The sequence below is a fragment of the Klebsiella sp. GB_Kp047 genome (assembly GCF_040065235.1).
GTDB lineage: Bacteria > Pseudomonadota > Gammaproteobacteria > Enterobacterales > Enterobacteriaceae > Klebsiella > Klebsiella quasipneumoniae.
Map to the genome: position 1 here is coordinate 335,627 of NZ_JBEAJG010000041.1, position 56,388 is coordinate 392,014.

General features: G+C 57.9%; 54 protein-coding genes and 2 pseudogenes (2 of these 56 only partly in view). 26 read left to right on the forward strand and 30 right to left on the reverse strand.

All coding sequences use genetic code 11. The features are described from left to right. Together ydeE and ABLV76_RS22195 are read left to right on the forward strand one after the other, a co-directional pair. Positions 1 to 448, forward strand: the 3' end of a protein-coding gene (ydeE, locus tag ABLV76_RS22190; RefSeq protein WP_004205975.1) for an efflux MFS transporter YdeE. The gene continues 749 nt to the left of window position 1, outside the view; only the last 448 of its 1,197 coding nucleotides appear in the window; the start codon falls outside the window, past its left edge; it ends in the stop codon at positions 446 to 448. 129 nt (positions 449 to 577) lie between these two features. Continuing rightward, entirely contained in the window at positions 578 to 1,060 is a 483-nt protein-coding gene (locus ABLV76_RS22195; RefSeq protein ID WP_049115616.1) for a helix-turn-helix domain-containing protein, read from the forward strand. A gap of 35 nt (positions 1,061 to 1,095) precedes the next feature. Here ABLV76_RS22195 and urtE read toward each other — a convergent pair whose 3' ends face one another. The 7 genes from urtE to ABLV76_RS22230 all read right to left on the reverse strand — a co-directional run bounded on the left by urtE (position 1,096) and on the right by ABLV76_RS22230 (position 8,402). Next, positions 1,096 to 1,794 carry an urea ABC transporter ATP-binding subunit UrtE gene (urtE, locus tag ABLV76_RS22200; RefSeq protein ID WP_004205977.1) on the reverse strand — a complete coding sequence of 233 codons (699 nt, stop codon included), beginning with the start codon at positions 1,792 to 1,794 and terminating at the stop codon, positions 1,096 to 1,098. Between the two features lie 9 nt (positions 1,795 to 1,803). Next, positions 1,804 to 2,601, reverse strand: a complete 798-nt coding sequence (gene urtD / locus ABLV76_RS22205; RefSeq protein ID WP_004205978.1) for an urea ABC transporter ATP-binding protein UrtD — start codon at positions 2,599 to 2,601, stop codon at positions 1,804 to 1,806. Beyond that, positions 2,601 to 3,674 carry an urea ABC transporter permease subunit UrtC gene (urtC, locus tag ABLV76_RS22210; RefSeq protein ID WP_065877671.1) on the reverse strand — a complete coding sequence of 358 codons (1,074 nt, stop codon included), beginning with the start codon at positions 3,672 to 3,674 and terminating at the stop codon, positions 2,601 to 2,603. The genes urtD and urtC overlap by 1 nt, the downstream gene beginning before the upstream one ends. Beyond that, positions 3,674 to 5,248 (reverse strand): urea ABC transporter permease subunit UrtB, encoded by a 1,575-nt coding sequence (gene urtB / locus ABLV76_RS22215; RefSeq protein WP_348878481.1) that lies wholly within the window; start codon positions 5,246 to 5,248, stop codon positions 3,674 to 3,676. Before urtB ends, urtC begins: the two co-directional genes overlap by 1 nt. A 61-nt stretch (positions 5,249 to 5,309) precedes the next feature. Next, entirely contained in the window at positions 5,310 to 6,581 is a 1,272-nt protein-coding gene (gene urtA / locus ABLV76_RS22220) for an urea ABC transporter substrate-binding protein (protein WP_004205981.1), read from the reverse strand. A 170-nt stretch (positions 6,582 to 6,751) separates the two neighbouring features. Further along, on the reverse strand, positions 6,752 to 7,855 hold the full coding sequence (locus ABLV76_RS22225) for a cobalamin-independent methionine synthase II family protein (RefSeq protein ID WP_094333822.1): 1,104 nt from the start codon (positions 7,853 to 7,855) through the stop codon (positions 6,752 to 6,754). Between the two features lie 148 nt (positions 7,856 to 8,003). Further along, positions 8,004 to 8,402 (reverse strand): rhodanese-like domain-containing protein, encoded by a 399-nt coding sequence (locus tag ABLV76_RS22230; protein WP_017900351.1) that lies wholly within the window; start codon positions 8,400 to 8,402, stop codon positions 8,004 to 8,006. Positions 8,403 to 8,469: 67 nt separating this feature from the next. On the opposite strand from ABLV76_RS22230, the gene ftrA reads away from it, so the two are divergent. Further along, entirely contained in the window at positions 8,470 to 9,567 is a 1,098-nt protein-coding gene (ftrA, locus tag ABLV76_RS22235) for a transcriptional regulator FtrA (protein WP_048324123.1), read from the forward strand. Further along, positions 9,536 to 9,751 (forward strand): DUF4177 domain-containing protein, encoded by a 216-nt coding sequence (locus ABLV76_RS22240; RefSeq protein WP_004205985.1) that lies wholly within the window; start codon positions 9,536 to 9,538, stop codon positions 9,749 to 9,751. Before ftrA ends, ABLV76_RS22240 begins: the two co-directional genes overlap by 32 nt. 54 nt (positions 9,752 to 9,805) lie before the next feature. Here ABLV76_RS22240 and ABLV76_RS22245 read toward each other — a convergent pair whose 3' ends face one another. Further along, positions 9,806 to 10,246, reverse strand: coding sequence for a GNAT family N-acetyltransferase (locus ABLV76_RS22245; protein ID WP_053810407.1), 441 nt, complete (start codon positions 10,244 to 10,246; stop codon positions 9,806 to 9,808). 263 nt (positions 10,247 to 10,509) lie between these two features. Beyond that, positions 10,510 to 11,574 carry a LacI family DNA-binding transcriptional regulator gene (locus ABLV76_RS22250; protein ID WP_004205987.1) on the reverse strand — a complete coding sequence of 355 codons (1,065 nt, stop codon included), beginning with the start codon at positions 11,572 to 11,574 and terminating at the stop codon, positions 10,510 to 10,512. Between the two features lie 196 nt (positions 11,575 to 11,770). Here ABLV76_RS22250 and ABLV76_RS22255 point away from each other — a divergent pair, with 196 nt between their 5' ends. Further along, complete coding sequence (locus tag ABLV76_RS22255) at positions 11,771 to 14,878, forward strand: beta-galactosidase (protein WP_053810408.1); 3,108 nt, start codon at positions 11,771 to 11,773, stop codon at positions 14,876 to 14,878. A gap of 54 nt (positions 14,879 to 14,932) precedes the next feature. After that, complete coding sequence (locus tag ABLV76_RS22260; protein WP_004205989.1) at positions 14,933 to 16,198, forward strand: MFS transporter; 1,266 nt, start codon at positions 14,933 to 14,935, stop codon at positions 16,196 to 16,198. A gap of 30 nt (positions 16,199 to 16,228) precedes the next feature. Here ABLV76_RS22260 and ABLV76_RS22265 read toward each other — a convergent pair whose 3' ends face one another. The 3 genes from ABLV76_RS22265 to ABLV76_RS22275 all read right to left on the reverse strand — a co-directional run bounded on the left by ABLV76_RS22265 (position 16,229) and on the right by ABLV76_RS22275 (position 17,779). After that, positions 16,229 to 17,317, reverse strand: a complete 1,089-nt coding sequence (locus ABLV76_RS22265) for an AAA family ATPase (RefSeq protein ID WP_004205990.1) — start codon at positions 17,315 to 17,317, stop codon at positions 16,229 to 16,231. Positions 17,318 to 17,403: 86 nt separating this feature from the next. Continuing rightward, complete coding sequence (locus ABLV76_RS22270) at positions 17,404 to 17,664, reverse strand: hypothetical protein (RefSeq protein ID WP_004205993.1); 261 nt, start codon at positions 17,662 to 17,664, stop codon at positions 17,404 to 17,406. Beyond that, positions 17,648 to 17,779, reverse strand: a complete 132-nt coding sequence (locus ABLV76_RS22275; protein ID WP_023318188.1) for a hypothetical protein — start codon at positions 17,777 to 17,779, stop codon at positions 17,648 to 17,650. The genes ABLV76_RS22270 and ABLV76_RS22275 overlap by 17 nt, the downstream gene beginning before the upstream one ends. A 181-nt stretch (positions 17,780 to 17,960) precedes the next feature. Between ABLV76_RS22275 and ABLV76_RS22280 the strand changes: the two genes are divergently transcribed. Then, positions 17,961 to 18,821 carry a broad-spectrum class A beta-lactamase OKP-B-5 gene (locus ABLV76_RS22280; RefSeq protein ID WP_063860923.1) on the forward strand — a complete coding sequence of 287 codons (861 nt, stop codon included), beginning with the start codon at positions 17,961 to 17,963 and terminating at the stop codon, positions 18,819 to 18,821. A gap of 20 nt (positions 18,822 to 18,841) precedes the next feature. On the opposite strand, the gene ABLV76_RS22285 is transcribed toward ABLV76_RS22280, so the two are convergent. Continuing rightward, on the reverse strand, positions 18,842 to 19,603 hold the full coding sequence (locus ABLV76_RS22285; protein WP_004205996.1) for a DeoR/GlpR family DNA-binding transcription regulator: 762 nt from the start codon (positions 19,601 to 19,603) through the stop codon (positions 18,842 to 18,844). 260 nt (positions 19,604 to 19,863) lie between these two features. Between ABLV76_RS22285 and ltnD the strand changes: the two genes are divergently transcribed. The 5 genes from ltnD to ABLV76_RS22310 are packed head-to-tail and all read left to right on the forward strand — an operon-like array spanning position 19,864 to position 24,864. Further along, a complete protein-coding gene (gene ltnD, locus ABLV76_RS22290) occupies positions 19,864 to 20,766 on the forward strand; it encodes an L-threonate dehydrogenase (protein ID WP_032456001.1) in 903 nt (300 codons plus the stop codon). A gap of 11 nt (positions 20,767 to 20,777) precedes the next feature. Continuing rightward, complete coding sequence (gene otnK / locus ABLV76_RS22295) at positions 20,778 to 22,043, forward strand: 3-oxo-tetronate kinase (protein WP_049003702.1); 1,266 nt, start codon at positions 20,778 to 20,780, stop codon at positions 22,041 to 22,043. After that, positions 22,036 to 22,656 carry an aldolase gene (locus ABLV76_RS22300; protein WP_017900343.1) on the forward strand — a complete coding sequence of 207 codons (621 nt, stop codon included), beginning with the start codon at positions 22,036 to 22,038 and terminating at the stop codon, positions 22,654 to 22,656. Before otnK ends, ABLV76_RS22300 begins: the two co-directional genes overlap by 8 nt. A 4-nt stretch (positions 22,657 to 22,660) precedes the next feature. Next, a complete protein-coding gene (locus tag ABLV76_RS22305) occupies positions 22,661 to 23,443 on the forward strand; it encodes an HPr family phosphocarrier protein (protein ID WP_348878482.1) in 783 nt (260 codons plus the stop codon). A 56-nt stretch (positions 23,444 to 23,499) separates the two neighbouring features. After that, positions 23,500 to 24,864, forward strand: coding sequence for a GntP family transporter (locus ABLV76_RS22310; RefSeq protein ID WP_004206005.1), 1,365 nt, complete (start codon positions 23,500 to 23,502; stop codon positions 24,862 to 24,864). Between the two features lie 26 nt (positions 24,865 to 24,890). Here the strand turns inward: ABLV76_RS22310 and ABLV76_RS22315 are convergent, their stop codons facing one another. After that, a complete protein-coding gene (locus tag ABLV76_RS22315) occupies positions 24,891 to 25,799 on the reverse strand; it encodes a helix-turn-helix domain-containing protein (RefSeq protein ID WP_004206007.1) in 909 nt (302 codons plus the stop codon). Between the two features lie 311 nt (positions 25,800 to 26,110). Between ABLV76_RS22315 and kbvR the strand changes: the two genes are divergently transcribed. Next, positions 26,111 to 26,722 (forward strand): LuxR family transcriptional regulator KbvR, encoded by a 612-nt coding sequence (kbvR, locus tag ABLV76_RS22320; RefSeq protein ID WP_348878483.1) that lies wholly within the window; start codon positions 26,111 to 26,113, stop codon positions 26,720 to 26,722. Positions 26,723 to 26,751: 29 nt separating this feature from the next. Here the strand turns inward: kbvR and ABLV76_RS22325 are convergent, their stop codons facing one another. Together ABLV76_RS22325 and ABLV76_RS22330 are read right to left on the reverse strand one after the other, a co-directional pair. Continuing rightward, the gene (locus tag ABLV76_RS22325) at positions 26,752 to 26,871 is read right to left on the reverse strand and encodes a small membrane protein (RefSeq protein ID WP_138100189.1); all 120 of its coding nucleotides are present in this window, start codon (positions 26,869 to 26,871) and stop codon (positions 26,752 to 26,754) included. A 348-nt stretch (positions 26,872 to 27,219) separates the two neighbouring features. Continuing rightward, entirely contained in the window at positions 27,220 to 28,188 is a 969-nt protein-coding gene (locus ABLV76_RS22330; RefSeq protein ID WP_124070599.1) for an IS5-like element IS903B family transposase, read from the reverse strand. A gap of 147 nt (positions 28,189 to 28,335) precedes the next feature. Between ABLV76_RS22330 and ABLV76_RS22335 the strand changes: the two genes are divergently transcribed. Next, the gene (locus ABLV76_RS22335; protein ID WP_064187257.1) at positions 28,336 to 29,553 is read left to right on the forward strand and encodes a diguanylate phosphodiesterase; all 1,218 of its coding nucleotides are present in this window, start codon (positions 28,336 to 28,338) and stop codon (positions 29,551 to 29,553) included. 20 nt (positions 29,554 to 29,573) lie between these two features. On the opposite strand, the gene ABLV76_RS22340 is transcribed toward ABLV76_RS22335, so the two are convergent. The 3 genes and pseudogenes from ABLV76_RS22340 to ABLV76_RS22350 all read right to left on the reverse strand — a co-directional run. After that, positions 29,574 to 30,086: a 2-oxo-tetronate isomerase gene (locus ABLV76_RS22340; RefSeq protein WP_135683146.1), complete on the reverse strand. Its 513-nt coding sequence runs from the start codon at positions 30,084 to 30,086 to the stop codon at positions 29,574 to 29,576. A gap of 169 nt (positions 30,087 to 30,255) precedes the next feature. Continuing rightward, positions 30,256 to 30,729, reverse strand: a complete 474-nt coding sequence (locus ABLV76_RS22345) for an Hsp20 family protein (protein WP_017900339.1) — start codon at positions 30,727 to 30,729, stop codon at positions 30,256 to 30,258. Between the two features lie 450 nt (positions 30,730 to 31,179). Continuing rightward, a pseudogene (locus ABLV76_RS22350) lies at positions 31,180 to 31,272 on the reverse strand (hypothetical protein); the annotation flags it as partial. Here ABLV76_RS22350 and ABLV76_RS22355 point away from each other — a divergent pair. Together ABLV76_RS22355 and ABLV76_RS22360 are read left to right on the forward strand one after the other, a co-directional pair. Beyond that, complete coding sequence (locus ABLV76_RS22355; protein ID WP_272481999.1) at positions 31,232 to 31,327, forward strand: YnaM/YnfT family protein; 96 nt, start codon at positions 31,232 to 31,234, stop codon at positions 31,325 to 31,327. The pseudogene ABLV76_RS22350 and the gene ABLV76_RS22355 sit on opposite strands and share 41 nt — an antisense overlap. 338 nt (positions 31,328 to 31,665) lie before the next feature. Further along, positions 31,666 to 32,337: an SOS response-associated peptidase gene (locus tag ABLV76_RS22360; protein ID WP_135683145.1), complete on the forward strand. Its 672-nt coding sequence runs from the start codon at positions 31,666 to 31,668 to the stop codon at positions 32,335 to 32,337. A gap of 78 nt (positions 32,338 to 32,415) precedes the next feature. Here the strand turns inward: ABLV76_RS22360 and ABLV76_RS22365 are convergent, their stop codons facing one another. Beyond that, complete coding sequence (locus tag ABLV76_RS22365) at positions 32,416 to 32,952, reverse strand: GNAT family N-acetyltransferase (protein WP_049093273.1); 537 nt, start codon at positions 32,950 to 32,952, stop codon at positions 32,416 to 32,418. Positions 32,953 to 33,158: 206 nt separating this feature from the next. Here ABLV76_RS22365 and ABLV76_RS22370 point away from each other — a divergent pair, with 206 nt between their 5' ends. Continuing rightward, a complete protein-coding gene (locus ABLV76_RS22370) occupies positions 33,159 to 33,368 on the forward strand; it encodes a LysR family transcriptional regulator (RefSeq protein WP_227506932.1) in 210 nt (69 codons plus the stop codon). Between the two features lie 75 nt (positions 33,369 to 33,443). Here ABLV76_RS22370 and ABLV76_RS22375 read toward each other — a convergent pair whose 3' ends face one another. Next, the gene (locus ABLV76_RS22375; protein ID WP_049093275.1) at positions 33,444 to 33,809 is read right to left on the reverse strand and encodes a DUF596 domain-containing protein; all 366 of its coding nucleotides are present in this window, start codon (positions 33,807 to 33,809) and stop codon (positions 33,444 to 33,446) included. 9 nt (positions 33,810 to 33,818) lie between these two features. Continuing rightward, positions 33,819 to 36,563 (reverse strand): annotated as a pseudogene (locus ABLV76_RS22380) (DUF637 domain-containing protein); the annotation flags it as partial. Positions 36,564 to 36,601: 38 nt separating this feature from the next. Between ABLV76_RS22380 and ABLV76_RS22385 the strand changes: the two are divergent. Next, complete coding sequence (locus tag ABLV76_RS22385) at positions 36,602 to 37,570, forward strand: IS5 family transposase (RefSeq protein WP_077263866.1); 969 nt, start codon at positions 36,602 to 36,604, stop codon at positions 37,568 to 37,570. A 41-nt stretch (positions 37,571 to 37,611) separates the two neighbouring features. On the opposite strand, the gene ABLV76_RS22390 is transcribed toward ABLV76_RS22385, so the two are convergent. The 3 genes from ABLV76_RS22390 to dcp all read right to left on the reverse strand — a co-directional run bounded on the left by ABLV76_RS22390 (position 37,612) and on the right by dcp (position 44,818). Next, complete coding sequence (locus ABLV76_RS22390; protein ID WP_348878484.1) at positions 37,612 to 40,224, reverse strand: filamentous hemagglutinin N-terminal domain-containing protein; 2,613 nt, start codon at positions 40,222 to 40,224, stop codon at positions 37,612 to 37,614. A gap of 52 nt (positions 40,225 to 40,276) precedes the next feature. Then, on the reverse strand, positions 40,277 to 41,956 hold the full coding sequence (locus tag ABLV76_RS22395; protein WP_049093279.1) for a ShlB/FhaC/HecB family hemolysin secretion/activation protein: 1,680 nt from the start codon (positions 41,954 to 41,956) through the stop codon (positions 40,277 to 40,279). 819 nt (positions 41,957 to 42,775) lie between these two features. Further along, entirely contained in the window at positions 42,776 to 44,818 is a 2,043-nt protein-coding gene (gene dcp / locus ABLV76_RS22400; protein WP_348878485.1) for a peptidyl-dipeptidase Dcp, read from the reverse strand. A 130-nt stretch (positions 44,819 to 44,948) separates the two neighbouring features. On the opposite strand from dcp, the gene ydfG reads away from it, so the two are divergent. Beyond that, the gene (gene ydfG / locus ABLV76_RS22405) at positions 44,949 to 45,698 is read left to right on the forward strand and encodes a bifunctional NADP-dependent 3-hydroxy acid dehydrogenase/3-hydroxypropionate dehydrogenase YdfG (RefSeq protein ID WP_004206024.1); all 750 of its coding nucleotides are present in this window, start codon (positions 44,949 to 44,951) and stop codon (positions 45,696 to 45,698) included. A gap of 91 nt (positions 45,699 to 45,789) precedes the next feature. Then, entirely contained in the window at positions 45,790 to 46,476 is a 687-nt protein-coding gene (locus tag ABLV76_RS22410) for a GntR family transcriptional regulator (protein WP_004206025.1), read from the forward strand. Between the two features lie 51 nt (positions 46,477 to 46,527). Here ABLV76_RS22410 and ABLV76_RS22415 read toward each other — a convergent pair whose 3' ends face one another. From ABLV76_RS22415 to ABLV76_RS22430, 4 genes are all read right to left on the reverse strand, one after another. Then, positions 46,528 to 46,959 carry a universal stress protein gene (locus ABLV76_RS22415; RefSeq protein WP_004206026.1) on the reverse strand — a complete coding sequence of 144 codons (432 nt, stop codon included), beginning with the start codon at positions 46,957 to 46,959 and terminating at the stop codon, positions 46,528 to 46,530. A 267-nt stretch (positions 46,960 to 47,226) separates the two neighbouring features. Next, positions 47,227 to 48,690: a fructuronate reductase gene (locus ABLV76_RS22420; RefSeq protein ID WP_004206030.1), complete on the reverse strand. Its 1,464-nt coding sequence runs from the start codon at positions 48,688 to 48,690 to the stop codon at positions 47,227 to 47,229. A 270-nt stretch (positions 48,691 to 48,960) separates the two neighbouring features. Further along, positions 48,961 to 50,244: an MFS transporter gene (locus tag ABLV76_RS22425; RefSeq protein ID WP_064150104.1), complete on the reverse strand. Its 1,284-nt coding sequence runs from the start codon at positions 50,242 to 50,244 to the stop codon at positions 48,961 to 48,963. A 114-nt stretch (positions 50,245 to 50,358) separates the two neighbouring features. Further along, positions 50,359 to 50,721 carry a YnfA family protein gene (locus tag ABLV76_RS22430; protein WP_072140454.1) on the reverse strand — a complete coding sequence of 121 codons (363 nt, stop codon included), beginning with the start codon at positions 50,719 to 50,721 and terminating at the stop codon, positions 50,359 to 50,361. A 108-nt stretch (positions 50,722 to 50,829) separates the two neighbouring features. Between ABLV76_RS22430 and ABLV76_RS22435 the strand changes: the two genes are divergently transcribed. Together ABLV76_RS22435 and speG are read left to right on the forward strand one after the other, a co-directional pair. Beyond that, positions 50,830 to 51,171 carry a DUF1283 family protein gene (locus tag ABLV76_RS22435; protein WP_004206035.1) on the forward strand — a complete coding sequence of 114 codons (342 nt, stop codon included), beginning with the start codon at positions 50,830 to 50,832 and terminating at the stop codon, positions 51,169 to 51,171. Between the two features lie 66 nt (positions 51,172 to 51,237). Next, on the forward strand, positions 51,238 to 51,798 hold the full coding sequence (gene speG, locus ABLV76_RS22440; RefSeq protein WP_004206037.1) for a spermidine N1-acetyltransferase: 561 nt from the start codon (positions 51,238 to 51,240) through the stop codon (positions 51,796 to 51,798). Here the strand turns inward: speG and ABLV76_RS22445 are convergent. Further along, positions 51,792 to 52,502 (reverse strand): YnfC family lipoprotein, encoded by a 711-nt coding sequence (locus ABLV76_RS22445; protein ID WP_017900332.1) that lies wholly within the window; start codon positions 52,500 to 52,502, stop codon positions 51,792 to 51,794. The genes speG and ABLV76_RS22445 overlap by 7 nt on opposite strands. Positions 52,503 to 52,603: 101 nt before the next feature. Between ABLV76_RS22445 and ABLV76_RS22450 the strand changes: the two genes are divergently transcribed. The 4 genes from ABLV76_RS22450 to ABLV76_RS22465 form a co-directional block, all read left to right on the forward strand. Beyond that, positions 52,604 to 52,873: a DUF1161 domain-containing protein gene (locus tag ABLV76_RS22450; RefSeq protein WP_023318174.1), complete on the forward strand. Its 270-nt coding sequence runs from the start codon at positions 52,604 to 52,606 to the stop codon at positions 52,871 to 52,873. A gap of 150 nt (positions 52,874 to 53,023) precedes the next feature. Continuing rightward, positions 53,024 to 55,459, forward strand: coding sequence for a selenate/tellurate reductase subunit YnfE (gene ynfE, locus ABLV76_RS22455; RefSeq protein ID WP_080837701.1), 2,436 nt, complete (start codon positions 53,024 to 53,026; stop codon positions 55,457 to 55,459). 10 nt (positions 55,460 to 55,469) lie between these two features. Beyond that, entirely contained in the window at positions 55,470 to 56,087 is a 618-nt protein-coding gene (locus tag ABLV76_RS22460) for a DMSO/selenate family reductase complex B subunit (protein WP_348878486.1), read from the forward strand. 1 nt (position 56,088) lies between these two features. Further along, positions 56,089 to 56,388, forward strand: the start of a protein-coding gene (locus ABLV76_RS22465) for a DmsC/YnfH family molybdoenzyme membrane anchor subunit (protein WP_348878487.1). The gene runs 558 nt beyond the window's last position; 300 of the gene's 858 nt are visible here — the first part of the coding sequence; its start codon is at positions 56,089 to 56,091; its stop codon lies off the right edge, out of view.

The following is a 56,388-nucleotide window of genomic DNA, read 5'->3' on the forward strand; positions in this document are numbered from 1 at the left end:
GCCGGTTAACGCCGCGGTGGTCGTCGCTCTGCAGTATGCGGTTGGCCGGCGACTGAGCGCCAGAAATATCCGACCGCTGATGACCTTCGGCACCGTCTGCTTTGTGATCGGCCTCGTGGGCTTTATGTTCTCCGGCGCCAGCCTGTGGGCATGGGGGATCTCGGCGGCGGTCTTCACCCTTGGCGAGGTGATTTATGCCCCCGGCGAGTATATGCTGATTGACCATATCGCCCCGCCGGGGATGAAGGCCAGCTACTTCTCCGCTCAATCGCTGGGATGGCTGGGCGCGGCATTCAACCCGATGCTGACGGGGTTGATCCTCACCCATCTGCCGCACTGGTCGCTTTTTGTCATTCTTATCGGGGCCATTGTCGCCGCCTGGCTGATGATTTTCCGCGGGATCAATGCCCGCCCCTGGCAACCGGATTCTCCGCTGGCCAACGCCTGACGCCAGCTGGAATGCGGCTGTCAGGTTGCTGTCGGGTCGTTGTCGGGTCGCTGTCGTGGTGGCTGGCGGCCCGCTTTTCCATACTCCATCACAGGTTTACATCCGAAGAACGTCATGGAGCATACAAATATGAACAGCAACAATCAGGTCAAACAATTACGGCTGCAGCGCGCCTGGTCCCAGGAACAGCTGGCCGAAATGGCGGGGCTCAGCGTTCGCACGATCCAGCGCATTGAGAATGGCGAACGCCCGGGACTGGAGACCCTCAGCGCCCTCGCCGCGGTCTTTGAGGTGACGGTGGCCGAGATCGGCGGCGAAGCCTCGCGGGAGGGCGCGCCGGGCCCGGAAGCCTCGCTGGATCTGCGTATAGAGGAAGCGAAAGCGCGGGTGCAGCAGGAGAGCCGCTTTTTTCGTTCCCTGTCGGTGGCGCTGGTGGTCTGCGTGCTGCTGGCGCTGCTCAACCGGCACACTAACCCGCAGTACACCTGGTCCGGCTGGGTCGCCCTGATCTGGGGCGCTCTGCTGGCGGTGAGAGGATTACGCCTGTTCGTGTTCGGCGAATGGATCAAAAACTGGCGCCAGGCGCGCCTGCAGCGGCTGCTGCGTAAATAGCAAGGAAACCGGCGGCGCGAACGCCGCCGGTCCGTTCAGATAGTCACCAGGGCGCGTACGCCGTCGGTTTCCATATCTCCGCCCTTGCCCTGCTGGACGATGGCGCCGCGCGACATCACCAGGTAGTGGTCCGCCAGCCCGGCGGCAAAGTCATAGAATTGTTCCACCAGCAGGATGGCCATATCCCCGCGGCTCGCCAGCTGACGGATCACCTCGCCAATCTCTTTGATGACCGAGGGCTGGATCCCCTCGGTGGGCTCATCGAGGATCAGCAGCTGCGGACGGCTGGCCAGCGCCCGGCCGATCGCCAGCTGCTGCTGCTGGCCGCCGGATAAGTCACCGCCCCGCCGCTGCTTCATGGTCTTGAGCACCGGGAAAAGCTGGTAAATCTCCTCCGGCACCTGCTGCGCCTCGCGGGCGGGAAAGCGCGATAGCCCCATCAGCAGGTTTTCCTCCACCGTCAGGCGCGGAAAAATCTCGCGTCCCTGAGGGACGTAGGCCACCCCGGCCTGTACCCGCTGGTGCGGTTTACGGTGGGTAATGTTCTGATCCTGCCAGCGTACCTCACCGCTGCGCGCCGGGATCAGCCCCATCAGACATTTCAGCAGGGTGGTCTTGCCGACGCCGTTGCGCCCCAGCAGGCAGGTGACTTCGCCCTGGCGGGCGGAAAAATCCACCCCACGCAAAATATGGCTGCCGCCGTAGTATTGATGTAGCTGACTCACCTGTAACATTGGCGCTCCTTAACGTCCCAGATAAACTTCAATGACCTGCTCATTGGCCTGCACCTCCCGCAGCGATCCCTCCGCCAGCACCTGGCCCTGATGCAGGACCGTCACCCGGTCGGCGATAGTCTCGACAAATCCCATGTCGTGCTCCACCACCATCAGGGAGTGCTGTCCGGCCAGGGTACGAAACAGCTCCGCTGTATATTCGGTTTCCGCATCGGTCATGCCGGCCGCTGGCTCATCAAGCAGCAGCAGATGCGGCTCCTGCACCAGCAGCATGCCGATCTCAAGGAACTGTTTCTGGCCATGGGAAAGCAGCCCCGCCTGGCGGTAGCGTTCGCCGTCAAGACGCAGCAGGCGCAGCACCTCATTCAGTCGATCGTCCTGTTCACTGCTCAGCCGGGCGCGCAGGCTGGCCCACACCGATTTATCTCCCTTCATCGCCAGGGCGAGATTTTCCGCCACCGTCAGCGCTTCGAAGACCGTCGGCTTCTGAAACTTGCGCCCGATGCCCTGGCGGGCGATGGCCACCGGTTCGAGGGTGGTCAGATCCACCGACTGGTCATAGATCGCTTTGCCGCTCTGCGGCCGGGTTTTGCCGGTGATCACGTCCATCAGGGTGGTCTTGCCCGCGCCGTTGGGGCCGATCACACAGCGCAGCTCGCCGACGCCTATCGCCAGCGACAGGTCCGTCAGCGCCCGGAAACCGTCAAAGCTAACGTTAATGTTCTCCAGCTGCAGTACCGGGTCGGTTTGCGCACGAAAGCGATCGCCGGGCAGCTGGCGGGTAAACAGTCCTTCATCCGGTTGCATTAGCGGTCTCCTCGACGCAGCAGGCCCATCACCCCGCGGGGTAAAAACAGGGTTACGATGATAAAGATGAGGCCGAGAAACAGCTGCCAGTACTCCGGCATCGCCACGGTGAAAATGCTCTTCGCGCCGTTGACCAGCCCGGCGCCAAGCACCGGGCCGATCAGGGTGCCGCGCCCGCCGAGCGCCACCCAGATGGCGGCCTCGATGGAGTTGGTCGGCGACATCTCGCTGGGGTTGATGATCCCCACCTGCGGGACATATAACGCCCCCGCCAGGCCGCAGAGCACCGCCGACAGCGTCCACACCAGCAGCTTGAAGCCGCGCGGGTCGTACCCGCAGAACATCAGGCGGTTCTCGGCATCCCGCACCGCGGTGAGGATCCGGCCAAACTTACTCTGCGCCAGCGCCGAGCCCAGCCACAGGGTCAGCAACAGCAGCAAAATCGTGGCCATAAACAGGGTGGCGCGGGTGCCGGTGGCGGTGACCGGAAAACCCAGCAACGTGGTAAAACCGGTGAAACCGTTATTGCCGCCAAACCCGGTCTCGTTGCGAAAGAACAGCAGCATACCGGCATAGGTCAGGGCCTGGGTCATGATCGAGAAATAGACCCCTTTGATCTTCGAGCGAAAGGCAAACCAGCCGAAAACCAGGGCCAGCAGACCGGGAACCAGCACCACCAGCGCCATCGCCCAGGCGAAATGCTGCGTGCCCCACCAGAACCAGGGCAGTTCGCTCCAGGAGAGAAAAGACATAAACGCCGGCAGACCGTCGCCCGCCGCCTGGCGCATCAGGTACATGCCCATAGCGTACCCGCCGAGGGCAAAGAAAATCCCGTGCCCCAGCGACAGCATACCCGCGTAGCCCCAAACCAGATCCAGCGCCACCGCCACAATGGCGTAGCAGAGGATTTTACCGCTCAGGGTCAGCAGCCAGCTCGGCACCGCCAGCGGATGGGAGGCCGGCAGCAGTGCCAGAAATGGCATGCTCAGTAGCCCCAGCACCAGCAGGATCCCCAGCCAGCGCAGAGGCCGCGGCGCGCGCTGCGCCAGCGTTAAGGTAACAGGTTGGCTCATCAGTCAATCACCCTCCCTTTCAGCGCGAACAGACCCTGCGGGCGTTTCTGAATAAACAGAATAATCATCACCAGGATCAGGATTTTGCCCAGCACAGCGCCCATTTGCGGTTCGAGAATTTTGTTGAAAATGCCCAGCCCAAAGGCCGCCGCCACGCTGCCGGCCAGCTGGCCGACGCCGCCCAGGACCACCACCAGGAATGAGTCGATGATATAGCCCTGACCCAGCTCGGGCCCGACGTTGCCGAGCTGCGACAGCGCCACGCCGCCCAGCCCCGCAATACCGGAGCCGAGGCCAAAGGCCAGCATATCCACCCGCCCGGTAGGTACGCCGCAGCAGGCGGCCATCGCCCGGTTCTGCGTCACGGCGCGGACGTTCATCCCCAGACGGGTGCGGTTCAGGATGAGCCAGGTAAAGCACAGCACCAGCAGGACGAACGCCAGCACCGCCAGCCGGTTCCACGGCAGGATCAGGTTCGGCAGGACCTGCACGCCGCCGGAGAGCCAGGCGGGGTTCGCCACCTCGACGTTCTGCGCGCCAAACAGCATGCGCACCAGCTGGATAAGCATCAGGCTGATCCCCCAGGTGGCGAGCAGCGTCTCCAGCGGCCGACCATACAGATGACGAATAATGGTGCGCTCCAGCGCCATGCCGATCCCGGCGGTCACCAGAAACGCCACCGGCAGCGCGACCAGCGGATAAAAGGCCAGCCACTGCGGCGCGAGCTGCGCCAGCGCCTGCTGAACCAGCCAGCAGCTGTAGGCGCCAATCATCAGCATCTCGCCGTGGGCCATGTTAATCACCCCCAGCAGGCCGTAGGTGATCGCCAGCCCCAGCGCGGCCAGCAGCAGCACCGAGCCCAACGACAGCCCCATAAAGGCCTGGCCCAGCAGATCGCCGATCAGCAGACGATGTTTGATCTTTTTCAGGCTGTCGCTGGCCGCCTCGCGCACCGCCGCATCCGGCTCATGCTGGGCATCGGTAAAGGGGATCAGCAGCGCCTGGGTTTCCGGGTCCGCGGAATGGCCGAGCAGCGTCACGGCGGCCAGCCGCGCGCCGGCCTCAGGCTGAGTCAACTGCAGCCGCGCCAGCGCCACCTCCAGCAGGCCCCGCACATTATCATCGCTTTCCGCCTTCAGCCGCTGCTGCAGCAGCGCGGCCATGGCCGGGGTCGCTTCCCGCTGTAGCGTTCGTGCGGCGGACGCTCGCTCTGTGACGTTGTCACTTAAAATAAGATGGCTGGCCAGCGCGCCGGCAGCCAGATTGCGCAGCCGGTTGGTCAGACGCACCGGTCGGGTTTCGCCCTGGGGCGCGGCGACGGCACCCAATGGCTGTAATCCGCCCTGTCGGGTGCGGAAAGCATGTTTTCCGTCGTCCATCACCAGGCTCTCGGTGGTCAACGCCCGCAGCAGCGGCAGACGATCCGCCTGCGGCGCTGCCGCCCACTGGGTCAACAGCTGCGCCTGCTGGCTGCGGCTGGCGGCAACGAAGTCGTCCGCCTCCGCGGCCTGTGCCCGCCATGGCAGCAGGATCAGCAGTAGCGTCAACACACTCATGAGACGCAATGCGTTCATGTCGTTCTCCTCTGGTCAGCGGCCGACGGACGCGACGTTCCCGCTCCGTCGGCCCTGGCGCTTACTGGCTGACGGTTTTCACCGGATGGTCAGGTTTCTTATCATTACCGGGGATCCACGGGCTCCACGGCTGCGCGCGGACGGGCTCATCGGTCTGCCAGACCACGTTGAACTGGCCGTTGCCTTCAATTTCACCAATCATCACCGGCTTATGCAGATGGTGGTTGGTGGCATCCATCGTCAGGGTGAAACCGGACGGCGCTTTGAAGGTTTGTCCGGCCATAGCGTCGCGCACTTTGTCCACGTCGGTGGTGCCGGCTTTGGTCACCGCCTGCGCCCACATATGCAGACCCACCCAGGTCGCTTCCATCGGATCGTTGGTCACCACCGTATCGGCATTCGGCAGCTTGTGCGCTTTGGCGTAAGCGCGATAATCGGCGACAAAGGCTTTGTTGGTCGGGTTATCGACCGACTCAAAGTAGTTCCATGCCGCGAGGTTGCCGACCAGCGGTTTGGTATCGATGCCGCGCAGCTCCTCTTCCCCCACCGAGAAGGCCACCACCGGCACATCGGTCGCTTTCAGCCCCTGGTTAGCCAGCTCTTTGTAGAACGGCACGTTGGAATCGCCGTTGATGGTAGAGACCACCGCCGTTTTGCCGCCGGCGGAGAATTTTTTGATATTGGCGACGATGGTCTGGTAATCGCTATAGCCGAACGGGGTGTAGACTTCTTCGATATCTTTGTCCTGGATCCCTTTGGCATGCAGGAAGGCGCGAAGGATCTTGTTGGTGGTGCGCGGATAAACGTAGTCGGTTCCCAGCAGGAAGAAGCGTTTGGCGCCGCCGCCGTCCTCGCTCAGCAGGTATTCCACCGCCGGGATGGCCTGCTGGTTAGGCGCCGCGCCGGTATAGAAGACGTTGGGGGACATCTCTTCCCCTTCGTACTGTACCGGGTAGAACAGCAGGCCGTTCAGCTCCTCAAACACCGGCAGGACCGATTTACGCGAGACCGAGGTCCAGCAGCCAAACACCACCGCCACCTTGTCCTGGGCCAGCAACTGGCGCGCCTTCTCGGCGAACAGCGGCCAGTTGGAGGCCGGGTCGACCACCACCGGCTCCAGCTTCTTGCCCAACACCCCGCCTTTGGCGTTGATGTCGTCGATAGCCATCAGGGCGACGTCCTTCAGCGGCGTTTCGGAAATCGCCATCGTCCCGGAGAGCGAATGCATAATCCCGACTTTAATAGTGTCGGCGGCATAGGCCTGGAATGAGAGACCCATAGCCATAACAGAGGCGGAGAGTGCAAAAGCTTTTAATAACGTTCTACGTTGCATGATTCACTCCTGAGTAGCGCAAAAATAAAGAATTAACAGCTAACCAGAGGTGATAAGGCAAAAACGGTGCCAGGTTGTGAGAACAGTGGGATGCGGCGCAGGCGGAGGGCGGAGGCGAAGGAGATGGCAGCGTTGCCTCATCACGGTGCAACGCTGCGCTAAGAAAGCAATTACCAGACGTCGGCGGCGATGGCGGTCACCAGACGGACTTTTTGCCACTGCTGGTCTTCGCTGAGGGCGTTACCCTCTTCCGTGGAGGCGAAACCGCACTGCGGACTCAGGCAGATCTGCTCGAGCGGAACATATTGCGCCGCCTCAGCGAGGCGCGCTTTTACCCCCTGCGGGTTCTCCAGCTCGCCGTTTTTGGTGGTGATAAGCCCGAGGACCACCTGCTGATGGCCGGGACTAATAAAGCGCAGCGGCGCGAAATCCCCGGAGCGGTCGTTGTCATACTCGAGGAAGAAGGCATCGACATTGACGCCGCCAAACAGCACCTCGGCCACCGGCTCGTAACCGCCCTCCGAGATCCAGGTTGAGCGGAAGTTGCCCCGGCAGACGTGCAGGCCCACCGTCAGATCGGCCGGCTTGCCCTCCAGCGCCTGGTTCAGCACCCGGGCATAAATGCGCGCCAGCGCATCCGGATCGTCGCCGCGCTCGCGCACCTGCTGACGCTGGGCATCGGAACAGAGATAGGCCCAGACGGTATCGTCCAGCTGCAGATAGCGGCAGCCGGCGTCATAAAACGCGCGGATCGCGTCGCGCCAGGTGGTGGCCAGGTCGTCGAAGTAGTCGCTGAGATCCGGGTAAACGGTGGCATCAATATCTTTCCGACCGCCGCGGAAGTGGAGCACGCTCGGGCTGGGAATGGTCATCTTAGGCTGCGCGTCGCCGCTGATGCTTTTCAGATAGCGGAAATCCTCCAGCATTGGGTGGTCGCCAAACGCCAGCTTGCCGGTAACGCGCACGCCGTGCGCTTTGGTCTGCACGCCGTTGAACTGGATCCCCTGCTCGGCATCGTAACGCTCAACGCCTTGCAGGCCGTCGAAGAAATCAAAATGCCACCATGCGCGACGAAACTCGCCGTCGGTAACCACGTGCAGGCCGCAGTCGCACTGCTGCTGGACCAGGTGACGGATAGCGTTATTCTCAATCTCGCGTAGCTGAGCGGCGTCGATAATCCCCTCAGCCAGCTGCTGACGCGCCTGTTTGATGCTGTCCGGGCGCAAAAAACTGCCGACGATGTCTGCGCGGAACGGGGCCTGTTGACGTTGCATGCTGTCTCCTTAGCGGTGGGCGCGTTAGTTGCCCACCGTGATAGTTCATTATTTGAATTTTTAGACTTCTGGATGGCTATATGTCCAGATACTGGCATGCAGGCCGACGGGCCGCAAACGAGAATATTTCATGGTGCATGAAAAATATTCATTTACCGGCGACAAACGCATAGCCCTCATCTTCCCAGCCGGTGATCCCGCCGAGCATCATTTTCACCGGCCGCCCCAGTTCGGCCAGCTTTAGCGCGGCAACGTCGGCACCGTTGCAGTGCGGCCCGGCGCAATAGACCACAAACAGGGTCTCCGCCGGCCAGGCCGCCATTCTCTCGGCGCTGATCTGGCTGTGCGGGAGATGCAGCGCGCCGGGCAGGTGGCGCCTGGCGAAGGCCTCCTCGCTGCCGACCACGTGCAGCAGGACAAAGTCGACCTCGCCGGCACGCTGGGCGCTGTGCACATCGGCGCAGTCGGTCTCGAGATGCAGCTTATGGCGGAACCAGCGGATAGCCTCGGCGGAGGTGGCGGGGGTAAATTGGGTTACTACACTCATGGCGTCTTCTCCTTGTCTGTGATAACACTACTTTACTGACGCCCATCACCCTTATCTGCCGGCAACCATGACAGAAAACGCTAACATCCTGACAACTCCTTCGGTGACACTGTCACCTCACCGCGTGGTGGCCCTCGCCTACGATGGCCTGTGCACCTTTGAGTTTGGCGTGGCCGTGGAGATCTTCGGCCTGCCGCGCCCGGAAATGGGCGAGCGCTGGTACCAGTTCGCCGTCGCCGCCGTCGATGAAGGGCCTCTGAGAGCCACCGGCGGAGTCCGGTTGATGACCGACGGCGGCCCTGAGCTTCTCGCCCAGGCGCAGACCATCGTGGTCCCCGGCTGGCGCGGCATCGACGCTCCGGTCCCCGAGGCGCTGTGCGCCGCCCTGGCCGCCGCTCACGCCCGCGGGTGCCGGATTATTTCCATCTGTTCCGGGGTGTTCGTTCTCGCCGCCGCCGGGTTGCTCAATGGCCGCCAGGCGACAACCCACTGGCGCTACACCGCCGCGCTGCAGTCCCGTTTTCCGCAGATCCAGGTGGTGGAGGATGTCCTGTACGTGGGCGATGATTTGCTGATGACCTCCGCCGGCAGCGCGGCGGGGATCGACCTCTGTCTGCATCTGGTGCGCGAGGATTTCGGCAGCGAGGCAGCGAATGTGGTCGCCCGCCGCCTGGTGGTCTCTCCCCATCGCGACGGCGGTCAGGCGCAGCAGGTCCTGCGTCCGGTGGCCCGCAGCCGGGAGAGTCTGCGCCTTGGCCAGCTGTTTGATTATCTGCACCAGCATCTCGCCGCCAGCCACACCGTCGCCTCCCTCGCACAGCGCGCCGGCATGGGGACGCGCACCTTTTTGCGCCGCTTTGAAGAGGCCACTGGTAAAACCCCCGCCCGCTGGCTGCTGGAGGAGCGTCTGCTGCGCGCCCGTCAGCACCTGACGGAGAGCACGATGGGCATCGACCAGATCGCTGAGCGCTGCGGCTTTGCCAGCGCTGGCACCCTGCGCCACCATTTTCGCCAGCGCTTCGCGCTAAGCCCACTGCAGTACCGTAAACAGTTTGCAACTTCTCCGATTGCAAAATCGTCCCAGCCGCGGACAATAGACGGCCACAGTAAACCGGTCGCCAGGATGGTCGATGATGAAGAAAGAGTGTCGGGTAGTGATCTATAAAGAGGGCCTGCTGGGCAGCCTGTTTTTTGGCGAAGCCAAAGCCGACCCTGACAAAATGAGCCAGTTTCTCAGTAGCTATACCCGCGAAGGCTGGGAGGTAAAAACCATGTCGGTGGAGCGACGCCGTACCGCCCTGTTCTGGTCGCGGGAAGCGTATCTGTTTGTGCTTGAACGGCCCCTCTGACGGTGCCTGCGCCTGGTTTAACCGCTTAAGCCAGGCGTTGCCCGGTATCCGCGCTCAGGGCTGGCGGATATAGCCCTGCTCCTGCATGTTGCGCATGGCCTCCTCGCTGGCGCAGACCATCCCGGTGGTCAGCATGGCAAAACCAAAGCGCTGATAGAATGGGATTTTATCGGCCACCGCATAGATAAAGATTTTGCCGAAGGGCAGCAGCTGCTCCCGGATGGCCAGCATTAGCTGTTGTCCGTAACCCTGCCCCTGGCGGTCGGGGACGATCGCCACATCCGACAAATAGCTGCTCCAGGTGCAGTCGCTGATGGCCCGCGCCACGGCAATCAGCTGACCGTGCTCATAGCCAAACCAGCAGAAGGTGCTATGGAGAAACGCCTGCTCCAGCTGCTGAACATCACGTTCATTCAGCCCGGCCTCGGCGACGATGGTCCTCACCCGCCGCCAGTCTATCCGCCCAATCGCCTCTTTCCCCTCAATCACCATCATGACCTTGACTCCCGTTGTGTTCGGCATCTATCCCGAAAGACAGATGTAGCATGCCGCCGCAGGGGATGCCAGGCGAAAAAACGAACGGAACAAAGCGGGAAACGGAGGAAGGCAAAAAAAAACCGCCATGTGACTGGCGGTAAATCAATGCTTGCATGGATAGATTGTATTTTGCATTTTTCGCAGGCAGAGGATCCTGACCTCTCTACGTTTGATCCCGAGGTTAGCATGGTCAACCTCAATAAATCCTCAACGGCCTGCGGCTAGAGCTTCTCCACCAACGCTTTCAGCTGCGCCAGGGTCTGCTGCCGGTCCTCCGCGGCGGCGAGCGGCCACGCCGACTGGCGCACGATGAGCCGGGTCGGCAGCAGCTCGCGGATCCGCAGCTGCGGGGCCGCCATCAGAGCAATCAGCCGCTCCACGGCCCGCTTGCCCAGCAGATCGAAGTCCTGCGCCACCGTGGTGAGCGGCGGCTGAAAGTAGAGACTGTCGGCGGTGTCGTCATAGCCGGTCACCGATACCGCCTGGCTGCCGCTGCGATTGAGCTGGGCCAGCGCGCTGAGTACCCCGAGCGCCATCTGATCGTTCGCCACCACAATGGCACTGATCCGCGGCTGCAGGTGCAGCAGTTCAAAGGTTTTCTGCCAGCCGCTGGCGGCGCTCCAGTCTCCGAACACCGTGGTTGAACGGGCGATATTCAGACTGTGCAGCGCCTCGCGCCAGCTGGCGAGACGCAGACGGGCGGAAACCGAACTTTCCGGCCCTGCCAGCAGGCCAAATTCGCGATGCCCCAGCTCCCACAGATGGCGCACGCACGCCCCACAGCCGTCGCGATGATCGAAGCGCACGCAGCAGACATCGGCCTCCGGGGAGACGTCCAGAAACAGGCAGGCCATATCCGGGTTCTCTTTAACCAGTCGCTCGGCGGTAGCGCTCTCCAGCGGCAGACTAACGATCACTCCGCGAATATGCTGGGCGCGCAGTTCGTCCAGCCGGGCCTGCAGCGCGGCGAAGTCGGCCTGCGCCGGCATCGCTATTGCCACCTCCAGCTGGTGCAGACTGGCATGGCTCTTTACCGCGGCGGCGATCTGCGAGGGGGCATGCAAGGTCAGCGAGGCAGTGATAAGCCCAATGGAGGGCGCTGCTTTGCCGGCGAGCAGCTGCGCCGAGCGGTTAGGTACGTAGTGCAGCGCCTGCATCGCGCGGATCACCTGCTCGCGGGTGCGGGCTGACACCACTTCAGGACGGTTCAGGACCCGGGAGACGGTTTGTTGGGAAACCCCGGCCGCGCGAGCGACATCCTCCAGGGTAGCGGTACGACGCGGCATTTTTTCTCCTCAGCAATAACAATGTCGTGCGCTAACATTTTATGTTTAACGCGCGACAAAAAACAGCGCTTTACCCTCGCTTTCGTGATCGTCTGTTAATTTCATTTCCGCCGTCGTTGCTGGACAAAACAAATTATCCGATAACGTTCTTTATCCTGTTTAGCGATCGACATTTTCTGACTTACCGGGGATTACTATGCCAATAAGCGATACCAGTCGCCGCCACGCGCCTGACTTCCACGCCGTCCTCGCCCGCGAAGACTGGCAGAACCAGACCATTACCCATCTCAACCGCCTGCCAGCGCATCCTGCGTTCGCCAGCTGGCGCGATGAGCTTGCCGCCCGCGATAATCGCCCTTCGCCTCGACGTCGTCAGCTGGACGGCGAATGGCAATTTGCTTACGCCCGCAGCCCGTTTGCCGTCGATGCACAGTGGCTGACGCAAGACCTGCCAGGCAGCCGCGGGACGCCCGTGCCCTCCAACTGGCAGATGGCGGGCTATGACGCGCCGATCTACACCAACGTCCGCTACCCCATCGACACCATCCCGCCGCGGGTGCCGGAGGATAACCCAACCGGCTGTTACTCCCTGCACGTTGCGATCGATGACGCCTGGCGCACGGACGGACAGACGCAGATTATTTTCGACGGCGTCAACTCAGCGTTTCATCTGTGGTGCAACGGCGCCTGGGTCGGTTACTCCCAGGACAGCCGCCTGCCGGCGGCGTTCGATCTCAGCCCCTTCCTGCGCCCGGGCGACAACCGCCTGTGCGTGATGGTCATGCGCTGGAGCGCCGGCAGCTGGCTGGAAGACCAGGATATGTGGCGAATGAGCGGTATTTTTCGCTCGGTGTGGCTGCTGAATAAGCCGCACCAGCGGCTATGCGACGTGCAGCTGACGCCGACCCTTGACGCCCTCTGCCGCGACGGCGCTCTGCAGGTTCAGGCGACCGTCGAAGCGACAGAGGCGGCGCTTGCCGGGCTCTGCGTCGGGGTTAGCCTGTGGCGCGGCGAGCAGCCTGTCGCCGCCCATCGTCAGCCGTTAGGCACCCCGGCGGTGGATGAGCGCGGCCACTATGCCGAACGGGTCGATTTCTCCCTGGCGGTAGCGGCGCCGGCGCACTGGAGCGCGGAAACCCCGAACTGTTATCGCGCCGTGGTCACCCTGTGGCGTGGCGACGAACTGCTGGAGGCCGAGGCGTGGGATATCGGTTTTCGCCGCATCGAGATCGCCGACGGTCTGCTGCGCCTTAACGGCAAACCGCTGCTGATCCGCGGCGTTAACCGCCATGAACACCACCATTTGCGGGGTCAGGTCGTCAGCGAGGCGGATATGGTGCAGGACATTCTGTTGATGAAGCAGAACAACTTTAACGCCGTCCGCTGCTCACACTACCCCAACGCGCCGCGCTGGTATGAGCTGTGCAACCGCTACGGTCTGTACGTGGTCGATGAAGCCAATATTGAAACCCACGGCATGGTGCCGATGAATCGGCTGTCCGACGATCCGGCGTGGCTGCCAGCCTTTAGCGCCCGCGTCACCCGGATGGTACAGAGCAACCGTAACCATCCGTGCATTATCATCTGGTCGCTGGGTAACGAATCTGGCGGCGGCGGCAACCATGAAGCGCTGTACCACTGGTTGAAGCGCAACGACCCGAGCCGTCCGGTGCAGTACGAGGGCGGAGGCGCGGATACCACCGCTACCGATATTATCTGTCCGATGTACGCCCGCGTCGAACGCGACCAGCCGATCCCGGCGGTACCGAAGTGGGGGATCAAAAAATGGATCAGCCTGCCCGGCGAGCAGCGGCCGCTGATCCTCTGCGAGTACGCCCATGCGATGGGCAACAGTCTCGGCAACTTCGCCGATTACTGGCAGGCATTCCGCGAGTATCCGCGGCTGCAGGGCGGGTTTATCTGGGACTGGGCCGACCAGGCGATCTGCAAAACCTTTGACGACGGCAGCGTCGGCTGGGCCTACGGCGGCGACTTTGGCGATAAGCCGAACGATCGCCAGTTCTGTATGAACGGCCTGGTGTTCCCCGATCGCACGCCGCATCCGTCGCTGATCGAGGCGAAGCACGCCCAGCAGTATTTCCAGTTCGCCCTGCTGTCGACCTCGCCGCTGCGCGTGCGCATCGCCAGCGAATACCTGTTCCGCCAGAGCGATAACGAAGCGCTGCGCTGGCAGGTGCAGGCGGCCGGTGAAACCCTGTATCACGGCAACCTGACGCTGGCGCTTCCCCCGGAGGGCAGTGACGAGATAACGCTGCTTGATGACCTGATTATACCGCCAGGCGCCCGCGCGGTGTGGCTGACGCTGGAGGTGGTCCAGCCCCGGGCGACCGACTGGTCCCCGGCGGACCATCGCGTCGCCTGGCAGCAGTTTCCCCTGCCCGCCCCGCTGGCGCTGCCGGCGCCCACGGTGCCTGCCGGCGCCCCGGATCTGGTCGTCAGCGAGGAGGCCTGGCAGATCCGCGCCGGCACGCAGTGCTGGACCGTCGATCGGCGGACCGGTTTGCTGAGTGGCTGGTCGCTTGCCGGTCAGGAGCAGCTGCTGACCCCCCTGCAGGATCAGTTTATCCGCGCGCCGCTCGACAATGACATCGGGGTCAGCGAAGTGGAGCGCATCGATCCCAACGCCTGGGTGGAGCGCTGGAAAAGCGCCGGCCTGTTCGACCTGGAGGCGCGCTGCGTGCAGTGCGATGCCCAGCGCCTGGCGAATGAGACCCTTGTCGACAGCCGCTGGCACTACCTGCGCGGCGACGAGGTGGTGATTGTCAGCCACTGGCGCATGCGCTTTACTGCGGACGGAACGGTGCGGCTGACGGTGGACGGCGAGCGCGCGGAAACGCTGCCGCCGCTGCCGCGGGTCGGACTGCACTTCCAGGTGGCGGATCAGCAGGCGCCGGTGAGCTGGCTGGGGCTGGGGCCGCATGAGAACTACCCCGACCGGCGGAGCAGCGCCTGCTTCGCCCGCTGGGAGCAGCCGCTGGCGGCGATGAGCACGCCCTACATCTTCCCGACGGAAAACGGCCTGCGCTGTGATACCCAGGCGCTGGACTGGGGACGCTGGCACGTCAGCGGTCATTTCCACTTCTCCGTTCAGCCATGGAGCACCCGTCAGCTAATGGAGACCGACCACTGGCACAAGATCCAGGCCGAAGACGGGGTGTGGATCACCCTCGACGGCCTGCATATGGGAGTGGGGGGCGATGACTCCTGGACCCCAAGCGTGCTGCCGCAGTGGCTCCTGACCCAAACGCGCTGGCAGTACGAGGTCTCATTGCGTTGCCTTTAATCCGTGGGGGCGGCAGCCCCCACCCTACAAACAGAATAACAAGGGATCATGGTGATGAAATTCTCTGAACTGGCGCCGCGAGAACGGCATAATTTTGTCTATTTCCTGCTGTTCTTTTTCTTTTACTATTTCATTATGTCGGCCTATTTTCCTTTTTTTCCGGTGTGGCTGGCGGACGTTAACCATTTAACCAAAACGGAAACCGGGATCGTCTTCTCCTCCATCTCGCTGTTCGCGATTATTTTTCAGCCGGTATTTGGTCTGATGTCGGATAAGCTTGGCCTGCGCAAACATCTGCTGTGGACCATCACGGTACTGTTAATTCTGTTCGCGCCGTTCTTTATTTTCGTTTTCTCCCCGCTGTTGCAGATGAATATTATCGCCGGTTCGCTGGTGGGCGGGATCTACCTGGGGATTGTTTTCTCCAGCGGCTCCGGGGCCGTGGAAGCCTATATCGAGCGCGTCAGCCGGGCAAACCGCTTTGAATATGGCAAAGTGCGGGTCGCTGGCTGCGTCGGCTGGGCGCTGTGCGCCTCGATAACCGGCGTGCTGTTCGGCATCGACCCCAATATTACCTTCTGGATCGCCTCCGGCTTTGCGCTGGTGCTAGGTCTTCTGCTCTGGCTGTCGCGCCCGGAAAGCAGCAACAGCGCCCAGGTTATTGAGGCGCTGGGAGCCAATCGCCAGGCCTTTTCGCTGCGCACCGCGGCCGAGCTGTTACGTATGCCGCGTTTCTGGGGCTTTATCGTCTATGTGGTGGGAGTCGCCAGCGTCTACGACGTGTTTGATCAGCAGTTCGCCAACTTTTTCAAAAGCTTTTTCGCCAGTCCGCAGCGCGGTACCGAAGTGTTTGGCTTCGTCACCACCGGCGGCGAGCTGCTCAACGCGCTAATTATGTTCTGCGCCCCGGCCATCGTTAACCGCATCGGCGCCAAAAACGCCCTGCTGACCGCCGGGATGATCATGTCAGTGCGCATTCTCGGATCGTCGTTCGCCTCATCGGCGGTAGAGGTGGTGATCCTCAAGATGCTGCATATGTTTGAGATCCCCTTCCTGCTGGTCGGGACCTTTAAATATATCTCCTCCGCCTTTAACCCGCGGCTCTCGGCCACCCTGTTCCTGATCGGTTTTAACCTGTCGAAACAGCTGTCCGGGGTGGTCCTTTCCGCCTGGGTGGGCCGGATGTATGACACCGTCGGCTTCCATCAGGCCTATCTGATCCTCGGCTGCATCACCCTGAGCTTCACCCTGCTCTCGTTCATCACCTTACGCGGCGGCAAAAGCCTGCTGCCAGCAGCGGAGACGCAGACCCCCGCCTGATCCCGGCGCTCCCGTCAGGGATGACGGGGTTTACGCCACAATGCGCGTTTCTCCGCCGCTATTCTCCAGCGCATAGCGCTGACAGGGCGCCCCAGCGGCGATAAGCTCCGCCAGTTCAGCCGAGTGGCTGGTCAGCCAGATCTGGCTGTAGCGGGAGGCCTCGATTATCAGCCGGGCCAGCGCCGGGAGCATGTCGCGATGCAGGCTGTTCTCCGGCTCATTGATCGCCAGAAACGCCGGCGGGCGCGGGCTGAGCAGCGCGACGGCGAGACAGAGAAAGCGCAGCGTGCCATCGGACATCTCCGCCGCCAGCAGCGGCCTGCGGATCCCCTCCCGGCGCATTTTCAGGGCGAAACGCGAGTGCTCGTTTTCACAGTAAAACTGGCAGCCGGGAAAGGCGTCGGCGAGGATCTCGTGCAACATCTCCTCCGCGCCAATCTCGACAATGGTCTGAAAGGCGGCGGCCAGATTATGGCCATCGCTGTCGAGCACCGGCGAACGATACCCCACGGCCGGCTGGCGCAGCGGCGAGTGGCGGCCAATGGCGAACTCATGGTAAAACCGCCAACGGCGCAGGGTCTCCCGCACCCGCGACACTTCGGGAAAACGGTGCGGCTCGCCAAGCTGACCGAACACCGACTCGTTTTCATAAATACTCTCGGTGAAGGTGCTTTTCTCCCCGGTGACATCGACGAGGAACGCCGCCTGATTCTTGCGCTGCAGTACGCGGGAGGAAGGCCGACGGGAGTAGCCTGCCAGCCAGATGTGCTCTTCTTTGACGATGGGATCGAGCATGAACTGCGTCGGATAGGGCAATTTTTCCGGGAAACCTACCTGCAGTTCATAATCAAAGCTCTCCGTCCGACAGGCGATTTGCAGCCGGCGGGGATGGCGATCGAGGGGGGAACGATCTCCGGACCACATCATATTTTCCAGGCCGCCCTCTGCGCTGATAAACCCCGACAGCCTGCCGTCGGCAGCCGCGGTCAACAGATGGATGGCGTTGTAAATATTGGATTTGCCGCAGCCGTTAGGACCGAAGACAATGTTCAATGGCCCCAGCTCCAGTTCGATATCCCTGACTGAGCGAAAGTTTTGTATATGGATGTACTGAATCATGATGCGTCCTGGCCCGGAGAGAGAAGGCTGCCACAGTAGCAAAGCCGCGGCATGGATACTATCGCATCCCCTCACTCCGCCCGGGTTCAACAGAACATTTTTTTCATTCCGCGGGTCAGCGCCACCCGCGTCAGCTTGTCGCTATCCTGATGAGCATCACTAAAGACGCCAAAGAAATAGCGTTCATCGTCAATGGTTTGACTTACGATACGATAGCTGAGCGGTTGCCCGGACGGCGCACCGTATTGCGCAGGCGTCACCGAGACCTCGGTCGCATCGTCGGCGACGCTGACCAGCAGTCCATCCGCCTTACCGCCCACCAGCATGACCTTAATTATCGGGTGCACCAGTTCCTCCCGGGATGGCATAGATCATTGGCAAACCGCGCAGCGCGGCGGGCGTATCGTCAGCAATCAGCGGCGCCAGCCAGCGTGCGGTCTTAAGTACTTTCTTATAGTTCATTGCGGCCTTGAGTCAAAAAATAGCGTGCTTAGGCTGAGCTAAATATTGATTATTCGAAATAAAAGATGACAAATGATGAAGGAAAAAAGAGGAATTGTGAATCAGCAAAATACCGGGTTATTCTTATTCGTCACACCTTTTCTCGCCTTTATCGGCCCTTACACAAGGAAGTATTACGGTTATGCGTTATGTTCGCCTGTGCCTTATCTCCCTGATTGCCGCCCTGCCACTGGCGGTATTCGCCAGCCCTCAGCCGCTTGAGCAGATTAAAATCAGCGAAAGTCAGCTGGCGGGCCGGGTGGGCTATGTTGAAATGGATCTGGCCAGCGGCCGCACGCTGGCCGCCTGGCGCGCCAGTGAGCGCTTTCCGCTGATGAGCACCTTTAAAGTGCTGCTCTGCGGCGCGGTGCTGGCCCGGGTGGATGCCGGCGACGAACAGCTGGATCGGCGGATCCACTACCGCCAGCAGGATCTGGTGGACTACTCCCCAGTCAGCGAAAAACACCTTGCCGACGGGATGACCGTTGGCGAACTCTGCGCCGCCGCCATCACCATGAGCGACAACACCGCCGGCAATCTGCTGTTGAAGATCGTCGGCGGCCCCGCGGGATTGACCGCTTTTCTGCGCCAGATCGGTGACAACGTCACCCGTCTTGACCGCTGGGAAACGGAACTCAATGAGGCGCTTCCCGGCGACGTGCGCGACACCACCACCCCGGCCAGCATGGCCACCACCCTGCGCAAGCTGCTAACCACCCCCTCTCTGAGCGCCCGTTCGCAGCAGCAGCTGCTGCAGTGGATGGTTGACGACCGGGTGGCCGGCCCGTTGATCCGCGCCGTGCTGCCGGCGGGCTGGTTTATCGCCGATAAAACCGGGGCCGGTGAGCGGGGCTCACGCGGCATTGTCGCCCTGCTCGGCCCGGACGGCAAAGCGGAGCGTATCGTGGTGATCTATCTGCGTGATACCCCGGCGACCATGGTCGAGCGTAACCAGCAGATCGCCGGGATAGGCGCGGCGCTGATCGAGCACTGGCAGCGCTAGCCTGGCGAAGGCCGCGCGCCTTATCCGGCGCGCAGCACTTCGCAGGCGTGCCGGGTGATATGGGCGGCAGCGGCATCGGAGAGATGCCGGTCGGTAATGATGGTGGTAAAGCGAGTCAAGGGCAACGCCATAAACGTGGCCACCTGATTGTATTTCGAACTGTCGCACAGCAGGATGCTTCTGGCGCTGACCTGGCTGACGGTCTCCTTGACGGTGACTTTGTTCTCATCAGGGGTGAAAATTCCGCGGCTGTCCCAGCCGCTGGCGGAGATAAAGGCCGTATCGATAGCCAGGTGGCGCAAGGTGCGCGCCGCCGACTCGCCGACGCAGGAGCGGTTCTCCCGGCACAGGGTGCCGCCGGTGTGGATCACCCCGCACTGGCTGGCATCTATCAGCAGCTGGGTTATCTCAAAATCATTGGTGACCACCTGCAGGTCGTCCCGGTCGAGGATGGCCCGCGCCAGCGCCAGAGTGGTGGTGCCGGCATCAAGATAGATGCAGCTGTTTTTGGCAATGAGACTGGCCGCCAGCGCGCCGATAGCCTGCTTCTCTTCACTCTGCAGGGTGCTTTTCACCAGATGACTGGGCTCTGCGGCCAGCCGGCTGACGGCGCGCACGCCGCCCGAGACGCTGACCAGCAGCCCCTGTTCTTCCAGCTTACTGACGTCCCGACGGATAGTCATATGGGACACGCCGAGGATCTCCGTCAGCTCATTAATGCTTACCGCCCCACGCTGCTCCACCAGGGCTAAAATACGCTGATGACGTTCAATTGGAATCACCGCTCTCCCCTTACCATTTTTTCACACCAGACCACACCACTCACGCCGGGAGCCTGACGATACCCTGTACTGTTATCGCGCTTGACCGCTGTTTTTACGCTATTTTAGGGCAAGAATCGCCGTCGTGCAGCCACTTTCCGCCTGTGAATTTTTTATATTCATGTGGGTTATTCGTGATAACTCTCACATAATTTCACATGATAACGCTTTACTCTATCATTAAATCACATTAATTAACGAATATTCACAAGGAGACCGTCATGACTGCACACACAAACGTCTGCGTGATTGGACTGGGTTCGATGGGCATGGGCGCCGCCCGCGCTTGCCTGCAGGCGGGCCTGAACACCTGGGGGGTGGACATCAACCCCGACAACTGCCGCGCGCTGCTGGAGGCGGGCGCCCAGGGCGCAGGCTCCAGCGCGGTGCCTTTCGCCGCTGAGCTGGATGCGGTCGTACTGCTGGTGGTTAATGCCGCCCAGGTGCGGGGGATCCTGTTCGGCGAGAGCGGCCTCGCCGCCCATCTGAAGCCGGGCACCGCGGTGATGGTATCGTCAACCATCGCCGCCGCCGATGCCCAGGCGATAGCCGTAGCGCTGGCAGAATACCAGCTCTTGATGCTCGACGCGCCGGTATCGGGCGGCGCAGTGAAAGCGGCCGCCGGCGACATGACGATAATGGCCTCCGGGAGCGATGCCGCCTTCGCCCGCCTCGCGCCGGTGCTGGATGCGGTGGCCGGCAAAGTCTATCGCATCGGGAGCGACATTGGCCTCGGTTCGACGGTGAAAATCATCCATCAGCTGCTGGCCGGGGTGCATATCGCCGTCGCCGCCGAAGCGATGGCCCTCGCCGCCCGCGCCGGCATCCCGCTGGAGACGATGTACGACGTTGTGACCCACGCGGCAGGTAATTCGTGGATGTTTGAGAATCGTATGCAGCACGTCCTGGATGGCGATTACTCGCCAAAATCCGCCGTCGATATTTTTGTCAAAGATCTCGGTCTGGTGAATGACACCGCCCGGGCGCTGACCTTCCCGCTGCCGCTCGCGACCACCGCGCTGAATATGTTCACCTCCGCCAGCAACGCCGGATTCGGCCGGGAAGATGACAGCGCGGTGATCAAGATTTTCAACGGCATTACCCTGCCGGGCCATAAACAGTGAGGAGAGACAAGATGCAGCTTGGTGTCATTGCCGATGACTTTACCGGCGCCACGGATATCGCCAGCTTCCTCGTGCGCAACGGCATGCCGACCGTGCAGCTAAACGGCGTACCGCCCCACGAACTGCCGTTGACCAGTGAAGCGGTGGTGATCAGTCTGAAAACGCGATCCTGCCCGGTGGAAACCGCCGTCAGCCAGTCCCTGGCGGCCCTGCGCTGGCTGCAAGCCCGGGGCTGTCAGCAATTTTATTTTAAGTATTGTTCCACTTTCGACAGCACCGCGCAGGGTAACATTGGCCCGGTACTGGATGCGCTGCTGGCAGAGCTGGGCGAGACGCGGACGGTGATATCACCGGCGCTGCCGGTGAACGGCCGCACGGTCTATCAGGGGTATCTGTTTGTCGGCCAGCAGTTGCTCAATGAGTCCGGGATGCGCCACCATCCGGTGACGCCAATGGAGGATGCCCACCTCGGCCGCTTAATCGAACGCCAGGGCGGCGGTAAAGCGGCGCTGATAGCCTGGCCGATTGTCGATCAGGGGCCGGAAGCGGTCGCTGCCGCGCTGGCGGCCATCAGCGATCCGGCGGTGCGCTATGTGGTGCTCGATGCCCTTAGTGAACAGCATTTGCTGACCCAGGGGGCGGCGCTGCGGGAGATGAAGCTGGTCTCCGGCGGCTCTGGTCTCGCCATCGGCCTCGCCCGCGACTGGGCTCAGCGCCACGGAACCCAGGGTGAAGGATCCCTGGCGGGCATGCCGCTGCCCGGCCCGGCGGTGGTGCTCTCGGGCTCTTGTTCGCTGATGACCAACAGCCAGGTGGCGGCCTATCGTGAACAGGCTCCCGCCCGCGCCGTTGACTTAAGCGCCTGCTTTACCGATCTCGAAGGCTATGTCGGGACGCTGGCAGCCTGGGTGGACGCAAACCGCGATGCGCCGCTGGCGCCGATGGTCTATGCCACCACCGAGCCGCAAACGCTGCAGCGGATCCAGGCGCAGTATGGCGACAAGGCCAGCAGCGAAAGGGTGGAACAGTTGTTCGCCGCCCTCGCCGCCGCGCTGAAAGCGAAAGGATTCACCCGCTTTATTGTGGCCGGAGGGGAAACGTCGAGCATCGTGGCGCAGACGCTGGGGGTCGAGGCGTTCCATATCGGGCCGACGATCTCCCCTGGAGTTCCCTGGGTGCGTGACACCCGCCAGCCGCTCTCCCTGGCGCTGAAGTCAGGGAATTTCGGCGATATCTCGTTCTTTGCCCGTGCCCAGCAGGAGTTTTGTCATGACTGAGCAACAGCTGCGAGATGAGATGGTGCAAATTGGCGCCTCGTTGTTTAACCGCGGTTATGCCACCGGCTCCGCCGGCAATCTGTCGCTGCTGCTGCCGGACGGCAACCTGCTGGCGACGCCGACCGGCTCCTGCCTGGGCGAGCTGCAGGCGCAGCGGTTGTCGGTGGTCACCCTGCAAGGCGAATGGCTCGCCGGCGACAAACCGTCGAAAGAGGTCGCTTTTCACCGGGCGGTCTATTTGCATAACCCGGCCTGCAAGGCGATCGTCCACTTGCATAGCCACTATTTGACCGCGCTCTCCTGCCTGCAGGGGCTCGATCCGCACAATTGTATTCGCCCCTTTACTCCCTACGTGGTGATGCGGGTCGGCGACGTCCCGGTGGTTCCCTACTACCGACCGGGTGACGACCGCATTGCCGAGGCGCTGGCCGGGCTGGCGCCGCGCTATAACGCCTTTTTACTGGCCAACCATGGTCCGGTGGTCACCGGCTCATCGCTGCGCGAAGCCACCAACAATACCGAAGAGCTGGAAGAGACCGCGCGGCTGATGTTTACCCTCGGCAATCGCGAGATCCGTTACCTGACCGCTGACGAAGTGGATGAACTGAGATAAAACCATGCCAAAATTCGCTGCAAATTTATCCATGCTGTTTACCGAGCTGCCGTTCCTGGACCGCTTTGCCGCCGCCGCCGGCGCCGGTTTCGAAGCCGTGGAGTTTCTGTTCCCCTATGAGTATGCCGCCGGGGAAATTAAACAGCGCCTGCAGGAAAACCAGCTGCAGCTGGTGCTGTTTAATACCCCGCCCGGCGACGTTAATGCCGGGGAGTGGGGTCTCGCCGCCCTGCCGGGCAGGAGCGCCGAGGCCCGGCGTGATATTGAGCTGGCGCTGGAGTATGCCTGCCAGCTGGATTGTCCGCAGGTGCATATCATGGCCGGCGTGGTGCCGCCGGGGATGGATCGCGCGGCCTGCGAGGCCGAGCTTGTCGATAACCTGCGCTACGCCGCCGAGTGCTTTGCCCGCCACGACAAGCGAGTGCTCATTGAAGCCCTGAATCCGCAGACCAAACCGGGCTATCTCTACCACAGCCAATATCAGACGCTGGAGATAGTGAAGCGGGTCGACCGGCCAAACATCGCGGTGCAGTTAGATCTGTTTCATGCGCAGAAAGTGGACGGTAATTTAAGCCATCTTATTACTGAGTATGCCGGTCAGTACCGCCATATTCAGATAGCCTCCCTGCCCGACCGCCATGAACCGGACGAGGGCGAGATTAATTATTCATGGATCTATGCGTTACTGGATAAAGCGGGCTATGACGGTTGGATCGGCTGCGAATATATCCCCAGGGCGGATACCCTTTCCGGACTGGAATGGTTTTCGCCCTACCGGAAAAAATAAAGCGCAGTTCTAAAAATATAACTCTCTGTATACCTGTTAATACCCGAGGCAAAACTATGTCGACATCGGCGCTGTTACTTATTGCGTTAGCCAGCGTAGTGCTGTTGCTCCTGCTGGTGATCAAAGCTAAAGCGCATCCTTTTGTGGCGCTCCTGATCGTCAGCCTGCTGGTGGCGTTCGCCACCGGCATTCCGGCGGATAAAATCATTACCACCATTGAAAAAGGGATGGGCGGCCTGCTCGGCCATATCGCCAGCATTATTATTTTGGGATCAATGCTGGGGGTGCTCATTGAAATATCCGGCGGCGCCGAATCGCTGGCGAAAACGCTGACCGGCGTGCTGGGTTCTAAACGGACGATTGCCGCCTTAACCATCGTTGCTTTTATTCTCGGCACGCCAGTCTTCTTTGAAGTCGGCTTTATTATCATCATTCCGTTAATTTACGGCTTCAGTAAAGTCGCTCATATGTCGCCGTTGAAGTTTGGCCTGCCAATGGCCGGAGTGATGTTAACCGTCCACGTGGCATTGCCAACCCACCCTGGCGCGGCGGCCGCGGCAGGTATTCTGCATAGCGATGTCGGCTGGCTGATGCTGGCGGGGATTGGGGTGTCGGTCGTGGTGGGTATCGTGGGTTATTTTGTCGCCCGGTCGATCAATCAGCGCCATTATCATCTGTCGATTAACGTGCTGGAACAGCAGCAAACGGCCGAGGTGCCCGACCTCTCCGTCAACGCGCAGCAGACCCGACTGGCGCCGCCGAATGCGCTGGTTATCGGCGGGCTGATCGTGGTGCCCATCGTGCTGATTGTTTCCGGAACGCTCTGTCAGGCCTTGCTGCTGCCGGAAAACGCGATTCGCCAGCTGATGACCGTCATTGGCACCCCGCCCGTCGCCCTGCTGATCTCCCTGGGGCTGGCCAGCTGGACGCTGGGCATCCGGCGGGGTATGAACCTGAAAAAGCTGGGAGAAGTGACCGGCAGCGCGATCCCCTCCTCGGCGGACGTTATCCTTGTCGCCGGCGCCGGCGGCGCCTTTGGCGGGGTGCTGGTCGCCTCCGGCATCGGCAATGCCTTAGCCGAGGCGCTGGAGACGATTCATCTGCCGCTGATGCCCGCCGCTTTCCTGCTGTCGCTGGTGCTTCGGGCCTCGCAGGGCTCGGCCACCGTGGCGATCCTCACCACCTCCGGCCTGCTGTCACAGGCGGTTGCCGGGCTGGAGCCGCTCCAGCTGGTGCTGGTGACGCTGGCGACCTGCTTCGGCTCACTCGGATTGTCACACGTCAACGATGCCGGATTTTGGGTGGTCACGCGCTATCTGGGGCTCTCGGTGCCGGACGGACTCAAAACATGGACCGTACTGACAACCATCATGGGGGTGACGGGCTTCCTCATTACCTGGCTGCTGTGGTTTTTACTGTGAAGTTTATTTGGGTGGCTCCGGCCACCTTATTGGGTCCCCCTCGCGGGGACTGACTCATTATCGCTGCCCGGCTGCTGAGCCGCCGCTTTCAGCGTCACCGGTATAAAATAGCGTACGTGATAGCACCTCTCTTCTGTATCTCCGCCTTCCGTATGGCGTGCCATGAAACATTCTATGTCATACCCGTCGCGACGGCTTACCCCCAGCGTTGGCAGCAGATCCAGATAGAGATCGCTGGACAAACGGGCATAGCGTGACCAGCTGCCGTAGAAATCAACTCCGACATAGAGTCCCGACCGGGCGGTCAACGTGGACGATGGCTTTCGCGTCTCATGACAACCAACAAAGGCGTTAATCTCGACGTTAAGCTCATTTTGACGCGCCGCGGCGTAATCAGAGAGTATGGAAAGCGAGCCTTCTCCGGTGGTAAAAAAACGGTCAACCTTTTGTCTGATAGCCGTCTTGGCGGTGCGTTGCAGCACCATATCCGACAGGCGCAGTTCATACTTCATCGGGTAGCCATAATAGACCCGCTCCGGCAGGGAACAGATCCGCGCCAATGGCAGACGTTCATCATCAGGGGAGAATTTTTTTAACAGTTTTGCCGTATCCCAGTGCGCTGCGCATCGGTATTCCCGTGGCGAAAGCGAGAACCGTTTCTTAAACTCGCGGGAAAAGGTCTGCGGCGAATCGTAACTTAACTGCCAGGCTATAGCGGCGATCGGTTGCCGCGTTAAGCGCAGACTGACCGCTGCGATGGTCAAGCGCCGCAGGCGAATATACTGCCCGATGGGTAACCGGCCGTATTGATAAAACACCTCGTACACAAACCGACGCGAATAGCCCATATACTGTGCCAGGTCATCGATCGCCGGGTTACAGTAGATATTATCCTCCAGCCACGCCAACATTTTTAAATAGAGCTTCTGCTTCATAAGCACTACATACTTCCTGTAATCTTGTCCTCCGCTAATTCTAACAACAGATACTGGCTATCACTAAGCTTTTTATGCATCGCAAAAATAAAAAATCATCAAAACGCTTAAAACGCTGATCGATATATCCTTAACATTTTGTTTATTAGGAACTTTCGCATACCAATACACCGATATCTCACTTTTCCAGGCAGATATTGCATTAATGAAAAACATCCCTTAGATTACCCCGGCTAAAAAACGTCTGCACCTCACCATTATATTCTTTAATTTATTCTGACACCTTTTTTAATACCCAACAGGGAAGTTATATGACGAATTTTTTGATCAATATAAAAAATCACTATTTGCGGGTTGCTATTGCGGAACTGGTGGATGAAGCGATGAAGACCTACGGGGGATCAGAGTATCAGTTTTCTCAACAATGGAACGCGGATGGGATGGCGCAAGCTAATGTGATCTTCATGGAAATGGTGGCGGGAGAATGGTACCTGTGTCATGACCTGTTTCAGCATGCCCCAGAGCAATACACGCTTTTTATTTTTCAGGATAATGAACAAGCTACCGCCGAAGAGGGTTTACCCAACTGTCTGCGGCAGGCGGTGTTTATGCCTCCCCACGCTCCCGTTCAGCTTCTTAAAGATGAGATAGCCAGCGCGATTCAGCGCTCCCTGCCACCTCATCATGACCCATCCTTCAATCGCCTGCGGCGTTGCATCAATTGCGCCTGCAAGACGGTCAGCGATGCGCAAACCAAAGTCATTTACGCATTCAGTATTGGATTAAGTCCGCATGAAGTCGCCGCGGCGCTTAAAATTAGCCATAAAACAATTCATTCGCATAAAAAGAATATTATGTGCAAGTTCAATTTAAACAGCCGCCAGCAATTTAACAACCTCGTAAAACTACTCGCAAGACGTTAATACAATCGCCATTGTATTACCTCTGCAGATTATCTTCTGGAACGGAAGACGTAGCGTCTTTTGCGTCTTTCCCGAATGTAAGAAACACCACTCCACAAAGAAATAACGGGACAGAGAATCAGGCATAAAATAATAAACAAGTCACTCATAGCAGACCTAAAAAAAGAAATTTAACCTGGACTGATATTATGCATTCTATTTTATCGAGGCAAGACCAGCATCGCTTTTTGAGAGCGTGAAATAGAATGGTAAGATAATTCCTGGTGACGAGTATTAACCGGCTAGTTAATACGCTGAGCCAATATTTCAAAAAGGGCGATCGGTCTGTTTGCCCTTTTTTGCATTGAGCATGCGAAAAAGATAGCTAAACTTTAGATTCCCTGTAGAGTGAAGGTAGTCACCAAGTGAAACTCACGTTCTGCGTGCGGACATCACGGTTAGGGCTTTGTTGAATAAATCAGATTTCGGGTAAGTCTCCCCCGTAGCGGGTTGTGTTTTCAGGCAATACGCACGCTTTCAGGCATACCTGCTTTCGTCATTTTGTTCAGCGCTCGTACCAGGGCCATAGCCTCCGCAACCTGACCATCGTAGTCACGCAGCGTCAGTGAACCCCCGAACAGCTGTTTTACCCGGTACATCGCCGTTTCCGCTATCGAGCGACGGTTGTAATCTGTTGTCCATTTCCACCGCGCATTACTCCCGGTCATTCGCTGATTAGCCACTGCACGGTTACGGTCTGCATATTCACCGGGCCAGTAACCCGCACCTTTTCGGGGTGGGATAAGCGCGCTGATTTTCTTACGCCGCAGTTCATCGTGACAGAGCCGGGTGTCGTAAGCGCCGTCTGCCGATGCTGCCCTGATTTTTCTGTGAGTCTGCCGGATAAGACCCGGGAAGGCCTCTGAGTCCGTAACGTTGTTCAGCGACAGGTCAGCGCAGATGATTTCATGTGTTTTACTGTCAACGGCGAGATGCAGCTTACGCCAGATACGGCGGCGTTCCTGGCCATGCTTTTTGACTTTCCACTCGCCTTCACCGAAGACCTTCAGCCCGGTGGAATCAACTACCAGGTGTGCGATTTCACCCCGGGTGGGCGTTTTGAAACTGACATTAACCGACTTTGCCCGCCTGCTGACACAGCTGTAATCCGGGCAGCGTAGCGGAACGTTCATCAGAGAAAAAATGGAATCAATAAAGCCCTGCGCAGCGCGCAGGGTCAGCCTGAATACGCGTTTAATGACCAGCACAGTCGTGATGGCAAGGTCAGAATAGCGCTGAGGTCTGCCTCGTGAAGAAGGTGTTGCTGACTCATACCAGGCCTGAAAAGCTTCATCATCCAGCCAGAAAGTGAGGGAGCCACGGTTGATGAGGGCTTTATTGTAGGTGGGCCAGTTGGTGATTTTGAACTTTTGCTTTGCCACGGAACGGTCTGCGTTGTCGGGAAGATGCGTGATCTGATCCTTCAACTCAGCAAAAGTTCGATTTATTCAACAAAGCCCACGGTTAGTTAAAGGGCACCAAACACAGACTCCCTATTTGGGGGGCAGGCCATACTTTTCTCAACATGCGCTGTACAGGCCATCGCAGCTTTGCTGCAGCGACCGGAATGACTAATGCTAACCACCCTGATTTATCGCAGCCAGGTTGATCCTGACCGCCCGCTCACCGATCTCGACGCTTTAATTCATCGCGCCTGCGGGAAAAATACGCCCCTTGGCATCACCGGCATTCTGTTGTTTAACGGCCTGCAGTTCTTCCAGGTGCTGGAAGGGAGCGAAGAGAGTCTGGAGTCGTTATTCCACGAAATACAAAGCGATCCGCGCCATCGCGATGTGGTTGAGCTGATGCGCGACTATTCGGCCTACCGTCGCTTTCGCGGCACCGGGATGCGCATGTTGGATCTCCGTCTTTACGATGACGATGGCGCGCTGGAGGAGATCCTGCGCATTAGCTCGTTCGGGGTCACCGAGCCAATCAACGACCGGATGTTCCGACTGATTAACGCCTTTATCGCTAACGGTGGGCGCTATTGTCTTCCCGAGCCGTTGCAGCCTTCTCGCTGGACGATGAAGGCCGCCGCGGGCACAGCCACGCCGCGTCATCTGCCCGATCAACCGTGCCAGTTTGCCTTGCAGGCTATCGTCGAACCAGCGAAAAAGCGAATCTCCTCCTTTGAAGCGCTGATCCGCAGCCCTACCGGCGGATCCCCTGTGGAGATGTTTGCCGCCATCCCGGCGGAGGATCGTTACCGTTTCGACCTCGAGAGCAAAGCATATGCCTTCTCTCTCGCAGGTCAGCTACCGCTTGGCAAACACCAACTGGCCATTAACCTGCTGCCCGGTTCGCTGTATAACCATCCTGACGCCGTCGGCTGGCTGATGAACAGCCTGCTGGCGGCCGGCCTCAGGCCGGACCAGGTGCTGATAGAGGTCACCGAAACGGAGGTGATCACCTGCTTCGACCAGTTCCGCAAGGTGCTCAAAGCGCTGCGCGTCGCAGGCATGAAGCTGGCCATCGATGACTTTGGCGCGGGTTACTCCGGCCTGTCGTTACTGACCCGCTTTCAGCCTGACAAAATTAAAGTGGACGCAGAGCTGGTGCGCAACATTCATATCAGCGGCACCAAGCAGGCGATTGTCGCCTCGGTCGTCCGCTGCTGCGAGGATTTAGGCATCACGGTCGTGGCGGAAGGCGTTGAAACCCTGGAGGAGTGGTGCTGGCTACAGTCGGTTGGCATTCGCCTGTTTCAGGGCTTCCTGTTTTCCCGGCCTTGTCTGAATGGCATCGGGGAGATTTTCTGGCCGGTAGAGCGCCAGGCTGCGGATCTGTAAGGGCGCAGCGTCCGGTAGCGTCACTGCCAGTGGGCGAGTTTTTCGCCCAGCGCTGCCATGGCGAAGCGCACCGCTTGTGCCACCACTGCCTCGCAGTCACCGGTAAAGCGCATCCGTTGGGTTTCTATCTGGCCGCGAAAGTTCCATGCAAACCATACCGTCCCGGCGGGAGTTCCATCCTCCCCTCCTTCCGGCCCCGCATAGCCGCTGATGGCGATGGCGATATTGGCCCCGGCTAACGTCAAAATACCGGTCGACATTTCCTGAACGCACGCTTCGCTGACAGCGCTATGTACCGCCAGGGTTTCCGCGCGGACCTGGAGCACGTTGCGCTTGGCTTCATCGCTGAAGGTAACCACGCCGGTATCATAAAAGGCCGCGGTATCAGCCTGAGCACAGAGCGCCGCCGCCAGATTGCCACCGGTGCAGGATTCCGCCGTGGTCAGTCGCCAGCCTCTCGCAATAAGCGCCCGGGCCACCCGAGCGGTCAATTCATGGGTATTTTGTGCGTCTTTATCGATTTGGTCCGTCATTCTGACACCTCGCCGACTTTTAGAAGGAACACAGCCTCACAGGCCCTGTTTACAGGATAGCATATCGATTTCTCTGATCGCCGGGAGGCCGTTTACGCCTCCTTTAGCGGATAATATAAAGGCCCGCAGCGCGGGCCTTGAAATGAATAACTTTAGGACAGAGGCGCAATCAAACTTTATGCTCGATCACCCTGCCTTGATTCTCAATCGCAATTTTGCGCGGTTTTTCGCTCTCGGGTATTTCCTGATGGATAGCAATTTTTAAGATCCCGCTATCCAGCTGCGCCTGATTAATCTGGGCGTGTTCAGGAAGGGAGAAACTGAGCTGGAAATCAGCCCGACGAATGCCTTTATAAATCCAGCCCTGGCTGCCGCCGGAATGATTTTCGGTTTGCGCGCGTTTGCCGGTAATATGTAAATTACCGCCTACGGTCTCAATTTCCAGTTCATCATCTTTCCAGCCTGGTACGCTGACGCTGAGCAGAAAATTACTGTCATCCACTTTCTGTAAATCGTAGGCAGGTAAGGTACCCACCGGCGTATCGCCAGTTAACTGGCTGAAAAGACGGTCAATACGATTAAAGCGATCGGCAAAAAGGGAATCAGCAAATACCGGGAGTGCTGACAAGGTTTTGAGTGCCATCATTAACCTCCTGAATATCCATTCAAAAGCTCAACATAAAGGCAAGCATTGCTTGTCCGCTATATAAAATAATAGCTAAAGCGCGTTTTTCAAGACCTGAAATAAAAATTTTCTTCGTCAGTCACCGTGAGAAATAACCAGGTCAGGTGGCAAAGTAACCCCCGCCCGACGGCGGGGGTGTGGTGCTTCTGAGTCCCATAACTGATGCTGTTTAACATTCAATAAACAGAAGCGACATGTATATATAACTTGTACAATGGGATGTCAACGCCCGAAACACGACGCATCCCCCTGGCAGTGGCTTCCTGCAACAGCGCAGGGAGAAACACGGCTCCCCGCATTATCCCTCCGTCAAGAGCGGTGCCTCGATATGACATCCGCCTCGCTGGCGCCAGACGGAAAGACGCTGGTGAAAAGATAATCCGTCAGGGAAGGAACCTTTCTCGTCCCCCCGTGCCTAATAATCTGCATACGCACTTTCTGAGGCATCATAATGACCAGCATTTTTATCTCTACCACCCTGTTCGCCCTCTTCGCGTCGATGTTGATCGGTCTGGGGATGGTATGGAGAGGCATCTCCAACAACCCGGATAACTAATCTTTTTCTACGCCGTTGCCTTTCGTCTGTTGCAGCGGCGGGTAAACACCCCACCTTCAACTCCATCTACACGCCTTGTTCAGGCGACATATACTCAGTACTTGCGCCTGCGTACATTTTTCGCAATAGCAATTCACATGGTGAATACGTAACTTCAATTAATATATTTCAGGCCAGAATTATGGCCTGCAATATAGGCAACTTAAACAGTATGTGCCCAGGCGTCAGCCTTACGCCTGAGGGAAGGGATCACAATCGCATGATTTCAAAATCATTTCTCACAACGCCCCCTCCCTGATGAACTATGCTTTCCTTTAGACATTATGCTGGAGGTGGCGATGTGCGGACGTTTTGCGCAAGCACAGACACGGGAAGAATATCTGGCTTATCTTGCCGAAGAGGCTGAATACGATATCCCCTGGGACCCGGCGCCGATTGGGCGGTATAACGTGGCACCCGGGACAAAAGTGTTACTCCTGAGTGAAAGGAATGCGCAACTCCACCTCGATCCCGTTTACTGGGGTTATGCGCCAGGATGGTGGGATAAACCCCCGCTGATCAACGCCCGCGTTGAGACCGCAGCCACCAGCAGGATGTTCAAACCGCTGTGGCAGCACGGGCGGGCGATCTGCTTCGCCGACGGCTGGTTTGAGTGGAAAAAGGCCGGAGAGAAAAAGCAGCCCTACTTCATCCAGCGCAAGGATGGTCAGCCGATATTTATGGCCGCTATTGGCAGCACGCCCTTCGAACGCGGGGATAGCGCCGAAGGATTTTTGCTGGTGACCGCTGCCGCCGATCGCGGTCTTGTCGATATTCATGACCGCCGGCCGCTGGTCCTGGCGCCGGAAGCCGCCCGGGAATGGATGAGGCAAGAAGTCACCGGCGCGGAAGCGGCGGAGATTGCCAGGGACGGAGCCGTCACCGCCGACGATTTCATCTGGCATGCGGTATCGCGGGCGGTCGGCAATGTCAACAATCAAGGGCCAGAGTTAATTGAGCCAGTAGAATGAACGCATGATTCTGTGAGCAATCCCCACCTGATGCGCCGGCTGCGGTGCGATCCAGTCTTGCGAATAAGCGCCCGCGGGTTACCCCGACTGGCTTAACCACTCGCTTAAGGTCAACGAATAGAGCAGACTCGGCGGCGCATCTTTTACATCAGCAATATCGTTAATGTACCTCATCCCGGCTTTCTCGAGAACTTTCTGCGAAGCCAGATGGTTAGCCCGGACAACCGCTGACATCTCCTTAAGTTTAAGCGCCTCGAAGCCATATCTTATCGCGCCAATCGCAAACTCGGTGGCCAGGCCTTTTCCCCATGCCTCAGTGGAAAACCGATATCCGAGATTGTTAATGGTGACATCGTTATAACTGCGTAGACTTACGCCGCCAAAGCCAATGATTTTTTCCGGGGTATCACGCGCCGATATGGCCCAGTTGCCAAATCCGCGATCGTGCCAGTGCGCAAGCCAGCGCTGGAGAACCGTACTGGCATAGTCAATATCCGGATAGGGCCCTGCGGGGTTAAAGGTATTTGTCGCCGGATCGCCATAAATTCGGTATAGATCGACAACATCTTCAGCCATGACAGGGCGAAGACGCAGGCGATGAGTCTCAATATGCAAACGTATCTCCTTGACGAATGAGGTGGCCCGCGACGCTTCTCGAACCCTCCCTGCCGTTGTGGATGCCTGGGACTCGTTAAAGCGGACCTGAGAAGCGCGATTAAACAGATACTTCCGGCAATAAAAATAGGATATGTTAATCCGGAAACGGGATCCCTTTTTATCGGCGCCACGCATATTGTTACCGAGTGAACACAGAACTGTAAATGATCGATGACATCCGCTACCTGATAGTATTTGCCAAAATTGTCGAGAGCGGTTCTGTTTCAGGCGGCGCCGCGGTGTTAGGGTTGTCGACCGCAACAGCAAGCGCACATTTATCCAGGCTTGAGAAAAACCTTAACAGCGCTTTGCTCTACAATACCCCGATAACTTACCATCACTGCGTTTCGGGATCCTGTGTTCATGGTCTGTGAGTTTTTAAAACGTTTTTCCAAATTCCTAACCATCAAGGATAACGGCTCCGAAGAGCCGTTATAACTAGCGGTACATCAGGTCCAGTCTTCATAGCCATTGTCATGGATCCAGACTATGCCGCCAGGGCATTTTTCCGTCAGAAACCAGAAACCATCAAAAGCATCCTCTTCCATTTCCTCCTGGTTTAGGGGAAAGTTTTCACGATACAAAGAAATTTGCTCGTCGATGCTTCCTTCCAGATATTTTCCTCGACTTGCTAATTTTATTTTGCCTTCTAAAAGAAGGCGTTCCATCAGTTCAAAAAAATAGTCACATTTTTCTTTATATGATAACTCATCTTTCCCAAAATTATCCGCCCTCATGGCAGACCATACGGTACCTATGGATGATCCTTCCAGTTCCTCAGCAAACATCTTATATTCATCATCGCTATATAACATATAAACACCTTACCGAAACTTGATTTCAACTTTTTTCTTAACTTTGCCCTGTAAGGCTTGTAAGTCTTTATTACCTAAAATTTCTATAGTCCAGCGAGCATTTGTTTTTTCTTCGCTGGCGGAATAGTCACGCAAGCTTATTGTTACACCATCTTTTTTTGAAAAATAAACTGTACCTAAAGGAGTCGTGACTTCTTTAAATGGCGCTCCCCCCGTTAAAGATTGCGCATAATCAATGATATCTCGGTCGGAAAGTTTCTCTGTCGCAAAGACCTTGGTCGTTCCGTACTTATTACCTCCCCCGTCACCCAACACCTGCGCAAACTCCTTCCCGAACACATTGAGCTTATCGCTACTATGTTTTGGATCAAACACTTTAACCAACTGGTCAGTATTGGTTTTCTGAATATCGCGGACATAATCTGCCGTTTTCGTCGACAGATTAGCTCCGGCTGCTGTTTCGCCTTTAATAAAACCGGCAACAGGCTGAATATTTAGTCTTTTTGTTATATTCAGTTCATCGTAGGCCTTCACCAACTGCTGTGAAAGCTTCTTCAAGCTGTCTTCGGTTTTACCCAGAATCAATGTACTGCCGGTCGTTACAGCGCCTGTACCAATGATGGCCTCTGGTGCCACAATATCAGCCGCATAAATACCCGCCTGATTCAGGCAGAGCGCAGGATTTGTTTTACAACCGGCGATAACCAGTCTTGCTGCCAGAACCAGCTCGGGTGCCGCACCAACCAGAGTCATGCCACCTGCGGTCAGCGCCATACCTCCACCGCTGGCAGCAGCCACGATAATCGCCGCTTCTCGCCGGGCCTGAACGCGTTTGGCTGCTTCCTTGTCCCCTTTATCTGCCGCAAGAATATCCCGCTGATTATCCAGAGCATATTGTTGTAGCATATGCTCCGTCATATTGTAACGGTAAACATTTTGCGCGCTGTCTGCTCCGCTATACGCACTTTCGGGCGAATGTGTGGTCAGCGCCCCGGTCAGCGCGCCAATAACACGGGCCGTCTGCTCTTTTACCTCATTACCGTTTAGCGCTTCCTGCAGACGCCACAACTGGCGCTCTTGTTCATTTAGATTTGCGGGTTCGAACAACGAGCTTTGCATGATGATCCCGGCCAGTTCCGCTGCCAGTGCGCCGGTGGCCGCGCCTTTACCATCACCTCGTCCGATTTCCGCGCTGATGCCAGCAAGGACCGCATGGCTGACCGATTTTCCGGCCACGCCTAGCACTTCACCGTTGTCCCCAATCAGCCCTGCGCCTTCGGCCTGAACCTGATTACCAATATTTGATAACAGCGCATTGACCAGATTGTCCTTAAAGCTGCCGCCATTGATGCCGGTGTTCAGGCTGGAGCTGATAACCGACTGCCCGGCCACACGCTGGACAACCTTGCTCCACCCCTCATCCTTTGTCAGAGCCGGCAGACGCGCCTTGTCCGGCGACACACTGACGTTCATCACCTCATCGAATCCGGCCAGCGCCCCGCCTATAGCCATGGAGGTGGCCAGCGATTTGACCGAACTGCTGCTTCCCAGTGCCGACAGGGTTTTTGACAGATTACCCTGGTTTTCAACCAGCGCGACGGCAGCCTGGGAAACCAGGGATGTCATACCTGCATAGGCTGAGCCATACACTGCAGCGGAAGCTGTTGCGCCTGTGACGCCGGTTGCCGTAATCGCGCCGCTTCCAGCCAAAGCTGCGAGCCCCGTTCCGGCAGTCACTGCAGCCGCCGCTATCGCAATCACCGCGGCAACGGCCGGATTCAGGCTCTGGCTTTTATAGTTCCAGCTGTCGTAAGCATCCTTGACCACGTTCCACTGTACATCATTGCGGGTGTTTAACCCTTTTAGCCATTCGGTACCCGGCTGAACGCCGAGTGCGGTAATGGCTCCCTGCAGCGCCTGACCATTTTTGGTTTTAACATCAGCACTGATACCGCCTGCCGCATCCACCGTCAGCATACCGCCGGCGTAAACGGAAGGCAGGACCCATTTCCCTTCGCTGTAGCCCTTGTTTGCCTGTTTAATATAAAAGCCTTTCGAGGTGCTGACGGTCTGCTCGAGGGTCGTATTCTTCACCGCCAGGAAATTAACTTTCCCGTTGGTGCTGGTCAGCGTCGCATTTTTCCCCGCCTCGATTTTACTGGCTTCATACGAGCTGTCATCCCGGCTCAGGAGGCTGAGGTTGCCCCCGGCAGTAAACTCGGTCACCCGGTTGGTGGTCGTGTGCTTCGTCTGTTTAACGGTGGTTTTCTGTCCCCACCATTTTCGCTTCGTGGTTTCACGTTCGTAATGGCTGAACTCTTCCATCGCCTGGGCATACAGCCAGCCGCCTTTCGCCGCCACGTCCATCGCGCCTTTCGCCAGCAGGCGCGATGCCTGGAACAGGATACTGCCGCCAGAAATCACCGTCAGGGCGCCGCCCGCATTCAGCGTCACTCCGGTCTGGCTGACGGTTTCCGTCCAGCTGTTACCCGATTCACGATAAACGGTTCCCCGTGCGGACTGAAATTGCATATTTCCGCCGGAGGTTAGTGTGATATTACCATCCGATGTCAGAGTACTGCCGTTAGCCTGAATAACGCCGTTTGACGCCAGAGTGATGCCCTTCACGCCCTGAAGACGGGTCGGGACATTCAACTCATCCCGGTTGTTGTCATTGCCGCTGTCCGTCACACCATAGCCGTAGGCTCCCAGCCAGATAAGTCTCCCTGCCTGGAGGGTCGCCGTTTTCCCGGCCGAAATGGCTTTGTTGAATAAATCGAACTTTTGCTGAGTTGAAGGATCAGATCACGCATCTTCCCGACAACGCAGACCGTTCCGTGGCAAAGCAAAAGTTCAGAATCACCAACTGGTCCACCTACAACAAAGCTCTCATCAACCGTGGCTCCCTCACTTTCTGGCTGGATGATGGGGCGATTCAGGCCTGGTATGAGTCGGCAACGCCTTCATCACGGGGAAGGCCCCAGCGCTATTCTGATCTCGCCATCACCACCGTTCTGGTGATTAAACGCGTATTCCGGCTGACCCTGCGGGCTGCGCAGGGTTTTATTGATTCCATTTTTGCCCTGATGAACGTTCCGTTGCGCTGCCCGGATTACACCAGTGTCAGTAAGCGGGCAAAGTCGGTTAATGTCAGTTTCAAAACGTTCACCCGGGGTGAAATCGCACACCTGGTGATTGATTCCACCGGGCTGAAGGTCTTTGGTGAAGGCGAATGGAAAGTCAGAAAGCACGGCAAAGAGCGCCGTCGTATATGGCGAAAGTTGCATCTGGCAGTTGACAGCAACACACATGAAATCATCTGTGCAGACCTGTCGCTGAACAATGTGACGGACTCAGAAGCCTTCCCGGGTCTTATCCGGCAGACTCACAGAAAAATCAGGGCAGCATCGGCAGACGGCGCTTACGACACCCGGCTCTGTCACGATGAACTGCGGCGTAAGAAAATCAGCGCGCTTATCCCGCCCCGAAAAGGCGCGGGTTACTGGCCCGGTGAATATGCAGACCGTAACCGTGCTGTTGCGAATCAGCGGCTGACCGGGAGTAATGCGCGGTGGAAATGGACAACAGATTATAACCGTCGCTCGATAGCGGAAACGGCGATGTACCGGGTAAAACAGCTGTTCGGAGGTTCACTGACACTGCGTGACTACGATGGTCAGGTTGCGGAGGCTATGGCCCTGGTACGAGCGCTGAACAAAATGACGAAAGCAGGTATGCCTGAAAGCGTGCGTATTGCCTGAAAACACAACCCGCTACGGGGGAGACTTACCCGAAATCTGATTTATTCAACAAAGCCGGCCGAAATATCTGCTCCCTGCAGGCCGATATCCGCCGCTGAACTGATCAGCAGGTTACCTCCGGCTTTCAGATGGCTGCGTAACTCGGGTATCCGGTTGGCCGGGAAAAAGACGCTGTAACGGTCGCTGAATCTCCGCATATTCAGGTCCGTATTTGCGGCTGACGTAAGACTGATATTGCCCCCGGCATCAAGACTTGCGCCATTGAGGTTCAGATGCTTACCGCTGAGCGTAATATCCCCGGAAGCACGCAGCGGCTCTCCGGGCAGCATCCGGTTAAACAGTTCCTGTTTGCGGGCCAGGGTCAGAAGGACGCCTGGCTGTTCATGGCACAGCATCGCTTCATTTTTATCCAGGGTGATATCACCATTCGCAACCAGAGAAATATTCTGACTCTGAACCGGAAGGCGCGTATTTCTCAGCAGAATACTCCCACCCGCAGAAATTGACAGATCACGACTGGCTTCAATACTCCCTAGCCAACGCACACCATCTGCATGGAAATAGTTTGGTTGTTCACTAGTATGCGAATTCACGTCGCCATTGCGGCTGACGAGAGTGATATTCTGACCCCTAAGCTCACTTTGCCAGGACTCCACCATTCCACCCGCCACTACAGAAAGATCCTTCCCGGCCGTTAATAGTGCCAGTGCGATCTTTATCCCTTTTTCTGACTGAAGGGTGATATCTCCGGCGGCTTTCATCACATCGGTGGTGATAATTTGTCCTGCATGTAAGAAAATGTTTTTCGCCGTAATGGTATCCGGGCGTGACATCACTCCGGAATGCTGCACCCAGGTATCATAGGGTTCATTACTTTCAATACGATCAGAAAAGTCAGCCACAAAATTTCCGCCAGCAATGACTTTACTGGCTAAATGACTTTGCGGGCTCCAGCTATATCCTTTTTCACCACTATCAAGATAGCTCATCGGAGGATAAGGCCAGCCCAGCTTATCATATTGCTTATAGGCTTCAGTATCCGGAATGAATTTATTGAATCGTTCTTTGATCCCTACAGGATGGTTTCTGGAAACAAACGTTTTCCCCGTCAGGATGATGTCACCCTTGGCTTTAAGGATACTGGCATCGCTCAGTAACAAATCAGCATTAATGAAGCTGTTTTTACCTGAGTCAATAATTGCCTCAGGCGTATTCATTTTAACAAAGGTACGAGTACGTTCATCTGGTATCCATCGATCGATATTGCGGGTGACGTATGTGCAATCTTCAACCGTATCGCAAGGCAACATCCATTTTTCTCGCTTCGCATAATCCTCCTGATAAAGGTCTTGTCGGTTTTTTATATCACCATTTTTATGCGCATTAAAAAGTACGCCATAAATTCTCATGCCTTCATTATCTACTGCTTCAGACTGAGTCACTATGGTTAAAACATCGCGCACATTGCTGAGTTTATTGGTTCGTATCACCAGGTCGCCGCTATTGGTCTGGATCCTGGCAGAGCGGTTCTCCACCAGAGTCGCTTTGTTGCCCTGGGCATCCTTCTGTATCCACAGATTGTTGTTGCTGTGCAGTGCCGCCCGCTCGCCGGTGTTACGCACCGTGGAGGCAAAAACCCGCATATCCCCGTGGGCGGAGCTATTGCTGCGGTTGTCCACGGTGGTGGCCGCCAGTGTCATATCACGCTCTGCACGCACGCTGCTGCCCGCAGGTGTGACGATCTCCTGCCCGCTGACATTGAGGTCTGTTTGCGCTTTAACGTTGCTGAGGGTTATTTTTCCGGCGGTCGTCAGGGAAATATCCCGCTGAGTAGAGGTGATATTATTCAGGTTGACCCCGACACCGTTCTCAGTGGCAACCAGGCGGATTTTTCCGGCATACATCCCGCCCAACGCCTTAGTATCGACAGCAAGCTGAGGCTTTGCTCCCTCGCCAGCAATGGGTTTTACCGAGCCATCCTTGAAGCTGACTCTGTTTGCCCCCTGAGTTAGCGTAAGCGTTTTAGCGTTAATTTTACCGTTCAGCTCAGTTGCCCGGCTGATAATATCAACAAACTCCGCGCTGTTTCCGTCAAAGCCGTTGCTGCCGATAATCACCGAGCCTTTCTTAACGGCTAATGCATCCAGAGCCCCTTGTTTATCAAACTGCGGCTTGCCGGTGGTCAGGGTAACCGAAGGCGTATTGATAAACCCGCATCCGTTACAGATGATACCGTTCGGGTTGGCTATCATTACGCCAGCTTTATTGCCAAAAACTTCCAGTTTGCCTTTTAACTCCGAACGATTACCGCTGGTTACCTCGTTGATGATAAGCTCGGCCGGTTTGCCTTTTAATCTGGCGTTACCGTTGTCAATGGTAACGCCAAGCTGGGTTTTTCCGCCCTGGGTGGCGTTATTTAATACGGCGCCTTGTGTTCCAACATTAAAATCCTGGTAGGCGTTATGCGATATACCTGCTGCGTTGGGTGTGGCAATGTTCACAACCGGTACATTTCCGGTTTTAACCACGACCTGGGTGTTACCATTCGCGGCGCTGATACCTGCCGCAACAGCAGGATGTAAAGGCTGAACGGCTGTGAGGTATATCAACAACCAGCTGGCCCCACGAGCCAGCGGATGAGTTAGTTTTTCCATATCTGAACATCCTGTATTATGGGGCAGCAAAAGCCCTGCTGTGTGCCGGCAGTTAAAGTGAAACCGTGGCCTGCCAGTAAACCACGTGTTTATCCGGACGAATGGAACCCGGCCAGGACAACGGGACACCCACCGTTAGTGACTGGGACAGCCATGCGTTTGACAATTCAAAGCCAAATGAGGCTCCAGTAAGCGTGCCACCTTCTGTTATTCCTCTCTGGCTAATGACATGTCCGATGTCTACCGCACCAGTCGCTGACAGTCTTCCTTCTGTAACAGGAAGCGTCAGCAACTGCCCGGTCAGCTCATTTCGCCAGTATCCACCCCGGTTTCCGGAGAGATACTGCTCTTTAAAACCTCTCACTGAATATTGCCCCCCGACTGACAGACGCTCACTGGCATAGAGGTTGTCCGGCGTGGTCTGTCCGTATGCCGAGGTAAGCCAGTAGATAGAGCTGGTCAGCGGGTAAAACCAGCTTGTGCTGGCACTGAAACGCCGGAATTCACTGCGTGGCAGGTCGGGGTGTGCAGGATCATCCTGTGTTGCTCCGGCGAGAGAGAGGCCGTGAGAAAGGGAAGGACCGAAAGTCAGATAACCGCCGCCGATACTCCTGCTATAGCTCAGCCCGGCGGTCACGCTGCTCAGAGTCGGGCTGCTGACGTCAAGGCGTACACCACCCAATCGGTTTTCGGTTTCCCTACGGGATAGGGCAATATCGAGCACAAGACGTTGTTTGCCGTCACGCAGTAGTGTACGACTGGCACCCAGTCGGTGTGACTGTACGGTGCCTTCATAACGCCAGCTCAGCGGAAATTCACCGAGAGAAAGTGTCTGATAAAAATCAGACCATCCATACTGCGCGCTGAACAACCAGTATCCATAAGGAATCGAAACGCTCCCCTGCATATTGCGGCTACGTCTGTCATGGTGAAACTCACTATCCCTCCCAGCTGCCAGTGTCCATTGGTCTGCCAGCCCCAGCGGATTGTCTGCCATCAGGCGGGCATGCATCTGCCCACTACCTGTGCTTTTCTGCCCGCTGTTATCTGCGCTCACATCCAGACTGACGGGAAAACGCTGACTGACCGGCACCAATACAACCCGGGAAAAACCTTCACGGCTCCCCGGCAAAATATCGACGGTCAGAGCACGTGAGCTCATACGGTTCAGTTGTTCCAGCCCCTGTTCGATATCACGGAGATTCAATACTTGCCCTTCAGCCTGAGGGAAGGCCATTTTCAGAGCATTTTCCTGATGACTATCCAGAGTAACGGTCTCCACCCTCCCTTCCGTCACGGCAATGACCAGACTCCCTCCGGAAATATCCTGTTCTGGCAGCCAGGCTCGTGAAGTGATGAATCCCCGGGAAAGATAGTCCTGAGTGACATCCCGCACCCGTAGCTGGATATCCTTAAGGGTCATACACCCCTCTGCCGGAATTGCCGTTAGTTTTCGTTGTACAGAACGCGGGAGCACCGTGACATTTTCCAGTTGGATATGCCGGAGTTCAAGACACGGTCCGGTTGCTTCAGGAGAGGCGGCTTTCGGGAGTGAGGGGGCAGGTGTGGTATAGCGGAGCATGTCGCGCTGCTGCTGCGACTGTTCCAGTAATGCCTTTTGTTGTTGCTCAATAGCATTCTGATCAGCAGGACTCAGCGGCGCTGCAGATAGACCTGCTGATAATAAAGCTGCTAAAAGAAGTCCATACCTGGCAGAGGATAAATACGACATCAAAAACTCCATTTTCTGAAATGTTGTGCAATTCAATGTAATTGTTTGTCATTAAACATCCATGAAAATCTCACAATTGTGTGAAATTTACTCTCACCAGGTTAATGCAGAGATACTGTACCTGGGTATGGAAGGCAGCAGAGATATGAACTGGAAGTGATCTTTGCGTGGCAGTTCTGATGCCCGGTAGCATGCAACAAAACACACGTTGGAAGGCTGGTCAGACAGTCTAATACTTGCTCACCTGGGATCTCTTGCATACGGTTCGCAGGTGAGCAAACTTAATCGGCTGGAAAATATTCCTAAACAGTCTTTACCCCCAGACCCATCACATCGGCCACCCGCTATTGGACAGGCGATTAGTCCGATATATTTCTCGCGCTACTACTGCTTACGTTAACGTCTAGTGCGATCTAATGGATAGCGATTGCAAAAAACCCACTCCGTTTGAGAAGCCTGAATTATGCGTTTACAAGGATGATGGAGTGCCTGCGCCAGAGTTTTACGTTGCAGATGATGAACTACATTGTTGCTGGCGACCTTCTATCCACATGCCGCGCTGGGCCAGCCGAATTCTGGTGGAAATCACCGACGTACGCGTGGAGCGGCTAAACGCTATCAACGAGCATGATGCTCAGGCAGAAGGCGTGGCAAAGCTACGAGGGGGCTCCGCCGTGAAGCGAATGACAACAGCGCAGCTGGCGACCCAGTTGATGTTTTTGTTTTTGGGGAAATGTTTTGGAGGGATTTTGGGGAAGAAAAATTGGATAAAAAACCGGGCGCTGCGCCCGGTCTTCTTCTACTCTAAAAAACGCTCGACTAGCTCAACCCGCGATTTTCCAGCATCGGCTCAATCTGTGGATCGTGTCCGCGCCACTGGCGATAAAGTTCAGCTAAATCAGTGCTATTGCCGCGCGACAGAATCGCTTCCCGGAAGCGCTGACCGTTCTCACGGGTCAAACCGCCCTGCTCCACGAACCACTGATAGCCGTCATCGGCCAGCATCTGGGTCCACAGATAGGCGTAATAGCCTGCCGCATAGCCCCCGCCGAAGATATGGGAGAAGTAGCTGCTGCGATAGCGCGGGGGAACGGCCGCCAGATCCAGTTGCTCATCCCGAAGTATTTTCTGTTCAAACGCATCCACCTCTTCCGGTAACGAAGTGGTCGACAGCGTGTGCCAGCGCATATCGAGCAGCGCGGCGGCTAGCAGCTCGCTCATGTCATATCCTTTATTGAAAGTTGCCGCACGCAACATATTGTCGCGCAGCGCCTCTGGCATCGGCTCTCCGGAGCGATAATGCTTCGCATAGTGGGCAAATACCTGCGGATGGCTGGCCCAGTGTTCGAAGATTTGCGACGGGAACTCGACAAAATCCCGCGGGGTATTGGTGCCGGAGAGGCTGGCATAACGCTGATTGGCGAACAGCCCGTGCAGGGCGTGGCCAAACTCATGGAACAGGGTGATCACCTCATCCCATGACAACAGCGCGCTCTGCTCGCTCTGCGGCCGGGTGTAGTTGCAGACGTTATAGATAACCGGGCGCTGCTCTCGCAGGGTCGACTGTTCGACAATCACGTCCATCCAGGCGCCGCCGCTCTTTGAATCGCGCGCGAAATAATCACCATAAAACAGCGCCATCCCTTCGCCATTGTGGTCGAAGATCTCCCAGACCCGCACATCCGGGTGGTACACCGGGATGTCAAAGCGCTCCACGAAGCGGAGCCCAAAGAGCTGCGATGCCGTCCAGAAGACGCCGTCCTGCAGCACGCGCTCGAGGGCAAAATAGGGTTTAAGCTGCGCGTCATCAATGGCATAGGCAGCCCGCCGCACCTGCTCGCTGTAGTAGAGCCAGTCCCATGCCTGCGCGCGAAACGCCCCGCCTTCGTTGTCGATCACCTGCTGGATGTCCGCCAGCTCACGTTCCGCCCTCGCCCGCGCCGCCGGCGCGATCTGACGCATAAAGCCCAATGCCTCCGCCGGGGAAGCCGCCATTTGATCGGTCAGCGCCCAGCTGGCGTAATCTGCCGCCCCCAGCAGTTCCGCCTGCTGCGCGCGGATCGCCGCCAGCCGCAGCACCAGACTACGGGTATCATGCTCATCGCCCTGCTGATTGCGCGTCCAGCCGGCGGCGAAAAGATTTTCCCGCGTTTGCCGGTCGCGCAGCGCAAGCAGCTGCGGCTGCTGGGTGGTGTTGGTCAGCGTCAGCAGCCAGCGATCGCTGAGCCCTTTTTCGCGCGCCGCCTCGGCCGCCGCCGCTATCTCCTCATCGTTCAGGCCATCCAGTTGATGCCGGTCATCGACCACCAGGCCGCCGCTTTTCGCCGCCCCCAGCAGCCGCTGCTGGAACTGACTTTGCAAAGTGGCCGCTTCAGTGTTCAGCGCGCGCAGCACCGCCTTCTGCGCCGGGTCCAGCGTTGCCCCGGCGTGAACAAAACGTTGCCATGTCAAGGTCAGGAGACGCAGGGATTCGCCGTCAAGCGCGAGCGTCTCGCGCTGTTCGTAGACACTGTTCACCCGCTGGAATAGGGCCTCGTTGAGCCAGATATCATTCCCCAGCCCGGCGAGCTCGGCGGAAAATTGTTCATCCAGTGATTGAAGATAAGGGTTGGTATGGGCGCCGGCCATGGCGAAAAAGACCCGCGTCACCCGCGCCAGCAGCTGTCCGCTCTGCTCCAGCGCCTCGAGCGTGTTGGCGAAACTGGCCGGCTGCGGATTATCGATAATGGCGCGGATCTCCTCGCGCTGCTGCCGAACGCCCTCATCAAACGCCGGCCGATAGTGACTGTCTTCGATCAGGTCAAACCGCGGCGCCTGGTAAGGCAACAGACTGACGCTAAAAAAGGGGTTTTGTTCGGACATCTTTCTCTCCTGCACAGGCTAATCCTCTAAGATTAGGCTTCTCCTTAAGGGGTCGCAATGATTTCCGTTACCGGTCGCCGCCTGTGCGTGCTATGGTATGAAAACACAAAAAGCGTTGAGGAACAGTAAGATGATTATCATGGTCACCGGCGCCACTGCCGGTTTTGGTGAAAGTATTACTCGCCGTTTTGTCGCTAACGGTCATAAAGTGATTGCCACCGGACGTCGCGAAGAGCGCCTGAAGACGCTGAAAGACGAGCTGGGCGATAATCTTTATATCGCGCAACTGGACGTCCGCAACCGCGCCGCTATTGAGACGCTGATTGCCGACCTGCCCGCCGAGTGGCAGGCTATCGATGTGCTGGTGAACAACGCGGGTCTGGCGCTCGGCCTGGAGCCGGCGCACCGCGCCAGCGTGGAAGACTGGGAAGATATGATCGACACCAATAATAAAGGGCTGGTGTACATGACCCGCGCCGTCCTGCCGGGCATGGTGGCGCGCAATCGCGGCCATATCATCAACATCGGCTCCACGGCGGGCAGCTGGCCTTATGCCGGCGGTAACGTCTATGGGGCGACCAAAGCCTTTGTGCGCCAGTTCAGCCTCAATCTTCGCACTGACCTGCACGGCACCGCGGTGCGCGTCACCGACATCGAGCCGGGCCTGGTGGGCGGCACCGAGTTCTCTAACGTCCGCTTTAAAGGCGATGACGCCAAAGCCGGTAAAACCTACGAGAACACCGAAGCCCTGACGCCGGAAGATGTGACTGAGGCGGTCTGGTGGGTGGCCACCCTGCCGAAACACGTCAACATCAACACCCTGGAGATGATGCCGGTGAGCCAGAGCTTTGCCGGGCTCAGCGTTCACCGCCAGGGCTAACCGTCAGCCACCCGGCCTGCTGGCCGGGTATGGGCGGAACCGCAAAAAACGCGTAAAATAGTGCGCATAACCCCATAAAAAGTAACCATCAATGGCCGCAGAATCGCAACTGAATCCGACGCAACCCGTTAATCAGCAAATTTATCGCATCCTCCGCCGGGATATCGTTCACTGCCTCATCCCGCCTGGCACGCCGCTGTCGGAGAAAGAAGTCTCCGTGCGTTTTGCGGTATCTCGTCAGCCGGTGCGCGAGGCCTTTATTAAGCTGGCGGAGAATGGACTTATCCAGATCCGTCCCCAGCGTGGCAGCTACGTCAACAAAATCTCCCTGTCTCAGGTGCGCAATGGTTGCTTTGTCCGCCAGGCGATTGAGTGCGCGGTGGTCCGCCGTGCCGCTGGCATGATTAACGATGAGCAAGTCTATCAGCTGGAGCAGAATCTCCATCAGCAGCGTATTGCCGTCGACCGCCAGCAGTTAAACGATTTTTTCCTGCTTGATGATGAATTTCACCAGAAGCTATCGGTTATTGCCGATTGTCAGCTGGCCTGGGATACGGTGGAAAACATCAAAGCCGCCATTGACCGCGTGCGCTACATGAGCCTTGACCATGTCTCCTCCCCGGAGATGCTTCTGCGCCAGCATCACGAAATTTTTACCGCGCTGGAAAAACGCGACGCTGAGGCAGTCGAGAAAGCAATGAGTATTCATTTGCATGAAATCAGCGAATCTGTGCTGCTGATCCGCCAGGAGAATCGCGACTGGTTTAGCGAAGAGTAAGGACCAGACGGCTGCGAAATAAGGCTGACGCAGCCGTCGTGACGGAGGGGATTATCTGACCACCAGCACCGGCGTTTTGGCGTAGCGCAAAATGGACTCGGCGTTGGAGCCCAGCAGATGGGTGGAGATCCCCGGTTTGCGGGAGCCAATCACTATCACATCGAACGCTTCGTTGTTACTGATAGCCAGAATTTCATCGCGCACGTTACCAAACACGACCCGGGTATGGATCCGTGACATTGGCAGGTCGAACAGTCGCGCCACCTCGCGCATCTTTTTCTCTGACTCTTCCTGCATATAGGCTTCGAATTTACGAATATCCGCCGTAAATCCGCGTAATAACGAACGGCTGCTGTTCGGCAGGACGTTGAGCAAGGTGATCTCGCCATTTTCCGCCGATGCGAGAAATTCCGCGTGACGCACTGCCTTATCGCTTAAATCCATTTCAAAAACATCAACAGGCAATAAAATCTTTTTATACATGGCCCGCACTCCTTTTCCAGAGAAAATGATTTTTCAATAACTTAACTATGCCATTTTTGCGGTGAATGACCAGCCATTATTCGGAAAAATAACAGCTAATTATCTTTAGTAAATCAGGGAAATATAGAGTTATGTAAGGACATTGCGTTCGATCATATTTTTAGCCTGCTAAAAGCGATCGACAGCAAAAAAGATTTATCAGCGGAACCGTGCAGAAACAGCAGAAGAGCCGGTGTCGACCCCATGACCGACACCGGGAACAAATGATTATTGCGCCTCAGCCCATGCGGCAACGGTGGCTTTCGCCCCCTGACGCTGTAGCGCTACATAGGCGCGGGTCACCGCCGAGACGAACCGCGCTTCCTGCGGCAGCTCCCGGCCAAAGATGGCCTCAATGCCCAACAGCGCTTTGACGCGCGCTTCGCCATCGGCGCTGGCGGCTACCGCCTGCTGGATCACCGGCAGCAGCGGATCGCAAATTTCGATTGCCTGGCCGGCGTCGTCAACACCGCCGACATAGCGCATCCACCCCGCCACGCCCAGCGCCAGCAGCGTGAAGTCATGCTGGTGCGCCAGATGCCAGCGTACCGAGTCCAGCATGCGCTGCGGCAGCTTCTGGCTACCGTCCATCGCAATCTGCCAGGTACGGTGTTTGAGCGCCGGATTGCAGTAGCGGTCAATCAGCAGACTGGCATAGTGTGACAGATCCACCCCCTGCACTTTTAAGGTCGGGGCCTGCTCGTCCAGCATCAGCGCCAGCGCCGCGCGGCGGTAGTTGTCATCCTGCATACAGTCGTTGATATGCTGATAACCGGCCAGATAGCCGAGATAGGCGAGGAACGAATGGCTGCCGTTGAGCATCCTCAGCTTCATCTCTTCGAAAGGCACCACATCGGCGACCAGCTCCGCCCCCGCTTTCTCCCACTGTGGACGTCCGGCGACAAAATTATCCTCAATCACCCACTGGCGGAACGGCTCACAGGCCACCCCAGCCGGGTCGCGCACGCCGGTCAGCTGTTCAATTTTATCGAGGGTTTCCGCGGTCACCGCCGGGACAATGCGGTCCACCATGGTCGACGGAAAGGTGACGTTCTGTTCTATCCATGCCGCGAGGTCCGCGTCCAGCGCCCGGGCGTAGGCGCAAACGACGTTGCGCATCACATGACCGTTTTCCGGCATGTTATCGCAGGACATCACGGTAAAGGCAGGCAGCCCTGCCGCCCGGCGGCGCGCTAAAGCCTCCACCACCACGCCCGCTGCCGATTTCGGCTGGCGCGGGTTAGCGAGATCGGCGGCGATCAGCGGGTGATCGAGCTGCAGCTCGCCGCTGGCGGGCGAATGGCAATAGCCTTTCTCGGTAATGGTGAGGGAGACAATGGCCACCTGTGGCTCACACATCGCCGAAAGCACGGCCTCGAGACCATCGACCTGGGCATGCAGCGCCTGCTTCACCACCCCGACCACGCGCGCGGTCCACGCGTCGGCGGACATTTCGGCCACGGTATACAGCAGATCCTGCTGCCGGAGATCGGCGATTTGCTGCTCGCCGCCAATCAGGTTGACTTCAGTGTAGCCCCAGTCACTGCCGTACTCGCTGGCCAGTATATCGGCGTATACCGCCTGATGGGCGCGGTGAAACGCGCCAAAACCCAGATGGACGATACGGGGGACCAGCGCGTGGCGATCGTAGCCGGGCAGGATGGCGTTAGCGGTTAAGAGGGTGTTTTCCATGGTAACTCTCGTTGTTATGTGGCTCATCAACCATTCTCTGGGAGAACTCTCGAGGAGAATGCCTTTGTGCCTCAACCATCTCACGCAATTGGTATAACATCTTTGATTTCTGTCAACTACCATACAAGAAGCTTTTTGCCGGGTTGTGCTCGCTGGCGAGCGGTCACAAAATCTCTGAGATGACAGAAGAAAATCCGCCACGAAGCGGTAAGAGAAGACGGATCATGGCGCAGGCCACGCCTCCCTGCGGGCCTGTTGCATAACGACCGGTTAATCGATGCGGGTTTTGACGATAAAGAAGTAGCACAGCGCCCCGGCGAAGGTCACGCCGGCGGCGATCACCAGCGCCAGATTGAAAGAGTGGGTGGTATCCACAACCCAGCCGGTGACGATCGGCGCGAAGGAGGCAAACACAAAGCTGCCAAAGTTCTGGATCGCCGCCACCGACGCCACTTTATGTTCCGCCACCAGCACCTGTACCAATCCCCAGGCCGAGGTGCCAGCGAAATGGACGCAGAACAGCGCCATGGAGATAAACGCCACCGCCTGGGTCGGCGTGTTTGATTGCACCACCAACAGCGTGCCGAGCGCGGAAAGCACCAGTCCGGCGACAATCGCCGTTTTGCGGGTTTTCGCCAGATCGTAGCCTCTGCGCGCCAGCGCATCGACCACCAGCCCATTGACCCACATGCCCACCGCCGCAGCGAGAAACGGGATCGCCGCCACCCAGCCGGTTTTAGCAAGGCTCAATCCCTGCTGCGCCTGCAGATAACCCGGCAGCCACGCGATATACAGCCAGCCGGTATAGTTCACCCCGGAGAAGCCGAGGATCATCCCCCAGGTGGTACGTCGTTTAAACAGCGCCAGCCATTCGCTCAGTTTCAGCGCCGGTCGGGCCGCCTCCTCGCTGGCCAGATAGCGTTGCTCCTCCTCCTGCAGGGTGAATTGCCGCCGGTTACGGTATCCCACATACCAGCACAGGCCGACCAGGATACCGGCTAAACCAATCACCACAAACATTGTCCGCCAGCCCCAGGCCAGCTGCATGATGACCAGCGCCGGCGGGGCGATGGCCTGACCCAGCACCGTCGAGGAGTTAAATATCCCCACCGCTGTGCCGCGCTCTCGTTGCGCATACCAGTCGTTGATCGATTTCACGCCGGCGGGCATAAACGGCGCTTCGCCGATCCCGAGGCCAATGCGCAGCAGAATAAAATGCGAGAACGAATTGACTATCCCGGTCAGGGCCTGCATCGCAGACCAGAATATTAGCCCGGCGCCCAGCACAACCCGCGGTCCGAGGCGATCCAGCAAAATGCCCGAGGGCAGTTGCGCGAAGCCGTAGGAGAGCGAAAAAGCGGAGAGCAGCACCCCGAACTCGGTGGCGCTCAGACCCAAATCGGCGCGTATCGCCTCCCCGGCGACGCTCAGGGAAGAGCGGTCCAGAAAGTTAACGATACCGGCGATAAACAGCAGCGTCAGGGTGATCTTCTGCACCCGACGGATGCGCAGCGGCGTTGCCCCCGCCTGTGGGGCAAATGTCTCAATAGCCATCGTTGTTCCTTACAGAGTCATAACCCAATATGATGTCTGATAAGTAAGGCAACAGGTCGACTACCATACAAGAATTAGGGTTTAAAAAAGTGGCAGGGATCACATTAGACGGGCTTATGCCCGTCCCCAGCCCGCCACGATGATCAGCATCCCGCACAGCGCGATAGCCGCCCCCGCCCAGTCATAATGGGTTAATTTGACTCCGTCAACGACCCGCAGCCAGAGCAATGCGGTACAAACATACACGCCACCGTAGGCGGCATATACCCGCCCGCTGGCGGTTGGATGGAGCGTCAGGAGCCAGACGAACAGCCCCAGCGCCAGGCCGGCGGGGATCAGCAGCAGCGGCGTGGCCCCGCGTTTTAACCATAGCCACGGCAGATAGCAGCCGACGATTTCACACAGAGCGGTGGCAAAGAACAGCAGCGTGGTTTTGAGCATTAAAAGATTCGTAAAAGAGACAAAGCGTTGAACTATTCTACGCGATAATAGCCCTTTCCCTACGCTGTTTTGTCGGCTATGCCGGGCAAAACAGCTGTAGTAAACTTAACCTGAGGGTTAACCCATCACCTAAAGGAAATCGTGATGAACATGACACTGAACAAACGCTGGTGCCTGACCGCCATTCTGGCGTTAAGCGCCGTGGTCTATACCTCCAGCTCATTCGCAGCCACCGACCGGCTGGTGATTGAGTCAGGCGACAGCGCGCAAAGCCGTCAGCAGGCGTCGATGGAAAAAGAGCAATGGAACGACACCCGCAGCCTGCGCCAGAAGGTGAACAAACGGGCGGAAAAAGAGTGGGACAAAACCGATGTCGCCTTTGACGCGCAGGATAACTGCCAGAAGAGCGCCAACGTCAATGCCTACTGGGAACCAAACACCCTGCGCTGCCTTGACCGCCGTACCGGCCGGGCGATCAATCCCTGAGCACGCTGGCGCCTGCGGGCGCCGCCTTTCCGTCCCCTCTTTTCCGCTTTGACCACAGGAATTCCCATGACCGACGCGCTACACGTCAGACTCCGCCCCCTTGAGCGCGAAGATTTGCGCTTTGTTCACCAGCTCGACAACAACGCCAGCGTGATGCGCTACTGGTTTGAAGAGCCCTATGAAGCCTTCGTTGAGCTTTCCGATCTGTACGACAAGCATATTCACGACCAAAGCGAGCGTCGCTTTGTGATCGAATGCAATGGCGATAAAGCCGGACTGGTGGAGCTGGTTGAAATCAACCATGTGCACCGCCGGGCCGAGTTCCAGATAATCATCTCGCCCGACTTCCAGGGAAAAGGCCTCGCCACCCGCGCCGCGCGGCTGGCGATGGACTATGGCTTTACCGTGCTCAATCTGTATAAGCTGTATCTGATTGTCGATAAAGAGAATGAAAAAGCGATCCATATTTACCGCAAGCTCGGCTTTATGGTCGAGGGTGAACTGATCCATGAGTTTTTTATTAACGGCGAGTATCGCAACACCATCCGCATGTGTCTGTTCCAGCATCAGTATCTGGCGGAACACAAAACGCCGGGGCCGTCCCTGCTGAAGCCGACGGCTCAGTAATAATCAATGCGGTTTTTAATCGTGTAGTGGCGGGTCAGCGGCGGCTGGACGCTTTCATCGATCACCTGCAGCTCACAGCTCAGCGGATTGTCATGGCGATCGTAGTCGCAGGTCTGGCGCACTGTTCCCAGCGTGCGGTCGTTGAAGGTGCTGATGGCGGTATAGTCCATTTTCTTGCGCGGATCCTTCGACGGCGTGGAGGCAACGGTAAATCGCTCCTCTTTGGCGGTGGTGGTTTTCCCCAGCGGATAGCCATCGCTGTCGTAGCGGTAGGTGGCGGTGGTCTCTTTGCCGCGGGCGCTAATAATAAAGCCGTTATCATCCGTTTCCCAGCTCACGCCGGTGGCGGGCATCTCCGCCAGCTGACATTTCCCCTGCAGACGCAGCCGCTTCTCATGGGTGCGGCCATCGACGTAATAGTTGGCGTCCAGCAGCAGCGTCGCGCCGGTGTTATTCTCCACATCCTCCAGCGTCAAAAGATCGAAACATCCCTCTTTTGACAGCTGCGCGCTCACCTTTTTGACCACCACATCGTGTTCGTCCAGTAGGGTCTGGCTAAAATCTTTCACCGGTCCGCGCAGCGGATCGAACTCAAACTCATTGGAAAAACTCGCCATCTCCGGGGTGAAGGCTTCCGGGACGCTTTCGCGGTCGCACGCCGTCAGCAACAGCGCGGTCGGGATCAGCCAATACAGTCTTTTCACAGGTGATTCCTTTTGTGTACATCCAATCATATTAGCAAATACAATTGTTTACACCAGTTCTGCTATGCTTAAATCTGGATAACATCGATAAGGAGCGTAAGATGAAACTATCCCTCTGGACAGGCGCCGCGCTGCTGCTGTGCTCCACGACCGTACTGGCGGCGCCCGACTCTTGCGAGCGGGTCAAAAATGATATTCAACAGAAGATCATGAACAATGGCGTACCGGAAACGGCCTTCAGTCTGGCCATTGTGCCAAACGACCAGGCGGACCAGCCCGGCGCTCAGGTGGTGGGTCATTGCGCCAATGACACCTTCAAAATCACCTATACCCGTAACAGCGACAGTCCCGCCGAAAACGACGCTCAGTAAGCCCACTTCGCTTTCAAACGAAAGATCTTATCCCTGCATTGACCAGGGATAAGATCTGCCGGCTACCCATAACGTATTATCGCTCACCCCGGCGTCTGTTAATGACGCGGCGGCCCTTCTCCGCCCAGCATAACCATCATGGAGTGAGCAATGTCGAATCAGGAATCTTCCGGCGGCGTCACCCGACGCGCGTTACTTAAATCCACAGCCCTCGGTTCTCTGGCGCTGGCCGCCGGCGGGCTTCCCCTCCCCTTTACGCTGCGCAGCGCCGCGGCGGCAGTACAACAGGCTGCCGGCGACAACACCCGCATTGTCTGGGGCGCCTGTTCGGTCAACTGCGGCAGCCGCTGCGCCCTGCGGTTACACGTGCGTGATGATGAAGTGGTGTATGTCGAAACGGATAACACCGGCGACGACCGCTATGGCGATCACCAGGTCCGCGCCTGCCTGCGCGGGCGTTCGATTCGCCGGCGCATCAACCACCCGGATCGCCTTAACTATCCGATGAAGCGCGTGGGAAAACGCGGAGAAGGTAAATTTGAGCGTATCAGCTGGCAGGAAGCGCTGGATACCCTTGCTGACCGCCTGAAGCGCGTCGTCGCGGAATATGGCAACGAAGCCGTGTACATTAACTACTCATCAGGAATTGTCGGCGGGAACATCACTCGCTCCTCGCCTTCCGCTTCGCCGGTGGCGCGGCTGATGAACTGCTACGGCGGCTCGCTTAACCAGTACGGTACCTACAGCACCGCGCAGATCGCCTGCGCCATGCCCTACACCTACGGCAGTAACGACGGCAACAGCACCTCAGATATTGAAAACAGCAAGCTGGTGGTGATGTTCGGCAACAACCCGGCGGAAACCCGCATGAGCGGCGGCGGCATTACCTGGTATCTGGAACAGGCCCGCGAGCGCTCCAACGCGCGGATGATCGTTATCGATCCGCGCTACACCGATACCGCCGCCGGTCGCGAAGATGAGTGGATCCCCATTCGCCCCGGCACGGACGCCGCGCTGGTCGCCGGTATCGCCTGGGTGTTGATTAACGAGAATCTGGTGGATCAGCCGTTCCTTGATAAATACTGTGTCGGCTACGATGAGAAGACGCTGCCGGCCGGGGCGCCTGAGAATGGCCACTATAAAGCCTATATCCTCGGCGAGGGCGACGACGGCGTCGCCAAAACGCCGCAGTGGGCCTCGCGTATCACCGGCATCCCAGCCGATCGCATCATTAAGCTGGCGCGCGACATCGGCATGATCAAACCGGCCTATATCTGCCAGGGCTGGGGGCCGCAGCGCCAGGCAAACGGCGAGCTCTCGGCCCGGGCGATCGCCATGCTGCCGATCTTAACCGGCAACGTCGGCATCAACGGCGGCAACAGCGGCGCCCGCGAATCGACCTACACCATCACCATCGAGCGTCTGCCGGTGCTGGAAAATCCGGTGAAAACCGCCATCTCCTGCTTCACCTGGACCGACGCTATCGCCCGTGGTCCGGAAATGACCGCCACCCGCGACGGTGTGCGTGGCAAAGAGAAGCTGGATGTGCCAATCAAATTCCTGTGGAACTACGCGGGCAACACCCTCATCAACCAGCACTCCGACATCAATAAGACGCACGATATTCTGCAGGACGAGAGCAAGTGCGAAACCATCGTGGTCATCGACAACTTTATGACCTCGTCGGCGAAATATGCCGACCTGCTGCTGCCCGACCTGATGACCGTTGAGCAAGAGGATATCATTCCCAACGATTACGCCGGCAATATGGGCTATCTGATTTTCATCCAGCCCGCCACCTCGGCGAAGTTTGAACGCAAACCGATTTACTGGATCTTAAGCGAAGTGGCGAAACGGCTCGGCGACGATGTCTACCAGCGTTTTACCGAGGGGCGCACGCAGGCGCAGTGGCTGCAGCATCTGTACGCCAAAATGGTGGCGAAAGATCCGGCGCTGCCGGCCTACGAGGAGCTGAAGCGAATGGGCATCTACAAACGCAAGGATCCGAACGGCCACTTCGTCGCCTATCGCGACTTCCGCCGCGATCCCGAAGCGCATCCGCTCAACACCCCGTCCGGCAAAATTGAGATCTACTCCAGCCGGCTCGCCGAGATTGCCGCCCGCTGGCAGCTGGAGAAAGACGACGTCATCAGCCCGCTGCCGGTCTACGCCTCCACATTTGAAGGCTGGGACGATCCGCTGCGCAGTCAGTATCCGCTGCAGCTGTTTGGATTCCACTATAAGGCGCGCACCCATTCCAGCTACGGCAACGTGGATGTGCTGCAGGCCGCCTGCCGTCAGGAAGTGTGGATCAACCCGCTTGACGCGAAAAAACGCGGGATTAATAACGGCGATCTGGTGCGGGTGTTCAACCAGCGCGGCGAAGTCCGGCTGCCGGCGAAAGTGACGCCGCGCATCATGCCGGGCGTGTCGGCGATGGGCCAGGGCGCGTGGCACGACGCCAATATGGCCGGCGACCGGGTTGACCATGGCGCCTGCATGAATACCCTGACCACCCACCGCCCGTCGCCGCTGGCGAAAGGGAATCCGCAGCATACTAACCTGGTCGATATCGAGAAGGTTTAAGGAGTAAACCATGAGCACGCAATATGGATTCTTTATCGACTCCGCTCGCTGTACCGGGTGCAAAACCTGCGAGCTGGCCTGTAAGGACTATAAAAACCTGACCCCGGAAGTCAGTTTCCGTCGCATCTACGAGTACGCCGGCGGCGACTGGCAGGAGGACAACAGCGTCTGGCAGCAGAACGTTTTTGCCTATTACCTCTCCATCGCCTGTAACCACTGCGCCGATCCGGCCTGCACCAAAGTCTGCCCGAGCGGGGCGATGCACAAGCGCGAAGACGGTTTTGTGGTGGTGGATGAAGAGGTGTGCATCGGCTGCCGCTACTGTCATATGGCCTGCCCGTACGGCGCGCCGCAGTACAACGCCGACAAAGGCCATATGACCAAGTGCGACGGCTGTTATGAGCGCGTCGCCGAGGGGAAGAAGCCGGTCTGCGTCGAGTCCTGCCCGTTGCGGGCGCTCGATTTCGGGCCGATTGCTGAACTGCGTGCTAAGCACGGCCAACTGGCGGCGGTAGCCCCGCTGCCCTCGGCGCACTTCACTCAGCCGAGCATCGCGATCAACCCTAACCGCAACGCCCGGCCGTGTGGCGATACCACCGGTTATCTGGCAAACCCGAAGGAGGTGTGAGATGGGAAGCGGATGGCATGAATGGCCGCTGGTGCTGTTTACGGTACTGGGGCAATGCGTGGTGGGCGCGACACTCTTCAGCGGTCTGGTCTGGCTCGAGCTGGCGGACCAGCGCGAAGCGCGGCAGCGTCTGGTGCGCAGCATGTTTTTTATCTGGCTACTGATGGGGATCGGCTTTCTCGCTTCAGTTATGCATCTCGGTTCGCCACTGCGCGCGTTTAACTCGCTGAACCGCGTCGGCGCCTCGGCGCTGAGCAACGAAATCGCCAGCGGCGCCTTGTTTTTCGCTGTAGGCGGATTC

Coding starts and splice junctions, on each gene's coding strand:
- ABLV76_RS22195 (WP_049115616.1), top strand. CDS start 578: ATGAACAGCAACAATCAGGTCAAACAATTACGGCTGCAGCGCGCCTGG.
- urtE (WP_004205977.1), bottom strand. CDS start 1,794: ATGTTACAGGTGAGTCAGCTACATCAATACTACGGCGGCAGCCATATT.
- urtD (WP_004205978.1), bottom strand. CDS start 2,601: ATGCAACCGGATGAAGGACTGTTTACCCGCCAGCTGCCCGGCGATCGC.
- urtC (WP_065877671.1), bottom strand. CDS start 3,674: ATGAGCCAACCTGTTACCTTAACGCTGGCGCAGCGCGCGCCGCGGCCT.
- urtB (WP_348878481.1), bottom strand. CDS start 5,248: ATGAACGCATTGCGTCTCATGAGTGTGTTGACGCTACTGCTGATCCTG.
- urtA (WP_004205981.1), bottom strand. CDS start 6,581: ATGCAACGTAGAACGTTATTAAAAGCTTTTGCACTCTCCGCCTCTGTT.
- ABLV76_RS22225 (WP_094333822.1), bottom strand. CDS start 7,855: ATGCAACGTCAACAGGCCCCGTTCCGCGCAGACATCGTCGGCAGTTTT.
- ABLV76_RS22230 (WP_017900351.1), bottom strand. CDS start 8,402: ATGAGTGTAGTAACCCAATTTACCCCCGCCACCTCCGCCGAGGCTATC.
- ftrA (WP_048324123.1), top strand. CDS start 8,470: ATGACAGAAAACGCTAACATCCTGACAACTCCTTCGGTGACACTGTCA.
- ABLV76_RS22240 (WP_004205985.1), top strand. CDS start 9,536: ATGAAGAAAGAGTGTCGGGTAGTGATCTATAAAGAGGGCCTGCTGGGC.
- ABLV76_RS22245 (WP_053810407.1), bottom strand. CDS start 10,246: ATGATGGTGATTGAGGGGAAAGAGGCGATTGGGCGGATAGACTGGCGG.
- ABLV76_RS22250 (WP_004205987.1), bottom strand. CDS start 11,574: ATGCCGCGTCGTACCGCTACCCTGGAGGATGTCGCTCGCGCGGCCGGG.
- ABLV76_RS22255 (WP_053810408.1), top strand. CDS start 11,771: ATGCCAATAAGCGATACCAGTCGCCGCCACGCGCCTGACTTCCACGCC.
- ABLV76_RS22260 (WP_004205989.1), top strand. CDS start 14,933: ATGAAATTCTCTGAACTGGCGCCGCGAGAACGGCATAATTTTGTCTAT.
- ABLV76_RS22265 (WP_004205990.1), bottom strand. CDS start 17,317: ATGATTCAGTACATCCATATACAAAACTTTCGCTCAGTCAGGGATATC.
- ABLV76_RS22275 (WP_023318188.1), bottom strand. CDS start 17,779: ATGAACTATAAGAAAGTACTTAAGACCGCACGCTGGCTGGCGCCGCTG.
- ABLV76_RS22280 (WP_063860923.1), top strand. CDS start 17,961: ATGCGTTATGTTCGCCTGTGCCTTATCTCCCTGATTGCCGCCCTGCCA.
- ltnD (WP_032456001.1), top strand. CDS start 19,864: ATGACTGCACACACAAACGTCTGCGTGATTGGACTGGGTTCGATGGGC.
- otnK (WP_049003702.1), top strand. CDS start 20,778: ATGCAGCTTGGTGTCATTGCCGATGACTTTACCGGCGCCACGGATATC.
- ABLV76_RS22300 (WP_017900343.1), top strand. CDS start 22,036: ATGACTGAGCAACAGCTGCGAGATGAGATGGTGCAAATTGGCGCCTCG.
- ABLV76_RS22305 (WP_348878482.1), top strand. CDS start 22,661: ATGCCAAAATTCGCTGCAAATTTATCCATGCTGTTTACCGAGCTGCCG.
- ABLV76_RS22310 (WP_004206005.1), top strand. CDS start 23,500: ATGTCGACATCGGCGCTGTTACTTATTGCGTTAGCCAGCGTAGTGCTG.
- ABLV76_RS22315 (WP_004206007.1), bottom strand. CDS start 25,799: ATGAAGCAGAAGCTCTATTTAAAAATGTTGGCGTGGCTGGAGGATAAT.
- kbvR (WP_348878483.1), top strand. CDS start 26,111: ATGACGAATTTTTTGATCAATATAAAAAATCACTATTTGCGGGTTGCT.
- ABLV76_RS22325 (WP_138100189.1), bottom strand. CDS start 26,871: ATGAGTGACTTGTTTATTATTTTATGCCTGATTCTCTGTCCCGTTATT.
- ABLV76_RS22335 (WP_064187257.1), top strand. CDS start 28,336: ATGCTAACCACCCTGATTTATCGCAGCCAGGTTGATCCTGACCGCCCG.
- ABLV76_RS22340 (WP_135683146.1), bottom strand. CDS start 30,086: ATGACGGACCAAATCGATAAAGACGCACAAAATACCCATGAATTGACC.
- ABLV76_RS22345 (WP_017900339.1), bottom strand. CDS start 30,729: ATGGCACTCAAAACCTTGTCAGCACTCCCGGTATTTGCTGATTCCCTT.
- ABLV76_RS22360 (WP_135683145.1), top strand. CDS start 31,666: ATGTGCGGACGTTTTGCGCAAGCACAGACACGGGAAGAATATCTGGCT.
- ABLV76_RS22370 (WP_227506932.1), top strand. CDS start 33,159: ATGATCGATGACATCCGCTACCTGATAGTATTTGCCAAAATTGTCGAG.
- ABLV76_RS22375 (WP_049093275.1), bottom strand. CDS start 33,809: ATGTTATATAGCGATGATGAATATAAGATGTTTGCTGAGGAACTGGAA.
- ABLV76_RS22390 (WP_348878484.1), bottom strand. CDS start 40,224: ATGGAAAAACTAACTCATCCGCTGGCTCGTGGGGCCAGCTGGTTGTTG.
- ABLV76_RS22395 (WP_049093279.1), bottom strand. CDS start 41,956: ATGTCGTATTTATCCTCTGCCAGGTATGGACTTCTTTTAGCAGCTTTA.
- dcp (WP_348878485.1), bottom strand. CDS start 44,818: ATGTCCGAACAAAACCCCTTTTTTAGCGTCAGTCTGTTGCCTTACCAG.
- ydfG (WP_004206024.1), top strand. CDS start 44,949: ATGATTATCATGGTCACCGGCGCCACTGCCGGTTTTGGTGAAAGTATT.
- ABLV76_RS22410 (WP_004206025.1), top strand. CDS start 45,790: ATGGCCGCAGAATCGCAACTGAATCCGACGCAACCCGTTAATCAGCAA.
- ABLV76_RS22415 (WP_004206026.1), bottom strand. CDS start 46,959: ATGTATAAAAAGATTTTATTGCCTGTTGATGTTTTTGAAATGGATTTA.
- ABLV76_RS22420 (WP_004206030.1), bottom strand. CDS start 48,690: ATGGAAAACACCCTCTTAACCGCTAACGCCATCCTGCCCGGCTACGAT.
- ABLV76_RS22425 (WP_064150104.1), bottom strand. CDS start 50,244: ATGGCTATTGAGACATTTGCCCCACAGGCGGGGGCAACGCCGCTGCGC.
- ABLV76_RS22435 (WP_004206035.1), top strand. CDS start 50,830: ATGAACATGACACTGAACAAACGCTGGTGCCTGACCGCCATTCTGGCG.
- speG (WP_004206037.1), top strand. CDS start 51,238: ATGACCGACGCGCTACACGTCAGACTCCGCCCCCTTGAGCGCGAAGAT.
- ABLV76_RS22450 (WP_023318174.1), top strand. CDS start 52,604: ATGAAACTATCCCTCTGGACAGGCGCCGCGCTGCTGCTGTGCTCCACG.
- ynfE (WP_080837701.1), top strand. CDS start 53,024: ATGTCGAATCAGGAATCTTCCGGCGGCGTCACCCGACGCGCGTTACTT.
- ABLV76_RS22460 (WP_348878486.1), top strand. CDS start 55,470: ATGAGCACGCAATATGGATTCTTTATCGACTCCGCTCGCTGTACCGGG.